This window comes from Stenotrophomonas maltophilia complex sp. Om-AH-Sm3 (assembly GCF_059337855.1).
Genome location: NZ_JBYBLQ010000022.1, coordinates 1 through 55014, shown reverse-complemented (window position 1 = coordinate 55014; position 55014 = coordinate 1). Strand labels below are relative to the sequence as shown.

Below are 55014 nucleotides of genomic sequence, written 5' to 3'. Positions count from 1 at the left end.
TTTTTCAAAGGCGCCCTGAGCGCCTTTGTTATTTTTGTTGCATTGCCGCATCAAGGGCGTATGCTGCATTGCATCAAGCCACTCCCTGATGCCCCCATGGCCGCCGCCTTCAGCGATCGCTTCAGTGATGCCACCCGCCAGCTCGCCGCCGCGGCAACGCGTGCGAACCGGTTGGCGTTGGAGAACGCGGAAAGCATGTTCGGCGTGCAGTTGAAGGCGATGGAGCGCAACCTGACCGCGACCGGCGGCTGGCTGGGTGAACTGGCCCGCAGCGACGACGCGGCCGGGATGCTCAACAAGGGCGCACAGCTGTGGCAGGACAACCTGCAGCGGCTGGGCCGGGCCCAGCAGGATGTGGTCGGTCTTGGCCTGCAGGCCAGCAAAGCGTGGTCCGAACTGGTGCAGGGCTACAACGAATCAACGGCGGACGCGAGCAACCACTGACGCGACGCAACGCTCATTGCGTGGGTCCCTCCCCCCACGCAATCCGGACCCGGCAGATCCCTCCCTCTGCCGGGTCTTTTTTTGCCTGGTGTTCGGATTCCGAAGTGCGTCTTCGTCCGATGTCTCTGCGAGCTGAGGGGCCCCGCCGAGACAGGCAGGGGCCTGGGCAAATGTCCCCCGGCGCCGGCCGTTGGCCGTCACCTCCTCCTTTACTTTGCCCAGACCCCTGCCCGCCCCGACGAGGCTCGGCGTGCGGTGGGTAGAGCACAGTGCTCGCGGCAACCTTTCAATGACGCGCCGACGAACTCCGAACGCAGGGCGGAGGCCCTTGCGTACGAAGTAAAGGAGGAGGTGACGGCCAACGGCCGGCGCCGGAGGACATTCGTACGCAAGGGCCTCCGCCCTGCGCCGCGCAGAACGAATCCGCCACGCGCCACGCAGAACACACCGCGAAGGAACCTCAGCGCCCGCGACCGCCGTGCCAGTGCTGGTGCCACGCCTGGAACATCAACACGTTCCACAGGTGCGTGTGCCACTTGCGCTCGCCGCGCAGGAACGCTTCCCAGATGCCGCGCACGCGTGCCGGATCGAAACAGCCCTGATTGCGAAGCAGCTGCGGGTCCAGCAGCGCCTCCGCCCAATCGCGCAACGGACTGGCCAGCCAGCGCGCCATCGGCGGGCCAAAGCCGCGCTTGGGACGGTACACCAGCGGCTCGGGCAGGTAGCGTGCCAACAGGTGCTTCAGAATCAGTTTGTGTTCGCCATCGTGGTACTTCAGGTGCTGCGGCAGGCGCCAGGCCAGTCGCACCACCTCCATGTCCAGCAGTGGCGCGCGGGTTTCAACGCCCGCCGCCATGCCCGCGCGGTCAACCTTGGCGAGGATGCCCTCGGCCAGGTCCATGCGGAAATCCAGCAGCTGGATGCGCGCCTCGGCCGGCAGCGCCGAGTCCTGCTGCTGGAAGATCGTCACCGGTTCACGCGCGCCCAGCACCACCTGCGCCGGCTGCCGCCAGCGGGTCACCCGCTGCAGGTAGTGGCCTTCCACATCGTTGGCAGCAACCTCGGCCACCAATGCACGCCATCCACCCAGGCGACCACGCTCGGCGTTCAAGCGATTGCCGCTGCGCCGCGCCAGGTCGCGTACCCAGTCCGGCAAGCCACCGCACAGGCGCGCATTGCGCAGCGCGCGGCCATAGCTGGGGTGGCCGAAGAACAGTTCATCGCCACCGTCACCGGTCAGTGCCACCGGCTTGCGCGCCCCCAGCAGTTCACTGGCCAGCAGCGTCGGCAGCTGCGAGGCGTCGGCGAAAGGCTCGCACCAGACCTGCGGCAGGCGCTGCAGCAGGTCCAGGCCCTGGCGCGCATCCATGCGGTGCAGGTGGTGCTGCACCCCCAGGTGACGCGCGACCTGCGACGCCCAGTCGCTCTCGTCATGTCCCGGATCGTCGAAGCCGACCGTCCATGCTTCGATCGGCAGGGTGGATTGGGCCTGCATCATCGCCGTCACCAGCGAGGAGTCGGTGCCACCGGACAGGAACGCGCCACAGGCCAGCGGCGAGTGCATGCGTGAAGCGATGGCTTTCTGAAGTACCGCCTCAAGCTGGTCGGTGGCCTGTTCCAGACTCGGCGCCGGTTGCTGCGGCTCCTGCAGTGCACTCTGCATCGCTTCGCGTGCGCACCAGTAACGCGCGCCCCCCTGCGCGGCCTGGCTGGAGCAACCCGCGGCATGGTCGCTGAGATCGATGCGCAGCATCGCGCCCGCCATCAGCTTGTGGATGCCGCGGTAGATGGTGTGCGGCGCCGGCACATAGTCGTGGCGCAGCAGCAGGCTCAGCGCATCCTGGTCGATGCTCGGTGCGAACCCGGCGAAGGCCTGCAGCGCCTTCAACTCCGAGGCGAACAGGAACTGGCCCTGGTACCAGCCGTAATACAGCGGCCGCTCGCCCACCGGGTCGCGGGCCAGCCACAGCACGCGCGACTCGCGGTCCCAGACGCTGAAGCCAAAGGCGCCCTCGATACGCGCCAGCGCCCGCTGCACGCCCCATTCGACGATCGCCTGCAGCAGCAGCCGTGCATCGCTGCAGCTGCGTGGCAGATCGCGCAACTGCGCCTGCAGGTCAGCGCGGTTGTACAGGCGGCCGTCCAGGCACAGCACGTAGCGACCGCAGCCCGAGCTCAGCGGCTGCAACGGCGTATCGGTCGGCGCCCGGCAGTGGCCCAGCGCGAGGCCGGCCTCGGCGTCGGTCCAGTAGCCGATGCGGCCACGCCCACGCTGCTGCAGCGCCCGCAGCATCGGTGCCAGCTGCTGCAGCAGCTGCTCGTCCTCGGCGGGCGGCAACCAGGCCCCGACCACGCCGCTCATCGGGAGCCTCCGCACTGGCGGCGGCGGGACGGGTTCAGCAGGCAAGAGGCGGCGGGCGACATGGGGACGGCACGCGGAGCGGAGGAGACTCCATGCTCGGCGCCGGGCCGCGCGGCGTCAGTCGCTTTGCTGTCAGCGATCGTCACCCGCCGTATCACGAAGGTAACGCTTTGTAACAGCCTCGGGCTATGCTCAACGCCAAGCTGTTGCCAGGCCTGAAGCGCGGCCCCAGCGCCAGCAACCCCGGCTGAATGGCGCCCACCCGCTGTACCCGGTCGGCCCGCAGGCTGGGATAGCATCGCCGCGCTCGTGCCGTGGCGGTACGTTTGCGTCCACGGAGGCCTTGGAAATGCTGGATATCGTACTGGTCGAAGACGATGCCCGCCTGGGAACGATGGTCAGTGACTACCTGCAACGGCATGGCTACCAGGTGGCCCACGAGCGTAGCGGCGAGCGCGCAGTGGCCCGCATCCTGGCCGAGAAGCCAGCCCTGGTGCTGCTCGATGTCGGCCTGCCCGACCAGGATGGTTTCGAAGTGTGTCGGCAGATCCGGCCCCACTATGACGGCATCATCTGCGTGCTGACCGCCCGCACCGACAACATCGACCAGGTTCTGGGACTTGAGCTGGGGGCCGACGACTACATCGGCAAACCGATCGAACCGCGGGTGCTGCTGGCGCGGCTGCGCGCCCACCTGCGCCGCCACCGCCGGGTCGAACCGCGCGACGGCAGCCTGCGCTTCGGCGAGCTGAACATCGACCCGTCCACCCGCAACGTGCACCTGCAGGGCAGCCTGCTGGAGCTGACCACGGCCGAGTTCGACCTGCTGTTCCTGCTGGCCAGCAACGCCGGCCAGATCCTGGACCGCGACGCGCTGCTGCGCGGCCTGCGCGGGATCGCCTTCGACGGCCTGGACCGTTCGATCGATGCCCGCATCTCGCGCCTGCGCCGCAAACTGGGCGACAACCCCGAGCAGCCGGAACGGATCAAGACCGTGCGTGGCCGCGGCTACCTGTTCAGCCGCTCGGCATGGGGATGAAGCGCACGCCCTCGGCGATGCGCGGCCACGCCTTCCACTTCCTGCGCTACGGGATCGGCTTCCTGGTCGCCCACCTGTTGTTGATCGTGCTGGGCCTGTGGGCCTGGGACGCCCTGCTGGAAGACCGCACCGAAGCCGGACTGCAGGCCGAGATGCGCGGCACCCATGCGCTGCTGCAGCATCGCTTCGCCGAAACCCCGCGCGAGCAGTGGCCGGCACTGGCGCGCGAACTCGACGCCGATTTCGCCTACGCGCTGCGCATGGTGCCGCTGGCCGAGGCGGTGAAGGCGCTGCCGGCCAGCCAGCGCCCGCCGTTCAACAACGGCCGCGTACAGATCGACCTGGAGCACATGCGCAGCCTGCAGCGGATCGGCGACAGCGACTACGCGGTGATGCTGGGGCCGCTGGACGAAGCGCTGCCGGACGAGGGCTGGCAGGACAGCGAAGTGTCCGGCGTGGCGATCCTGCTGCTGATCCTGATGGTGGCGGTGGCACTGCCGATGTACGTGATGGTGTACCGGCTGTGGCGCGACGTCTCGCAGCTGGCCCAGGCGGCGCGGCGCATGCGCGACGGCCAGCTGGACACGCGTGCGCCGCGCGCCGGCACCGCACTGGTGCGGCCGCTGGCCAATGCCTTCAACCACATGGCCGAGCAGCTGCAGCAGCTGCTGGAAAGCCAGCGTGTGCTGGCGCAGGCGGTGGCGCACGAAGTGCGCACGCCATTGGCGCGGATGCGTTTCGGCCTGGCCGACCTGGAGGACACCGCGCTCGATGATGGGCAGCGCGATGCACTGGGCGGGCTGCGCACCGACGTCGATCGGCTGCAGCACCTGACCGATGCAGGCGTCGAGTACGCCGCACTGGGCCGCTGCCATCAGCTGACCCGGCAGCGCCTGCAGCTGGCGGCACTGGTGCGCGGCGTGGTCGCCCAGTTTGCACCGCTGCCGATGCCGGTGCAGCAGGCGCTGTCGCCGGTGGGCCTGGTCAACGTCAACCGGCACATGCTGGAGCTGGCACTGCGCAACCTGCTCGGCAATGCACTGCGTTACGCGCGCCGGCAGATCCGCATCGCCAGCACGGTCAATGACGGCTGGCTATGCCTGCAGGTGGAGGACGACGGCCCCGGCATCGCACCCGAACTGCGCGGCCAGGTACTGCAGCCCTACGTCCGGCTGGACCCGGGCAGTCCCGGCTTCGGCCTCGGCCTGGCGCTGGTGCAGGTGGTGGCCGACAAGCATGGCGGCCACGTCGAAGTGACCGATTCGGCGCTGGGCGGTGCCTGCATCCGCCTGCACCTGCCGCTGGAAAACGGCGGCATCGTCGAATGCGAAGCGGCCTGCTAGGCCGCCGGTTCCGCACGCGGCAAGGCAAACACGAACAGCGCGCCACGCTCGCTGTCGCGCAGTTCGATGCGACGGCCATGCAGCTGCACGATGCGCTGCACGATCAACAGGCCCAATCCGCCGTTCTCGCCGCGCCGCGCGCCCAGCGCGGCCGGTGCCTGGAACAGCTGGGTGCGCAACGCCGGCGCCACCCCGGGGCCGTCATCGGCCACGCTGACCTCCACGCTGTCGGAGGTCGCGCGCAGGCGCACCTCGATCTGTCCACCGTCGGGTGCATGCCGCAGCGCGTTGTCGAGCAGGTTGGTCAACACCCGTTCGACCAGGCCCAGGTCGGCGCGGACCAGCGGCAGGCCGGGCGGAAACGCCGCGTGCAGCTGCTGGCCACGCGCCTGCGCCGCCAGTTCGAACTTCTGCAGCACGTCCTGCAGCAGCTCCGGTAGTGCGAACACCTCCCACTCCAACCGCACTTCGCCATGCTCCAGCCGCGCCAGTTCGAACAGCGCGCGAGCCAGCCGGCCGACCTTGGCGCTCTGTGCCAGCGCAATGCCGAGATAGCGGCGGCGCTCGTCCGGCGACAGCGTAGCGTCCTTCAACGCCAGCGTTTCCAGGTAGCCATGCAGCGACGACAGCGGCGTGCGCAGGTCGTGCGAGATATTGGCGACCAGTTCGCGGCGCTGCAGGTCCTGCTGACGCAGCTGCTGCCACTGCTCGCCCAGCCGCTGCGCCATCTGCGCGTGCGCGTGTTCGAGGATCACCAGCTCGTCGCGCTCACCGGGGCGCAGCGGCGCCGGCGGCGGCAAGGGCGTGGGTGCGTCGATGTCGAAGGCCTGGATGCGCCGGGTCAGCCGCCGCAGCGGACGGGTCACCCAGTAGAACGCCACCAGCCCGGCCAGCAGGCCGAGGCCACCGACCAGCACCACCGACCACAGCGTGGTGTTCCACTGGCTGCCGGCGGCAAGATCGTCGGCCAGCATTTGCCGGTGCTCGCCGACCAGCACCACGTACACATAGCCCGCCGGCCGGCCCTGCACGATCAATGGTGCCGCGCTGAACACCTTGCGGCCATTCGCGCTGCGCGGGTCATCGCCGAGGATCGGCAACGGCGCACCGGCCAGCAGGCGGCGCAGCGGCGCCACGTCCACCCGGTTTCGCACCAGGTGCCCACTGGGTGCATCGTGGCCGAGGATGCGGCCCTGGTCGTCCAGCAGGTACACCTCGACGCTGGGGTTGACCGCCATCAGCTGGCCGAACAGCGCGCGCACCGCGGCATCGCGCATGCCGCTGGTGTCCATCAGTTCGCTGCGCTGGGCAATGTGTTCGGCCAGGCCCAGCGACAGCCGCTGCACGACTTCCTGCTCGTGGCGGGTGTTGGCACGCATCTGCAGTGCCAGCAGCGCCATGCAGCACATCAGCATCAGCGCGGCGGTCACCACCGCCAGCTTCTGCCACAGGTTCGGCTTGATCATGCCGCCGCCCCGGCCGGGTCGACCAGCTTGTAGCCGCGGCCCCACACCGTCAGCAACCGCCGTGGGTTGGCCGGGTCGGGTTCGATCTTGCTGCGCAGGCGGTTGATATGGGTGTTGACCGTGTGCTCGTAGCCATCGTGCTGGTAGCCCCAGACCTGGTTGAGCAGTTCCATGCGCGCGAACACCTGGTCCGGGTGACGTGCGAAGAACAGCAGCAGGTCGAACTCGCGCGGGGTCAGCTCCAATGGCTTGCCATCCACCGAGGCGGTGCGCGCGACCGGGTCCAGCTGTAACCCGCCCAGCTCGATCGCACCCGCATCGATGCGCGCGCTCTGTGCCATCGCCTCGGCGCGGCGCAGCAGCGCGCGCACGCGTGCCACCAGTTCCGGCATCGAAAAGGGTTTTGCCAGGTAATCGTCCGCGCCCAGCTCCAGGCCGACGATGCGCTGCGTTTCGCTGCCGCGCGCACTGATGATGATGATCGGCACGTAACGCGCCATCGCGCGTGCACGCTGGCAGACCTGCAGGCCATCCACGCCGGGCAGCATCACGTCCAGCACCAGCGCATCCCAGGGACCTTCCTGCTCGAGCAGGCGCAGGCCGGCATCGCCGCTGGCAGCATGGGCGACGTCGTAGCCCTCATCGCCCAGGTGCATGCGCAGCAGGTCGGCGATGTGGGCATCGTCTTCAACGATCAGCACGCGTTTGGTCGACATCGGCAACTCGGGGCCAGCGGGGGGGCTGGCTGCATTGTGGCGCGGGACGGCCGCCGATACCTCACGAAAAATTGAATCCTGCGTGAGGATTCGTTGACCCGGGCGGGCGCAGCATGGCCCCGTCGCCCCTTCCCGGAGTCCGCCATGTCCCTCTCCCGCCGCCATCTGCTGGGCCTGGGCGGTGTTGCCACCGCCGCCGGCCTGCTCGGCCTGGGGGCCTGCAGCCGCGCCGCCCCGGCCGCCGCCGAAGCGCGTCCGTCGCGACAGTTCGAGGTCATGCACAGCGATGCCGAGTGGCGCCAACGCCTGACCCCGGCGCAGTACGCGGTGCTGCGCCAGCAGGCGACCGAGCGCCCCTACAGCAGCCCGCTCAACAAGGAACACCGGCAGGGCACCTTCGCCTGCGCCGGCTGCGCGCTGCCGCTGTTCTCCTCCTCCACCAAATTCGAGAGCGGCACCGGCTGGCCCAGCTTCTGGGCACCGCTGCACAACGCCATCGGCGAAGACCGCGACGTGACCTTCGGGATGCTGCGGGTGGAGGTGCACTGCCGCCGCTGCGGTGGCCACCTCGGCCACGTGTTCAACGACGGCCCGCGCCCGACCGGGCTGCGCTACTGCATGAACGGTGCGGCGATGGTGTTCGTTCCCGGCGCCACGGATGGCACTGCCGACGGCTGGCGGGTGCCGGTCGGTTCTTCTTCTGTTTCCGGAGCCTGACCATGCTGCTGTTGCTGCTTGCCTACCTGGGGGGCGCGCTGACCCTGCTCAGCCCGTGCATCCTGCCGGTGCTGCCGTTCGTGTTCGCGCGTGCCGACCGTCCGTTCCTGCGCAGCACGCTGCCGCTGCTGCTGGGCATGGCGCTCACCTTCACCGTGGTTGCCAGCCTGGCCGCGGTGGGCAGCCAGTGGGTGGCGCAGGCCAACCAGGTCGGACGCTGGATCGCCCTGCTGCTGATGGCGCTGTTCGCGGTCGCCCTGCTGTGGCCGCGACTGGCCGACCATCTGCTGGCGCCGTTCCAGCGCGTGGGTGCCCGTCTGAGCGCGCGCGCCGATGCCGCTGATGCCGCTGGGCGCGGCGGCGCGTGGACCTCGCTGCTGATCGGCATCGCCACCGGCCTGCTGTGGGCACCGTGTGCAGGTCCGATCCTCGGCCTGGTGTTGACCGGTGCCGCCCTGCATGGTGCCAGCGTGGGGACCAGCACCCTGCTGCTGGCGTATGCGCTGGGCGCGGTCACTGCGCTGGCGCTGGCGGTGTGGGTGGGTGGCCGCGTGTTCCGTGCGCTGCAGGCGCGGCTTGGCCTCGGCGATGTGCTGCGCAAGGGGCTGGGCGTGGCCGCCCTGCTGGCGGTGGTGGCGATCGGCCTGGGCTGGGATACCGGCCTGCTGACCCGTCTTTCCACGGTCAGCACCGCGCGTATCGAGCAGGGCCTGCTGGATGCGGTACCCGGCGCGCAGCCGTCGGCACCGCCGATGATGATGATGGCCGGTGCCAACGCCGCTGCCGATGCACCGCTGCCGGTGGAAGGCACCCTGCCCGCGCTGGACGGGGCCACCGGCTGGCTCAACAGTCCCCCGCTGGCAGCCCAGCAGCTGCGCGGCAAGGTCGTGCTGATCGATTTCTGGACCTACTCCTGCATCAACTGCCTGCGCGCGATGCCGTTCGTGCACGAATGGGAGCGCCGCTACCGCGACCACGGCTTGGTGGTGGTCGGCGTGCACACACCGGAGTTCGCCTTCGAGCGTGACCCGCGCAACGTGATGAAGGCGGTGCAACAGCTGAAGGTCGAGTACCCGGTGGCGCTCGACAACCAGTACACGATCTGGCGCGCGTTCAACAACCGCTACTGGCCGGCGCAGTACTTCGTTGATGCGCAGGGCAACATCCGCGGCCACCAGTTCGGCGAGGGCAATTATGCGCGCTCGGAACAGATGATCCGTCGCCTGCTGACCGAAGCCGGCCAGACGAATCTGCCGCCGCCGGCCGATCCCGCTGCCGCCGACCTGAAAGGCGTGGCCGTGCAGGCCGACATGGGCAACCTGCGTTCGCCGGAAACCTATCTGGGCCACGCCCGCGCCGAGCAGTTCGCCTCGCCCGGCGGACAGCGCAGTGATGCCGCGTTCGACTACTCCTTGCCGGCGACTCTGGCGCTGAACCAATGGGGACTGTCGGGGCGCTGGACCGTCACCGATGAAGCCGCACAGCTGCAGCAGGCCGGTGGCCGCATTGCGTTCCAGTTCCATGCGCGCGACCTGCACCTGGTGCTGGCGCCCACCCGCGACGGCTCGCCGGTGCGCTTCCGCGTCTGGTTGGACGGCAAGCCACTTCCCGCCACCGATGCCGGCAGTGATGTCGGCGCCGATGGCAGTGGCGTGGTCGACGAGCATCGCCTGTACCAGCTGGTACGCCAGCGCGGCACGGTCAGCCCGCATCGCTTCGAGATCGAATTCCTCGATGCAGGCGTGCAGGCCTATGCCTTCACCTTCGGTTGAACCGGGAGCACATGATGAAACTCTCCTTTGAACAGGGCATCGCCGCCGGTGTTGCCGGCCTGGTGGCCATGGCATTGATTGCCGGGGTGCTGCTGGTCGATCACGGCGCGGCTGCGGCGCCGGTCGAAGCCAGCGCGCAGATCCAGGCACTGCCGGCCCCCACCGGCGACGCGGCGTTCCGCGATGACGCCACCCACGCCAGCGTGGTGTTTGCCGGCGGTTGCTTCTGGGGCGTGCAGGGCGTGTTCCAGCACGTCAAGGGCGTGAGCAATGCGGTGTCCGGCTATATCGGTGGCAGTGCGGCCAATGCGCGTTATGAGCGCGTCAGCGGTGGCCAGACCGGCCATGCCGAAGCTGTAAAGATCGACTACGACCCGCGCCAGGTCAGCTATGGGCAGCTGATGCAGGTGTTCTTCTCGGTCGCGCACGACCCGACCCAGCTCAACCGCCAGGGTCCGGACCACGGCAGCCAGTATCGCTCGGCGATCTTCAGTGATGACGCCCGCCAGCAGGCCGCCAGCCGTGCCTACATCGCCCAGCTCGGCCAGGCCGGCAGCTACCGCGCACCGATCGTCACCCAGCTGGTCAGCGGCCAGCGCTTCTACCCGGCCGAGAGCTACCACCAGAACTACATGACCAACTACCCGCAGGCCGCCTACATCCGCTACTACGACGCACCGAAGCTGGCGGCCCTGGCCAAGCAGTTCCCAGCGCTGTACCGGCGCGAGGCGGTGCTGGTGCCGATGCGCTGACGACCTGGGTAGTGCCGGCCGCTGGCCGGCAACCGCACCGTTCCGGATCCAGGGATTGCCGGCCAGCGGCCGGCACTACCCAAAAAAGACGCACGGCCATCCAGCCGTGCGTTTGGGAAGTATCGGCCACGCCCCGATCAGGCCCGGCCGACGACGACATGGTAGGCTCGCCATCATCATGGGTACAGCACCAGATGGCGGGATGTTCGATGGATACAGATGACCAGGCCACGATGATCCCTCCGCGCTACCAGCGGCTCTCCGACGAACTGGCCGAGGCCATCCACGGCGGTCGCCTTCCGGTCGGCAGCCGCCTGCCTTCGCTGCGGCAGATGGCGTCGCAGCGCAGGCTCAGCCTCAACACGGTGATCGCGGCCTATCGCCAGCTGGAAGATGCCGGGCTGGTGATTCCGCGGCCGAAGGCGGGCTTCGAAGTCGCGCCGCGGCTGTCGGTGCCGGAGCGTTCGCTGCGCGACACCCCGTCCGCGCCCACCGCGCCGCTGCAGCAGGTGCTGATGGCCCGGGTACTGGAAGCACAGCGCCGCCCGGGTGTGGTCGATCTGGCCTTCGCCGGCCCACGTGGTCGCCAGTTCTATCCCGGCGCGCAGCTGGCCCGGCATACCGCGCAGGTGCTGCGCCACGGCCAGCAGACGGTGGAGACCTATGCGAGACCCAACGGCTCCCCCCGGCTGCTGGCGCAGATCGTGCGCCGCAGTCCGCGCATGGGACTGCACACCCACGCCGAGCGACTCCTGCTGACCCATGGTGCGATGGAAGCCCTGCAGCTGGCGTTGCGCGCGGTCACCCAGCCCGGTGACGCGGTGGGCATCGAGGCGCCGTCCTACTTCAACCTGTATCCGTTGCTGGCCAACCTCGGCCTGCAGGCCATCGAGTTGCCCACCCACCCGCAGCACGGACTGGATGTGGATGCACTGGATGCGCTGCTGGAGCACACGCCGCTGGCCGCACTGGTGGTGATGCCGACCGTGCACAACCCGCTCGGCTGCACCATGCCGACCGTCGCCAAACAACGCCTGGCCGAGCTGGTCAACGCACGGCAGCTGCCCCTGATCGAGGATGCGGTGTACGCCGAGCTGCAGTTCTGCGAACCGCCGGCACCCTTGCTGAAAGCCTTCGATCGCGATGGCTGGGTGATGGTGGTCGGTGGCTTCTCAAAGACACTGGCGCCGGATTACCGCATCGGCTGGCTGGATGGCGGCCGCTTCGCAGAGCGCATCGCACTGCTGAAGTTCCAGTCCACCGGCGGCGAGCCGCAGCTGCTCGGTGACGCGGTCGCGGCGTATCTGGAAGCCGGCAGCTACGAGCACCATCTGCATCGCATGCGCCGCCTGTACCGCGAACAGGTGGGACGGCTGCGCCAGCTGGTAGCCGAGCATTTCCCGGCAGGCACCCGCGCCACCGAACCACAGGGCGGATTCCTGCTGTGGCTGGAACTGCCGGGCGTGGACACGCGCGAGCTGTTCGAGCGAGCGCTGCAGGAGGGCATCGTGTTCATGCCCGGCCAGGTCTATTCGCGTGGCGCGCGCTATCGCCACTGCCTGCGGCTGTCGTGCTGCCAGACCCTGGATGCGCGCTTCATCGGCGCGGTGGAACGGCTGGGTGCGATCGCGCGGGAGCTGGCGGCTGCAGCACGGTAGTGCCGGCCGCTGGCCGGCAATTGCACGGACGTGATTCATCGAGGTTGCCGGCCAGCGGCCGGCACTACCCCAGGTCGTCGAGCAGGTGCGCGCTCAGCGCTTCGCCATCCGCTCCCGGCAGATGCGGCAGCCGCCCCCAGCACGGCATCGGCAGGCGCTGCTGCAGCGTGGCGGTGTTCTCGTCCTGGCGTTGCATCGCCGGGTCGATGTGGTTGCCGATCCAGCCCAGGCAGTCCACGCCGCTGGCCTGCAGCGACTGCGCAGTCAGCCGCGCATGGTTGACGCAGCCCAGCCGCATGCCCACCACCAGCAGCACCGGCAACTGCAGTGCTCGCACCAGGTCGAGCTGGTCCAGCGTGGCCGAGACCGGCGCCAGCCAACCGCCAACACCCTCCACCACGACGATATCGGCGTTCGCGCGCAGGCGTTCGAACGCGGCCACGATCGGCGCCAGCTCCACCTGCACGCCGTCCTCGGCAGCGGCCAGCTCCGGTGCCAGCGGCTGCCGCAGCGCATAGGGATTCAGGTCGGCATAGTCCGGCACCGGCCAGCTGGCCGACTGCAGCGCCAGCGCGTCCTCGTTGCGCAGGCCCTGCCCCAGATCCTCGCTGCCGCTGGCCACCGGCTTCATGCCCACCGCGCGCAGGCCGCGCCGGCGCAGCGCATGCAGCAGCGCGGTGCTGGCCGCGGTCTTGCCGATCTCCGTATCGGTGCCGGTAACGAACAGGGCGGGCGGCAGCGTAGCGGGCAACGGCATCGATGGGCTCCAACAGGGCAACAGTGCGTGCATTATCGCCGGCCCGGTGCACTTGCTAGACTGCAGGCATGTTCGCCAATGCCTCGCTTACCGGCAGCAAGCCGGAACAATACGCCCAGCTGCTGGAACAGGCCCGTGGCCTGGTCTACGCCGAGTCCGACCGCATCGCCAACGCGGCCAACCTCTCCGCACTGGTCTACCACGCCCTGCCCGACCTGAACTGGGTGGGTTTCTACCTGTACGATGGCAAGGAACTGGTGGTTGGCCCGTTCCAGGGCCTGCCGGCCTGCGTGCGCATCCCGCTGGACAAGGGTGTGTGCGGTGCCGCCGCCAGCCAGCGGGTGACCCAGCGCGTGGACGACGTCGATGCCTTCCCGGGCCACATCGCCTGCGATTCGGCCTCGCGTTCGGAGCTGGTGGTGCCGCTGCTGCGCGGCGATGAACTGATCGGCGTGTTCGACATCGACAGCCCGAAGGTCGGCCGCTTCGATGCCGACGACCAGGCCGGCCTGGAAGCCATCGCCCGCGTGTTCGTCGAGGCGCTGGGATGAGCGCACCGAAGCTGCGCAACATCGGCCCGAAGAGTGCAGCGTGGCTGCGCCAGGTCGGGCTGCGCAGCCGCGAGGACCTGGTCGCGACCGGCGCGGTCGGCGCCTTCGTCAAGGTCAAGCGCGCCGGCTTCAAGCCCAGCCTGAACCTGCTGTACTCGCTGGAAGGCGCATTGCTGGACTGCCACTGGCAGGAACTGAGCGAGCCGCAGCGTGAGGCGCTGGTGCAGGATTACGAAGCACGCATCGCCGCGCACCCGCTGAAGGCGGCCGGCCCGGCGTCGGGTCCGGTGCATGAGCGACGCTTCGATGCCGACGATGACGCGGAAGACAGCGTGACCGAGGATGCGGACGCGGATTGACTGCACCGGTAGTGCCGGCCGCTGGCCGGCAACTGCGTGATCCTTGCAACGTTCCTGAGGCTGCCGGCCAGCGGCCGGCACTACCGGTGGGTTACGGCTGCTGCAGTTCCAGCAGCTCGCCCACCAGCCCGGCTTCGCCCCGCTCCAGCCACACCCGCAGGCGCGTGCCGTGGTCGATGCGCAGGGCCCAGCACAGCGACATCGGCAGGCCGCAGACCTGCGACAACACCATGCGCAGCGGGCCACCATGGCTGACCACCAGCGTCGGCACCGGATCATCATCATCGAGCAGGCGATCCAGCGCGCGCGCGATGCGCCGCTCGAAATGACCCCAGCTCTCGCCGTTCGGCGGCGGGAACGCATGCGGATCGGCGTGGAAGGCCGCCAGTGCATCCTCCGGCAGCTCGAACAGCGACTGCCCGTCCCAATCGCCGAAATCCAGTTCTTCCCATTCCTCGTCCGCTTCCACGTCCAGCCCGCGTGGGGTGGCCAGCGCCATCGCCGTGTGCAGCGCGCGCAACCGCGGTGAGCTGATCACCCGCTCCCAGCGTTGCTCGGCATAGGCCTCGACCAGCTCCTGCGGCAGGCCGGCCAGCTGCGGTGGGTCGCTGCGGCCATCGAGGAACTCATCGCGACCGTTGCCGGCATGGCGGACCAGGTCGAGGATCATGCGTGCGTCCCGGACGGGCGACGCAGGTACAGCGGAGAACGGGCGGACATCGGCAACGGCACCACGGGATCGAGCAACCATTCTAAAGGCACAGCAAAGGCAGCCGCGCAGGCGCGACGCAACGGACCAGCCTGCGATGCCGTAGACTGCGCGCACTTCCAGGTGACCTGCGGCCACGGCCGGCAGGTTGAAACGGGAAGCCGGTGACGCGTGATTCCACGCCAGGCCGGCGCTGCCCCCGCAACGGTAAGCACGTCAGTTCCAGGCAACACCGCCACTGTGCCGCAGGCATGGGAAGGCGCCTGGACGGTGGCCTCGCGCCACCCGGCGGCAAGCCCGGAGACCGGCCCGGAAGCCTCAGGTCGCGATGCGGTGGGCATGGCGCTGGATGACCGCAGCGTGCGCTGCGGCATCGGCGCGTGCCTGCCTTCGCGGCTCCTCCCCTTCGCCACGCGGGCGTGCGTGGCACCTGGAGTCCCCCATGAAGCTGCAGTCCCGAATCTTGTCCCTGGCCGTGCTGGCGGCCCTGCCCGCGCTTGCCCAGGCCGCCGAAGACACCACCGCGCTCGACCAGATCCTGGTCACCGCCACCCGCACCCCTATCGCCCTGCAGGACAGCATCGCACCAGCCCAGGTGATCGACCGCGCGCAGATCGAATCCAGCCAGGCCACCTCGCTGCAGGAACTGCTGCGCGGCCGCGCCGGCATCAACCTGACCAATGCCGGCGGGCTCGGCAAGCAGAGCTCGCTGTTCCTGCGCGGCACCAACTCAGGCCACACCGTGGTGCTGGTCGATGGCGTGCGCATCAACAGTGCCGACCTCGGCCTGGCCATGTACCAGGACCTGCCGCTGGCGCAGATCGAACGCGTGGAGATCGTGCGCGGCCCGCAGTCCAGCCTGTACGGCGCCGACGCCATCGGTGGCGTGATCCAGATATTCACCCGCCGCAACCAGGGCGATTTTGCTCCGCACTTCCAGCTCGGTGGTGGCAGCAACGGCCTGCGCGAAGCCAGCGGCGGGATCGGCGGCGGGACCGAACGCGGCTGGTTCGGCGCCGACATCGCCTACCAGCATTCCGATGGCATCGATGCCTGCCGCGGCTCGGCAACGCTGTTCACCGGCTGCTTCGCCGACGAACCCGACCGCGACGGCTACCGCAACCTGTCCAAGAGCCTGCGTGGCGGCTACACCTTCAACGACCAGTGGAACGTGGAAGGCAGTGCGCTGCGCGCCGACGGCAAGAACCACTACGACGGCTATTACAACTATTCGGAAACCCGCCAGCAGGTGCTGGCCGGCAAGGTGCGCTACACCCCGTCCGAACGCCTGGCGTTCACCGCCAATGTCGGGCGCAGTGACAACGAGTCGGACAACTTCGGTGACTTCGGTGCCCGTGGCAGCGCTCAGACCCACCGCGACAGTGCCTCGCTGCAGGGTGACTTCGCCTTGGCCGAAGGCCAGCTGCTTAGCACCGGCGTGGACTGGAGCGAAGACAACCTGGATGGCAGCAGCGCGGGCTACCTCGTCGACAGCCGTCGAAACACCGGCGTGTTCGTGCAGTACCAGGCACGCTTCGGCCGCCACCAGCTGCAGGCCAGCGCGCGCAACGACGACAACCAGCAGTTCGGCAACCACGCCACCGGCAGCCTCGGCTGGGCGATGGAGCTCGGCCACGGCCTGCGTGTCAATGCCAGCTACGGCACCGCGTTCAAGGCGCCGACCTTCAGCGACCTGTACGACCCGTGGAGCGGCGTGCCGACGTTGAACCCGGAGAAGTCCAAGAGCGCCAACCTGGGCGTTTCGCAGCAGGCACAGGGCTGGCACTGGGGCCTGGACGTCTATGAAACCCGCATCGATGATCTGATCACCTACGATGCGGCGACCTTCCAGATGCAGCAGGTGGAGAAGGCGCGCATCCGCGGTGCCGAACTGACCGGTGGCGTGCTGCTGGCCGGATTCGACATCAACGCCCAGCTGAGCTACACCGACCCACGCAACCGCACCGGCGGCAGCACCCAGTTCGACAACTGGCTGCCGCGTCGTGCACAGCAGACCGCGCGGCTGGACATCGATCGGCGTTTCGGGGACTTCCGCGCAGGCCTGACCGTGCAGGGCGCGGGCAAGCGCTATGACGATGCCGCCAACGCGGTGAAGGTGGGGGGGTACGGCACGCTGGATCTGCGCGCCGAATACGCGCTGACGCCGTCGTGGTCGCTGCTGGCGCGTGCCGCCAACGTGTTCGACCGCAGGTATGAGACGGTGGCGTGGTTCAACCAGCCCGGCCGCGAGTACCAGCTGAGCGTGCGTTACCAGCCGAAATGACCGCGACGGTCATGGTAGTGCCGGCCGCTGGCCGGCAACATCATGACCTTCGGCAACGTCCTCGGGGTTGCCGGCCAGCGGCCGGCACTACCTGTTGCGTCGGCCGGGTTACCGGCCCGCGGCCAACCCCGGCAACTCACGCAGGTCGTCAATCACCGCCACCGCCTGTGCGGTGGCCAGGTCCAGGCCACGCGGATAACCGTAGCGCACCAGTGCGATCGGCATGCCCGCCTCTTCGGCGGCGCGGTAGTCGGTCAACGAATCTCCCACCATCAGGCACGCCTGCACCGGCAGCCCGAAGTGCGTGGCGATGTGCCGCAGCGGTTCGCCGCTGGGCTTGCGCTGCGGCAGTGAATCGCCGCCCAGTACCAGCGCGAACGCATCACCAATGCCCAGGTGCTGCAGCAGCGGCGGCACCAGTGCTTCGGGCTTGTTGGTGCAGATCGCCAGTGGCACGTCGCGTGCGCGCAGCTGCGCCAGTGCGTCGGCCACGCCATCGAACAGGCGCGGGCTGCGCAGCAGGCACTCACGGTAGTGCACCATGAACACCGGCATCACCTCGGCCAGGTCGACTTCACGACCGGCGGCGTGCACCGCCTGTTCGACCAGGCGGCGCACACCGTCGCCGATCCAGCCGAGCACGGTGGCTTCCGGCACGCGCGCCATGCCGGTGTCTTCCAGCGTACGGTTCAGCGCCTCGGCGATGTCAGCTGCGCTGTCGACCAGCGTGCCATCGAGATCGAATACGACCAGCGGATAGGGATACGACAAGGGACGACGCCTGTACAACGTGGAGCCGTCCATTGTACGCCGCGCTTTTGCCCCGGGATCCGCCTCAGCCGATCCTGCGTGCGCGGGTGGCCAGGAACGTGGGCAGGTAACGGTCGATCAGGAAGCGTGGCTTCGGCTGCCAGTCTTCCATGAACCGATCAATCACGAAGCCTGCATCCAGCTGCCCGCCGATCAGTTCGGTCAGGCTGTGGCCAAAGGTCAGCGCATCGCCGCGGGTGAGTTTCGCCTCACGCTCTGCGGCGGGCAGGTCTTCCAGGTCCGAATAGGGAATGGCGTACTGCGGTCGGATCAGGCCCTGCGCATCGAGCTGCGGATCGCGCGCACCGACGAACAGCACCGGATTGTAGAAACTGGCCATCAACATGCCATCGCGCGCCAGCACGCGGCGGCATTCGGTCCACACCGGGCGCACGTCGGGTACGTACAGGTTGGAGATCGGATGGAACACCACATCGAAGCTGTCATTGGCGAATACGTGCAGGTCGCGCATGTCGCCCTGCACCGTGCGCAGCTGCAGGCCGTCGCGCGCAGCGACCCTGCGGTCCTGTTCCAGCTGCCCGTCGGACAGGTCGAACACGGTGACGTCGGCGCCCGCAGCGGCCAGCACGGGTGCCTGCTGACCACCGCCCGAAGCCAGGCACAGGATGCGACGGCCACGCACGTCGCCCAGCCAATCCAGCGGCAGCGGGCGTGGGGTCAGGTGCACCTGCCAGCGGCCTTCGCGCGCGGCGGCAATGGTTGAACTTTCCACCGGGCGCGACCATTCGCGCACTTCGCTGGCCTGGCGGTCCCAGGCAGCACGGTTGTGGTCGATCAAGGCCTGTCCATGGTTCATGTGTTCTCCTTGCCCGGTGGGCGCCAATCCAGATCCTGGAAGGCCGGGCTGGCGAAACACTCGGCCAGGTAATCCAGGAATCGCCGCATGATAGCGGGCTGCTGGCGCCGTGACGCGTACACGGCATGAATGCCGAGCTCGTCCAAACTGAATCCGGGCAGCACTTCGATCAGCTCGCCGCTGCGCAGCAGTGGCGCCACCTGGTAGGTCGGCAGCATGGCGATCCCGGCACCGGCGCGTACCGCCTCCAGCAGCAGCGAGGCCTCGTTGGCGCTGATGTTGCCGCCCACCGCCACCGACAGCGAACGGCCATCGCGGTGCAGCTGCCACAGGCTCTTGCCGACGTAGTGGTGGGTCAGGCAGTTGTGCGCGGCCAGGTGCTCCGGTGCGGTCGGCGTGCCACGCGCCTGCAGGTACGACGGCGTCGCGCACAGCACCGAGCGGCAGGTGGCCAGCCGCCGCGCGATCAGGCTGGGGTCGATCTGGCGCGCGATGCGCACGGCCAGGTCCACGCGCTCCTCGATCAGGTTCACCGTGCGGTCGACCAGCAGCAGCTCGATGCGCGCCGCCGGATGGCGCGCGACGAAACCGGCCACCGCCCGTGCCAGGTGGCTCTGCCCGAACGACACGCTGGCGGTCACCCGCAGCGTACCGTGCGGCTCGGGATCATCACTGGCCAGCTCGCCCTGCAGTTCTTCGCCGATCGCCAGCATCTGCCGGAAGCGCGCCAGCGCCGCCTCGCCCGGGCCGGTCAGGCTGACCCGGCGTGTGGTCCGGTGCAGCAGGCGTGCACCCAGCCAGCCCTCGACCTCGGCCAGGTAGCGGCTGACCATCGCCCGCGACATGTCCAGCACTTCCGCCGCGGCGGTGAGGCTGCCGCGCTCGGCCACCTCGACGAACACGGTCATGGCGGTCAATCGGTCCATATGCTCGATCCACGCAACAAACAAGCGCGTTATACGCTGTTTTTCGAGCGACTGCAGCGGCCTAGAGTGGCGCCATTCCCAGCCCACACCGCCCCACGGAGTCCTGCCATGAAGATCGCCCTCGTTGGTTCCACCGGCAACATCGGCCGCCAGATCGCCCGCCACGCGCTGGCCCACGGCCACGAACTCACCCTCATCGTGCGCAGCGCGCAGGACCTCCCGGCCGAGCTGGCCGGTGCCCATCCGGTGATCGCCTCGCTGGATGACCAGGACGCGCTGGTTGCCGCCATCGCCGGCCACGACGTGCTCGCCAGTGCCTACGGCCCGCGCCCGGGCGATGACATCGGCCGCGTCGGCGAGGTCGCCGCGCAGCTGGCGGCCGCCGCACGCAAGGCCGGCGTGCCGCGCCTGGTAGTGGTCGGCGGTGCCGGCAGCCTGGAAGTCGCACCCGGCGTGCAGCTGGTCGATACCCCTACCTTCCCGGAGGCGTACAAGCCGTACGCGCTGGCCCATCGTGAAGCCTTCAATCGCCTGCAGGCAGTAGACGACCTGGACTGGACCTTCTTCTCGCCAGCCGCCGAAATCGGCCCGGGCGAAGAGCGCGGCCGGTACCGCGTGCAACCCAGGGCCTTCCTGGCCGACGCCAGCGGCCACAGCCGCATCAGCTATGCCGACTACGGCGCCGCGTTCGTCGCCGAGCTGGAAGCGCACGCGTACCCGAAGCAGATCATCACCGCAGCGTACTGATCCACGCACGTCCCATGTAGAGCCAAGCCCGCGCTCGGCTCTACGCGAACATGCAGCCGGGCATTGGCCCGGCTCTAGACAAGGAATTCCCATGCGTACCGCTGCCCTGCTGCTTCCCCTCGCCCTGGCCGCCACTTTCACCAGTGCGCCGCTGCTGGCCGCACCGGCCACCGCGGCGCCGACCACCGCGACGAAATCACAACTGCACCTGCAGACCTTCCATCCCGGCCCGCAGGCGATGTTCCCGGTGTCCTCGGTGCTGATCGAAGGCCGCCATGACGCGATCCTGGTCAACGCGCAGTTCGGCGCCAGCGACGCACGCAAGCTGGTCGAACTGATCCGCGCCAGTGGCAAGCAGCTGACCACGATCTACATCAGCCACGGCGATCCGGACTACTACTTCGGCCTGGCCACCCTGCAGGATGCCTTCCCGCAGGCACGCATCGTCGCCACTGCGCAGACCGTCGCCCACATCCGGCAGACCCAGGCCGGCAAGCTGGCCTACTGGGGACCGAAGATGGGTGCCGACGTGCCCGCGCGCGTCGTGGTGCCGCAGGTGCTGGATGGCGATGCCCTGCAGCTGGAAGGCCAGCGCCTGCCGTTGATCGGCCTGGATGGCCCGACCCCGGACCGCACGGTGCTGTGGGTACCGTCGCTGAGCGCGATCGTCGGCGGCATTCCGGTGGTGGCCGGTGAGCACGTGTGGATGGCCGACACGCAGACGCCGAAGTCGCACACTGACTGGCTGCAGGCCCTGCAGCGGTTGCAGGCACTGAAGCCGAAGGTGGTGGTGCCCGGGCACTACGCGCCGGGTGCCGCACTGGATGCCAGTGCGCTGCGCTTTACTGCGGACTACATCCGCGCGTTCGATGTCGAGACGGCAAAGGCGAAGGACAGTGCGGCGCTGGTGCAGGCAATGCAGTCGCGCTACCCGAAGCTGGATGGCGTCGCATCGCTGGAGCTGAGTGCGAAGGTGGCCAAGGGCGAGATGCAGTGGCCATGAGGTAGGGAGTTTTCTTTTGCAGGGCTGCGCCCTGCACCTGCAGAGGCAACAGCAACAGCCGAAGCAACAGCAAAAGCAACAGCTGGCTATCCGTGGGAGGGCGAGGTGGGTCCGGTTGCGGGGGACGCCGTGAATCCGTCCATGGAGGCTCGGTCGCGCCATCCATGGCGCTCACGCCCCCGCAACCGGACCCACCCCGCCTTCGACAGTTTCCCGCTATCTGTCGGAACCTGCTGCTGATGGTGGGTGCCGACCGTTGGTCGGCACGGGGTCAGAGCCCGTTGCTGCGCAACGGGCTCTGACCCCACTATTTGATGATTAGGTATCTGTGGGATTGTTCATGTCGTGCTCGAACAATTCGCCCTGCACCACCGGTTCCTTTTCGCGGAAGCCGCCCAGCCCAACACCCACCAGCCGATAGCGCGTCTCCGCCGGCAGGTCGACGCGGGCGCGCAGGGCCAGTGCGATGTCGCGCAGTTCTTCCATCGACTCCGGCGGACGTTCCGGGGTGAAGCTGCGGGTGAGGATGCGGAACTGCGCGGTCTTCAGCTTCAGCACCACGGTGTGGCCGACGCGTTCGGTCTTGCGCGTGGCATTCCAGGTCTTCTCCGCCAACTGCACGATCGCCTCGCCCAGGTCTTCCAGCAGCAGGTCCTCGGCGAAGGTGTCCTCCGAGGAAATGGACTGCACCTGCTGGTCCGGTTCCACCGGCCGCTCGTCGATGCCGCGCGCCCGGTTGTACAGGCTGCGCCCGAAACTGCCGAACGCCTCTTCCAGATCGGTCAATGCCCATTGCCGCAGATCGCCGCAGGTGACGATGCCGCGCGCGGCCAGCTTGCTCTCCATCACCTTGCCGACGCCAGGCACCCGTTTCACCGGCAGCGGCAGCAGGAACGCGTCCACCCGCTGCGGCGGAATCACGAACTGGCCATCCGGCTTGCGCCAGTCCGAGGCGATCTTGGCCAGGAACTTGTTCGGCGCGATCCCGGCTGAAGCAGTCAGGTTCGTTTCCTCGCGGATCTGCATGCGGATGGTACGGGCGATGTCGGTAGCCAGTTCGATGCCGCTCTTCGGCTCGGTCACGTCCAGGTAGGCTTCGTCCAGCGACAACGGTTCAACCAGGTCGGTGTGGCGCAGGAAGATCTCGCGCACCTGGCGTGACACCGCCTTGTAACGTGCGAAGTCGGGCGGTACGAAAATCGCGTCCGGGCACAGGCGCTCGGCGCGCACCGCGGGCATCGCCGAACGCACGCCGAACACGCGTGCCTCGTACGAGGCCGCGCACACCACCGAGCGTGCGCCGCGCCATGCCACAACCACCGGCTTGCCGCGCAGTGACGGATCGTCGCGTTGCTCCACCGACGCGTAGAACGCGTCCATGTCAACGTGGATGATCTTGCGCAGTCGGGTCATGTCAGGCGGGAAAGGCGGGGGCGGGGCGGGCAGGCCACACGCCGAAGTATGGTCGTTGCACATCAACAGGATGCGCGTATTCCCTTGAAAACACTACGGTTGCGTACGGTTGAAATGTTTGATCGGGACAGTTTCCACGGGCATCCTCGAGAACTTGTTTTCCCGTTTCCCCGCTTCCAGGATTGTGCTTCATGACCCGTCTCCACGCGTTCAACCGCGATCAGCTGCTGGCCAGCGCACGCGGTGAACTGTTCGGCACCGCCGCCGGCCGTTTGCCCAACGATCCGATGCTGATGTTCGACCGCATCACCGATATCCACGAGGATGGCGGGCCGCACGGCAAGGGCATGGTACGCGCCGAACTGGATATCCGCCCGGACCTGTGGTTCTTCGGCTGCCACTTCATCGGCGACCCGGTGATGCCCGGCTGCCTCGGCCTGGATGCCATGTGGCAGCTGACCGGCTTCTTCCTGACCTGGCTGGGCGCCCCCGGCAAGGGCCGTGCACTGGGCTGCGGCGAGGTGAAGTTCACCGGCCAGGTACTGCCGGACGCCAAGCTCGTACGCTACGAGATCGACATCAGCCGGGTCATCAACCGCAAGCTGGTGATGGCGCAGTCGGACGCCCGCATGTACGTGGATGACCGCGAAATCTACAGCGCGCGCGACCTGCGCGTCGGCCTGTTCACTGAAACCGGGAGCTTCTGATGCGTCGTGTTGTCATCACCGGCATGGGCATCACGTCCTGCCTCGGCAATGATCTGGATACCGTTTCGGCCGCGCTGCGCGAAGGGCGCTCGGGCATCACCGCCCTGGCCGACCACGCCGAAGCGGGCCTGCGCAGCCAGGTCGGCGGCCGCGTCGACCTCGACCTGGACGCCCTGATCGACCGCAAGCAGAAGCGCTTCATGAGCGACGCGGCGGCCTTCGCCTACCTGGCCATGCGCGATGCCATCGCCGATGCCGGGCTCAGCCCCGAGCAGGTCAGCAGCCTGCGTACCGGCCTGATCGCCGGTTCCGGTGGCGGCTCCAGCGAATGGCAGATCGGTGCCGTCGACCTGCTGCGCGAACGTGGCGTGCGCAAGGTCGGCCCGTACATGGTGCCGCGCACGATGTGCTCGACGGTCTCGGCCTGCCTGGCCACGGCCTACCAGATCAAGGGCGTCAGCTACTCGCTGTCGGCTGCCTGCGCGACCTCGGCGCATTGCATCGGCGCCGCTGCGGACATGATCCGGCACGGTGCGCAGGACATCATGTTCGCCGGCGGTGGCGAAGACCTGCACTGGTCGATGAGTGTGATGTTCGACGCGATGGGTGCCCTGTCGACCAGCTTCAACGAAACCCCGGCCAGCGCCTCGCGCCCGTACGACAAGGACCGCGACGGCTTCGTCATCGCCGGTGGTGGCGGCATGCTGGTGCTGGAGGATTACGACCACGCCGTCGCACGCGGTGCTCACATCCATGCCGAACTGATCGGCTATGGCGTCACCTCCGACGGCGCCGACATGGTCGCGCCATCCGGTGAAGGTGCGGTGCGCTGCATGAAGATGGCGCTGCAGGGTGTCGATCGCCCGCTGGACTACCTGAACACCCACGGCACCTCGACCCCGCTGGGCGACGTCACCGAGCTCAACGCGATCCGCGAAGTGTTCGGCGATGCGGTGCCGCCGCTGTCTTCGACCAAGGCGTTGTCCGGGCACTCGCTCGGTGCAGCCAGCGTGCACGAGGCGATCTACTGCCTGCTGATGATGCGCGATGGCTTCGTTGCCGGTTCGGCCAACATCGGCGAGCTGGACCCGAAGGTGGAGAGCTTCCCGATCCTGCGCGAGAGCCGCGAGCAGAAACTGGATACGGTGATGTCCAACAGCTTCGGCTTCGGTGGCACCAACGCTGCGCTGGTGTTCGGGCGGGTGTGAGGGGACAGGTATGCCGACCAACAGTCGGCACCCACCCACGGATGTAGAGCCGAGCCATGCTCGGCTCAGTGCCAACCAAGGTTGACACCCACCTTACCTCGGCAGCAACGGCAGCAGCAGCGCGTGCGCGTCCACCAGGGATCCAACGATGCGGTGCCCCAGGGCACGCAGCTCTTCATCCGGATGCACCAGGTCAGGCACCTGGATCACGGTCATGCCGGCCGCCAGTGCCGCGCGCGTACCGGCCGGTGAATCCTCCAGCGCCAGGCAACGCCCGGGCACCTGCCCCAGCCGCTGCGCGGCCAGCAGGTAGATATCCGGCGCCGGCTTCGGCCGCGCCACGTCGCCACTGGTGATCACCACATCGAAATACGGCAGCAGGCCGGCAGCGGCCAGCTTGCGGTTGGCCCGCGGCTGCCGCGTGGTGGTGGCCACCGCCCGCGGTACCGCGTGCGCCTTCAGCAGCTCCAGCAGCTCCAGGATGCCCGGACGCAACGGCAGACCGGTCTGGGTGCGCGCTTCGTACAGTTCGTGGCAGCGTGCAGCGACCGCCTCGATCACGCTGTCCTCGATACCCTGCGCACGCAGCAGCGCGTGCGAATCGCGGTCACCGAGGCCGACCATGCGCAGGAACACCGCCTCGTCCAGGCCCAGCCCGAATGCGTCGGCGGCCTCGCTCCAGCAGGCCAGCGAGACCCGCTCGCTGTCGATCATCAGGCCGTCCATGTCGAAGATGACGGCGTCGGGGAGGAACGGCAGCGCAGCAATGTTGGTCATGAAGCGAACAACGTATCCAGGTCGGTGGAGGTGAGCTGCCGCCATTGCCCTTCGTCCAGCCCCTGCAGGTCCAGCCCGCCGACGCGGCTGCGGTGCAGGGCCTGCACGTGGTTGCCGGTGGCGGCGAACATGCGGCGTACCTGATGGTAGCGGCCTTCGTGCAGCACCAGCCGCGCACGGCGCGCATCCAGCACCTCCAGTTCAGCCGGCAGCAGGGGCGTCTTCTCGGACTCAAGCATCAGCGTGCCGCTGGCGAACAGCGCTGCCTCGTCGCCGCGCAGGTCCTCGCTCAACTCGACCTCATAGACTTTCGGCAGCTTCGACTTCGGCGAGATGATCCGGTGCAGCAGGCCACCATCGTCGGTCAGCAACAGCAGGCCACTGGTCTCGCGGTCGAGGCGGCCGACCGTGGACAGCACCGGATCACGGTCGCGGAAGCGCGGCGGCAGCAGGTCGTAGATCAGGCGGCCGATGTCCTTGGTCGAGCAGGTGTAGCCGGCCGGCTTGTGCAGCGCGATCGACAGGCCCACCGGCGGGTCCAGCGGCTCGCCATCAACCCGGATCGCCTCATGCGGCACCTGGTCGTCGGCATACAGCACCTCGCCGTCGGCGTCGGTGATGCGGCCTTCGCGGAACATCCACTGCACCTGCTTGCGGCTGCCATAGCCCAGGTTGGCGATGTGCTTGACCAGCTTCACTTGCCCTTCCCCTTCACTGCTTCAACCAGCTTGAAGCCGTCGCGCTCGGCGACCACGCGCACCGCGCCGAAGCTCTCGTTGAGCGTGTACTCATACGGCAGGTGGCGATTGGCCACCACGTACAGGCGTCCGCCCGGGCGCAGCGCCTGCGCGGCCACGGCGATGAAGCGCTGGCCGATGTCCGGGCGATCGGCGCGCGACGGCGTGTGGAACGGCGGGTTGCTGATGATGACGTCGTAGCCCGGCTCGATGCCGGCGGTGACGTCGCGCCACAGGAAGCGCAGCGGCAGCGGGCGCGGCGGCGGCGCCAGGTTCAGCTCGGCCAGCGCCAGTGCGCGTTGCTCGGCTTCGTACAGGTCCAGCGCGGTGATCTTCGGGCAGCGTTCCAGAAGTTCGCGCGACAGATAGCCGTAGCCGGCGCCGAGGTCGGCGGCGCGTCCGGCCAGGTCGGCCGGCAGGTGCTCGGCCAGCAGCGCCGACGCCGGATCGATGCGATCCCAGGCGAACACGCCCGGGCGGCTGAGGTAGCGACCGCCCACGATCGGGCGCACCGCATCCAGCGCCGACCAGCGCTTGGCCAGGTCAGCGTCGTGCTGGCCCTGCAGCGGGGCGGTCCAGTACACGCGGCAGTGGTTCTTGGTCAGGCAGCCACCGAGGCCGGCCAACTGCTTGAGGTCGCCCTCGCCCGAACGCGCACCTTCGTTGTTGGACTGGCAGGCAACGATGCGGCCGCCATCGGCGACCAGCGCCAGCGCACGGGCGAACAGCGCACGGGCTTCTTCGCGCTGGCGCGGCGGCAGCACCAGTACCAGCGGATAGCGGCCCTTGCCGGCCGCGTCATCCAGCTGGCCGCTGACGGTCCAGCCGGCAGCCTGCTGCAGCGGTTGCGCGAACGGGGCGAAGCTCTGTTCGCAGTGCACCTCGCGGTTGCCGGCCGCTTCGCGCAATGGCCAGCCATCGCGGGCACGCAGGAAGGCCACCGGGCCCTCCGGCCAGCGCAGGGCGCCTTGGGAGAACGGCAGGAGCAGGGTCTGCAGGGGGGCGTCGTCGCTGGAGGCCATCGGCGCGGGTACTTCAAGCGTGAGGGCCGTCCATTGTACCGGCTTGGCCGGGCCGACCCCGGCGGCCCGCTTTGCGAAACCCGAACGGGGCCTTGATCCGCCAGAAACATTGAAACGTTCAGGGTAGAGGCTCCCCCCGGAAACCCAGGAGAACCTGCATGCGAGCCTTGTTCGTCGGTGGCGTGGTCGACAACAGTGAAATGGACCTGGAAGGCAGCCATCCGCCCGTGCACTACCCCGAGGACACCGGCGGCGGCCACTCGCGCTACCGGCTGCACCAGGTCGGCCATGGCGCCGACGGCAGCGTTGCCTACGCCGTCTATGGGGCACCGGACCTGGCCGATGACGAGGTGGCGAGGGTTGCAGAGGAGCGGGCGTACGCACGCCGATTCGAGGCGACGCCGACGTTGTTCGAGCATTGACACACCGGTAGCGCCCGAGCCCACGCTCGGGCGACGGCGCAGCCGAGCGTGGGCTCGGCTCTACATCCGATCAAGGCGCCTTGGGTGGCAGGCGGTTGATGCTGACGATTTCATCCAGCCACACGTGGTGCTGCTGCACCGGCGTGTCGTAGTCATCCAGGCGCAACTGGCCGTTGCTGCCTTCGTCGCCGGCCTCGTTGCGGTATTGCTGCACAGTTGGCCTCACCGCCACCGTGCCGAGCAGGCGGCGGCCATCGTGCAGAATCAGTTCCACCTGCGTTTCGCCATCCAGCTGCGGCAGCAGGGCTTCCAGGCGCGCGATCTGCGCCGGATCGGTGTGGATACGTGGAGCTATACGGGACATCGGCGACCTCCTGACTGCAGGGTCGCCGATCGGCCGTGAATGTTCAGTGCCGCGCGCTGTCCGCGCGCGGCACCTGCACCTTGCGCACGGCAGCCACCAGCTGCGCCACCGAGTACGGCTTGGCGACGTGCTCCTGGAAGCCCGAGGCCAGCGCGCGGCGACGGTCGTCGGCACGCGCCAGTGCAGTCACCGCCACCGCAGGCAAGGTCGCCGCGTCCACGCCCATGTCCTCGCGCAAGGTGCGCACCAGGCCATAGCCATCCATGCCCGGCATGCCGATGTCGGTCAGCAGCACGTGGTACTGCAGGTGGCCGGTGTCGGCCAGCAATGCCAGCGCTTCGCCGGCCGAACTGGCCGCCGACACGCTGGCGCCCTGCTCTTCCAGCATGCGCCGCAGGTACTCCAGCACTTCCGGCTGGTCTTCCACCGCCAGCACATGCATGCCGCGCAGCGGATACGGCTCGACGATCACCGGCTCCAGGATCGGCCCGCTGATCACTTCACGCAGCGGCCGCCGTTCGGCATCGGGAACATGCTGGGGCAGGCGCACGGTGAAGGTCGCGCCGTGGCCGTGGCCCTCGCTGGCGGCAGTGACCGTGCCACCATGCAGTTCGACCAGCTGCTGCACGATCGCAAGGCCCAGGCCCAGGCCGCCATGGCGACGGGTGGTGGTGCCGTCGGCCTGGCGGAAGCGGCTGAACAGATGATTGAGGAATTCAGGTGCGATGCCATCACCGCTGTCACGCACGGTGATCTCCCAGTAGTTGCCGTCGGCCCGCAGCTGCAGGTCGATGCGGCCTTCAGCCGGGGTGAACTTGATGGCGTTGGACAGCAGGTTCCAGAACACCTGCTGCAGGCGCGTGGCGTCGCCCAGCACCAGGCTGGGTTGCGCGGGCAGCTGCAGGTGCACGTCCAGCGCCTTGCCTTCGGCCACTAGTTCCTGCGCGCCGATCGCCTCACCCAGCACCGCGCACAGGTCCAGCACTTCCACCTCCAGCTGCACCTTGCCCAGCAGCATGCTGCTGAGGTCGAGCATGTCCGAGATCAGCCGCTTCTGCGCACCGGCGCTGTTGGCGATCACGTTCAGGCCCTTGTACAGCGGGCTGGTGTTGTCCACGCGCTGCAGCAGCAGTTCGCTCCAGCCGAGGATGGTGGTCAACGGCGTACGCAGCTCATGCGACAGCGTGGCCAGGAATTCATCCTTCAGCCGCGCCATGTTTTCCGCAGCACTGCGCGCGGCGCGCTCGGACTGCAGCAGTTCCTCGCGGGCGAGCTCGATCTCGCGGCGTTCGGTCACGTCCGGGCTGCTGCCGGCCAGGCCGATGAAACGGCCCATGCGCGAGAAGCGCGGGCGCGCGTTCATCTCCAGCCAGCGCCACTGGCCATCGGCGCGGCGTGCGCGCACCAGCGCATGCATCGAGCGCTGCGCTTTCAGTGCTTCCTGCAGTTCGTACTCGAAGACCGACGCGTCGTCCGGATGCACCAGGCCGCGCCAGACGTCCTCCGGCACGCGCGTCTCGTCGCCACCGAAGAACTCGCTGAAGGCACTGTTGACGAAACGGGCATGGCCGCGCTCGTCCAGCACCCACACCGGCATCGGCAGGCCGTCGGCCAGCGCGCTGAAGCGGGCTTCGCTTTCGCCCAGCTCCACTTCCATCTGCTTGCGTGCGGTGATGTCGAAGAACAGGATGCCGACCTTGTCCTCGCCCGGCCGGCCCACGCGCACCGCATCCACCGCGAACGAGCGGCCCAGCGCACGCGCTTCCATCTCGAACTGGGCCGGGCGGCCGCTGCGTGCGACCTCGCCATAGATGCGGAACCAGTCCTGCTCATGGCCGGGCTCCAGCGCCGTCATGCGCTTTCCACGCGCATCCTTCAGCCCGGTGTGGCGCTCGAAGGCATCGTTGACCTCGATGAAGCGGTAGTCGACCGCACGATCACCCTCGAACAGCACCTGGATCACGCAGAAACCGGCGTTGATGCGTTCAAGCACGCCATGATGCAGGTCGGGTTCGGGCGCCGGCACCGTCATCGGTGGGCGCTCCACGAGGGGCGGCAGTGTGGACAAGGGTGTCTGTGCAGGCCAGGTTGGAGGCACAGCATCTTCCAAAGGGCGTATTCACAGCGTCAAGCGCCGTCAGTCATGGTTGACGTCGATGAATTGGCGGCAACCGCTCTTGCAGACGACGCATGCGGCCATTGCCGATACCGGGAAGCAGGATCACACTCGATCTGTGATCAACATCGCCCCCATCGAAGGGACGCAGGAGACCGTGATGAAACGCTCACTCGCGATTGCCCTGTTGGCAGGCGCCCTGGCGGCGGGCGGCGCCAGCGCTGCCCCGCGCACCGTGACCGACCCGGAAGCTCCCCGCGCATTGCAGGCCGATGGCCCGGTCAGCGTGAAGTGGGACGATCCGGCCAAGTTCACCGAGATCCGCCAGAGTACCAACCGCTTCGAAGCCGAGCGTGGCGACTGGGTGCAGCAGCTGGCACGCTACCTGCAGACCGCTGCCGCCAAACCGCTGCAACCGGGACAGACGCTTGATGTGACCCTGGTCGACATCAAGCGCGCCGGTGACTACGAGCCGTGGCACGGCCCGCGCGGCCGCGACATCCGGATCATGCGCGACATCTACCCACCGCGGATCAGCCTGCAGTACACGCTGAAGGACGCCAGCGGCCGCATCGTCAGCGAGGGCGACGCGCGCCTGAGCGATACCGGCTACCTGCACAACATCGGCCTGAAGAGCGACAGCGATCCACTGCGCTACGAAAAGCGCCTGATCGACGACTGGGTGAAGCGGCAGCTGACAGCGCAGGCCACCGCAGCACGGTAGGCCGTAGGCCCATCGGCAGGTGTCGACCTTGGTCGACACGCATTCAAGGCGCCGAGCGTGCGATCGGCTCTACACGTACACCTTCGCCACGCGCTTGACCGCGCACGGCAGCTGGTAGGCACTGACGCCACAGCGCGGCGCCAGCTCTGACAGCGTCGGCGCGGAACCCCACAGCTCCACCACGCTGCCGATGCCGGCCTGCGGATGCGCGGTCAGGTCCACCGTCAACATGTCCATCGACACGCGCCCGATCAGCCCGCCGGGCTGGCCGTCGATCAGCACCGGGGTGCCGTTCGGGGCGAACTGCGGGTAACCGTCGGCATAGCCAAGCGCGACCACGCCCACGCGGGTGCGCGCCTTGGCCACGAAGCGCGCGCCATATCCCACTGGTTCACCGGCTTCAATCCAGCGATCGGCGATCACCTTGGACTGCATCGTCATCACCGGGCGCAGGCGCGCGGTCAACGCGGTGTCATCCGGCAGCGGGTTGGCGCCGTACAGCATCAGGCCCGGGCGCACCCAATCGCTGCGCACCTCCGGCCAGCCCAGCAGCGCGGGCGAGTTGCACACGCTGGTCTCGCCCTCCAATCCATCAATGGCGCGCGCGAAGGTCGCGGCCTGCTCGCGGGTGCGCTCGCTGTCCAGTTCGTCGGCACGTGCCAGGTGGGTCATCAGCACGATGCGCTCGACCTGCGGCAGCGCCGACAGGCGTGCATGCGCCGCGCGGAAGCTGTCCACGTCCAGGCCGAGGCGATGCATGCCGCTGTCCAGCTTCAGCCACACCGTCAACGGGCGCGGGCTGTCGAACGCCGCCAGTGCCTCCACTTGCCACGGCGAACCGACGGCGAACCAGAAGTCATGCTCGGCCACCAGGGCCATGTCGCTGGGCTCGAAGATGCCTTCCAGCAGCAGGATCGGCGCACGGATGCCGGCCTGGCGCAGCTCCAGTGCCTCTTCGATGGTGGCCACGCCGAATCCATCGGCCTCGCCTTCCAGCGCCTGCGCACAGCGCACCGCGCCGTGCCCATAGGCATCGGCCTTGATGATCGCCAGGGCCTTGCCACCGCCCAGTTCACGGGCGAGCCGGTAGTTGCTGCGCAGGGCGCCCAGATCGATCAGCGCGCGGGCAGGACGCATGTGCGGTTCTCGTGTTGCGGCGCGTGACCGTACTGGCCGTAGCGGAAAATATCCAGGCCTTCGGTGCTGATCTGCGGCTGTCGCGCGCTCATCAGGTCGGCCAGGTAGCGGCCCGAGCCGCAGGCCATGGTCCAGCCCAGCGTGCCGTGGCCGGTGTTGAGGTACAGGTTGCGGAACGGCGTGGCGCCGATCACCGGCGTACCGTCCGGCGTAGCCGGGCGCAGGCCGGTCCAGAACTGCGCGCGCGACAGGTCGCCGCCCTTCGGGTAGAGGTCACGGACCACCAGTTCCAGGGTCTCGCGGCGGCGCTGCGACAGCGACAGGTCGAAGCCGGCCACTTCGGCCATGCCGCCGACACGGATGCGGTCGTCGAAGCGGGTCACCGCCACCTTGTAGCTCTCATCGAGGATGGTCGAGGTCGGCGCCATTGCCGGGTCGGTGATCGGCAGGGTCAGCGAATAGCCCTTCAGCGGGTACACCGGCAGGCGCATGCCCAGCGGTGCGACCAGCGCCGGTGAGTAGCTGCCGAGCGCGACCACGAAGCGGTCGGCGGTTTCCAGCTTGCCGTCGATGCGCACGCCGGTGATGCGGTCGCCATCGAACTCCAGGCCGGTGATGTCCTGGTCGAAGCGGAATTCAACGCCGGCATCCACGCACATCTGCGCCAGGCGGCGGGTGAACAGCTGGCAGTCGCCGGTCTGGTCACGCGGCAGGCGCAGCGCGCCGACCAGGCCATCGACGTGGGCCAGGGCCGGTTCGGCCTGGATGATGCCGGCCCGGTCCAGCACCTCGTACGGCACGCCGTACTGGGCCAGGATCTCGATGTCCTGCGCCGAGGCATCCAGCTGCTGCTGGGTGCGGAACAACTGGGTGGTGCCCAGGTCGCGGCCTTCGAATTCAATGCCGATCTGCGCGCGCAGCTCGTTCAGGCAGTCGCGGCTGTACTCGGACATGCGCACCATGCGCGCCTTGTTGATCGCATAACGCTCGTGGGTACAGTTGCGCAGCATCTGCCACAGCCAGCGGTACTGGGCCAGGTCCATGCCCGGCTTGATCGCCAGCGGCGCGTGCTTCTCGAACAGCCAGCCGATCGCCTTCTTCGGCACGCCCGGCGCCGCCCACGGCGAGGTGTAGCCGAATGACAGCTGGCCGGCATTGGCGAAGCTGGTCTCCAGCGCCGGGCCGGGCTGGCGGTCGATGACCGTGACTTCAAACCCGGCCTGTCGCAGGTACCAGGCACTGGTAGTGCCGATCACGCCGCTGCCGAGAACTAGGACTCGCATGGGACTTCTCCAACCCGATCATTCCCTGCACTGGAGCGTGCCGGGGCCATAATTGGGGAAGTATAGACAGCCAATACCAGTTGATTTGCCTGAATTGAAATCAACCGGCAGGATGTTCTCCCGCAATTCACTCCCCAAGGTTGACGGCCATGGCCACCCGTACTCGCGAACTGGACAAGATCGACCGCAAGATCCTGCGCATCCTGCAGGCCGAAGGCCGCATCTCCTTCACCGAGCTGGGCGAGCGGGTCGGCCTGTCGACCACGCCGTGCACCGAGCGCGTGCGCCGCCTGGAACGCGAAGGGGTGATCACCGGCTATCACGCCCACCTCGACCCGGCCGCGGTAAAGGCCAGCCTGCTGGTGTTCGTGGAGATCAGCCTGGCCTACAAGTCCGGCGACATCTTCGAGGAATTCCGCCGCGCCGCGCTGAAGCTGCCCAACGTGCTGGAGTGCCACCTGGTGTCGGGCGACTTCGATTACCTGCTGAAAGCACGGATCAGTGAAATGGCCTCCTACCGCAAGCTGCTCGGCAGCACGTTGCTCACACTGCCGCATGTACGTGAGTCGAAGAGCTACATCGTGATGGAAGAGGTGAAGGAGACGCTGAGCCTGCCGATTCCGGATTGAAGCTGGGAACCGGTTGGGGTCAGAGCCCGGTCATGGCGACAGTCAGCGCTGCTGCGGATGCTTCTGCGTGCGCTGTTCCTGCTGCTTGCCGCCCTTGTGCGGCGGCTGCGGCTCCATCTGCTGTTGTTGCTGTTGCTGGTGCGAGTTACGGCCCTGCGGTTCCTTGCCGGGATGACGGTTCTGCTGGTTTTTCATGGTCGCGATCCAGTGGACGAAGGACATGCGGCGGCGGGATGCCGGCGCAGGGCCACGGTGGTCCCGGAACGGTTAATCGCAGGCGAAAAAGCAGTGATCGGCTGGATGCTGTTTTCGTGCGTTCAGCCCGCTCAGCGTCAGCCAGCAGCCAACCTTGGTGGCACCAGGGCTCAGCGCTTGATCTGCTGCCCGTCGCCGGCCGGCACGCTGTCGTAGTAGCGGCCGGTGCGCGAATCGAACACGCGGTTCGGGCCGGCCGGGCGCACGCCGGGAACAATGCGGCCATTGCGGTCATAGACCTTGTCGGCCGGCCTCGGTGCTGGCGGCGGCGCGACCTGGGCCGGACCGGTGGACTTGATTGGTTGCGCCGGTTGCGGCGTAGGCAGCAACTGCGGCTGCGGCCGGGCCGCCTGTGGCGGTGGCGCCACCGGCTGCGGCGCCACGGTGGTCGCGCTGCGGGTCGCAGTCGGGTCGGCGGTCGGCACCTGCGCCAGCGCGACGATGGGCAACAGGGCCAGCAGCAGGGGAAGGGTCGGTTTCATGGCACGCTCCGGCGTGGATCGCGTTCACCTTGCGCCCGCCCCTGTGTGCCGCCCATGAACGGCCATCACACTTGCAAGGTCGCGTCTTCACCCCCACGTTTTCCGCCATCCCCAGGCCATCGACCCCACGGAGCGCCGCCATGACCGCCTTCGACCTGACGCCCCCCACTGCCACCCAGACCGAGGCGCTGATCGCTGGCCTCAGCAGCGAGGAGCGCCGCGTGCTGCTGCAGCACGGCACCGAGGCGCCGTTCTGCGGCGTGTTCCTCGACAACAAGCGCGAGGGGGTCTACTGCTGCAGGCTGTGCGCACTGCCGCTGTTCCGCTCCAGCACCAAGTTCGACTCCGGCACCGGCTGGCCCAGCTTCTTCGCACCATTCGACCCGTCGCACGTGCGCGAGATCCGCGATACCAGCCACGGCATGGTCCGCACCGAGATCACCTGCGCGCGCTGCGGCAGCCACTTGGGCCACGTGTTCCCGGATGGTCCGCCGCCCACCTACGAGCGCCACTGCCTGAACTCCGTCTCACTTTCGTTCACCGGCAATGGCGAGCCCTGGCTCGATCCGTTGCAGCGTGGCGGCGCAGAAAGCGGCGTGGCGGGCTGAAACACCCCGCTGACCGATTTCACAGAATTCCCTCTTCAGAAAACCGGGCGACGGGCCGACAAGGAGATATCCCCTCTCCTTGCGTCGCCCCATGCTCATCATCGTTGGATTCCTGGTCGTCATCATCAGCGTGATCGGGGGCTACCTCGGTGCCCACGGCCGCCTGGGTGCCCTCTGGCAGCCCTATGAGCTGGTCATCATCGGCGGCGCCGCGCTCGGCGCCTTCCTGGTCGGTACCCCGGCCAAGACGGTCAAGCAGACCCTGCAGGCCATGGTGGGTGTGTTCAAGGGCCCGCGCTACAAGCAGCAGGACTACATCGATGTGCTCAGCCTGCTCTATGAACTGCTCAACAAGGCCCGCCGCGAAGGCTTCATGGCGTTGGAAGATCATGTCGAGCGCCCGGCCGAAAGCGCGCTGTTCGGCAACTACCCCAAGGTGCAGGCCGACCACCACCTGATCGATTTCATCACCGACTGCCTGCGCCTGATGATCGGCAGCAACATCGAGCCGCATGAGCTGGAACCGCTGCTGGAACTGGAGCTGGAAAAGCACCACGCCGAGGCCATGGCCCCCTCACAGGTGCTGACCAAGGTCGCCGACGGGCTGCCCGGTTTCGGCATCGTCGCCGCGGTGCTGGGCATCGTCATCACCATGGGCTCGATCGGTGGCGACATCGTCGAGGTCGGTGGCCACGTGGCCGGCGCGCTGGTCGGTACGTTCCTGGGCATCCTGCTGGGCTACGGCTTCGTCGGCCCGATGGCCGCCGCGATGGAGGCCCGCGCCGAGCAGGACAGCCGCATCTACGAATCGGTCAAGACCGCCCTGCTGGCCTGCCTGCGCGGTTACAACCCGAAGATCGCGCTGGAGTTCGCCCGCAAGACCCTGCCGTCGAACGTGCGCCCGGCCTTCTCCGATTTCGAGCAGCACCTGAAGACGGTCAAGTAAGCCATGGCCGAGAACAAGCCCACCGTCATCGTCCGCCGGGTCAAGAAGGCCGGCCACGCCGCCCATCATGGTGGTTCGTGGAAGGTGGCCTATGCCGACTTCGTGACCGCGATGATGGCGTTCTTCCTGGTGCTGTGGCTGATGGCCACCACCAACAAGAACGACCGTGCGGCCATTTCCGAGTACTTCCGCAACCCCAGCCCGTTGAGCGGTCAGAGCGCCACGCCGGCGCCCGGCATGGCCGGCCCGGGCGGCGCCAGCACCTCGATGATCAAGCTGGGCGGTGCCACCGACATTTCGCGTGGCAACAGCAACGACCCCTTCCAGAACCAGAAGGAAGCGGTACCGCAGCCGGTGGACCAGCAGCAGCGCGACAAGCAGCAGCTGGAAGCACTGATGAAGGAGCTGCAGGAAGCGATCAGCAGGAGCCAGGCCCTGGAGCCGTTCAAGGACCAGCTGCTGCTGGACCTGACCCCGGAGGGCCTGCGCATCCAGATCGTGGACAAGCAGAACCGGCCGATGTTCGACCTCGGCAGCGCCACGCTGAAACCGTACACGCAGCAGATCCTGCACGAGCTGGCCAACTACCTGAACCACGTGCCGAACCGGATCAGCCTGACCGGCCACACCGACATCACCGCCTATTCGGCTGCACGTGGCTACGGCAACTGGGAACTGAGCGCCGATCGTGCCAATGCCGCCCGCCGCGCGCTGGTGGACGGCGGCCTGGAGGACAACAAGATCACCCGCGTGGTCGGTCTGTCTTCATCGGTGCTGTTCGACAAGGCCGACCCGCAGAACCCGATCAACCGCCGCATCAGCATCGTGGTGATGACCCAGGCCGCCGAAGCGGCCGCTCTGGCCGGTGCCGGCCCGCAGGTGGGGCTGTCGGCGCCGACCGCCGACCCGGACGTGCAGGCCGCGCAGGGTGAGGCGCACTGAACCGGGGTCAGATCCCTTTCCCCTGGAAAGGGATCTGACCCCACCTGCGTGCGGCCGCTACAATGGCGGTCTTTCCGTTTCCAGGTGACCCCACCCCATGTCCCAGAACTCCAAGGCCAAGCGCGACAAGCGCAAGAAGCAGCAGGCCAAGCGCCCGTTCCTGCGCCTGAATGCCCAGCAGCAGGTGCAGAACCATGCCGTGCTGACCAACGAAGACGGCCAGGTGGTGGCGGCCATCGGCCTGCAGGGCCGTGAATGGCTGCTGGCCATCGGCGGCCAGACCATGGGCAACGCCGAGAACCCGGTGCCGATGCTGGCCATGCTCAAGCACCTGGCCAACGTGCAGGAGAAGGAAGGCCGCAAGGTCAACCTGGAGTACTCCGAACTGCTGCAGAAGCTGCTGGACACCCTGGCCGCCGAATCCGGCCAGACCGCTGACGAGTACCTGGACAAGCTGGTGTCCGAGTTCGAGACCGTGGAAGCCGAAGAAGGCGAAGAAGCCACTGAGGCCGCCGAAGGCGATGTGGTTGAAGCTGCTGCCGACGCCGAGGCCAGCCCGGCCGCTGACAGCGACAGCAAGCCGCAGGCCTGAACCGGCCGCGGCGGTGACGGTCTACGTCGATGACGCGGTGCATCCCTGGCGCGGACAGCGCTGGGCGCACCTGATGGCCGACACCCTGGCCGAGCTGCACGCGATGGCGGCGCAGCTCGGCATCCCACCGCGGGCCTTCCAGAACAAGGCCAGCGGTGCCCATTACGATGTCACGGTCGAGCTGCGCGCGCAGGCGATCGCGCTTGGCGCGCGAGCGATTTCCCGGCACACCGAGCGCGAACTGGTCAAGGCGGTGATCGCCAACGCCCGGGCGCAATACCGGCCATAGGCCGCGTCGCGGGTTCGCCGGACACCAACCGGCACCGACCGGGTAGAGTCGACTGTTAGTCGACTGCTCTCCCATCCGGCCGCGAGAAACCCGCGCTGCGCGCGATAGTCGACTAACAGTCGACTCTACCCCGTCGGGTCGTCCTCAGCGGATCAACCCGTCAGGCCGCGACCAGCAGATCGTCCCCGCCGGGTCGTGCCCGGCGGATCGGCCCATCGCTCAGAACGGGTCGCTGCCCAGCCGGATTTCCACGTTCAGCAGCGAGCACAGCGCCAGCATCGCGTCGTCGTCACGGGTCAGCGCCATCACGCCGGTGAAGCCGTCGCTGCCGGTATCCACGCTCCACAGCGTGTAGTTGTGCTCGCGCAGGCGGTCAAAGGCGGTGGACATCAGCTGCACACCGTCCAGGTCCTCGGCGAAGTCCTCGTCATCCAGGTCGCCGCCCCAGTCCAGCTGCAGGTTGAAGCGCGCCGACAGCTCGTTGACCGCCGACTGCAGCGATTCCAGGTCGTCGCGCTCCACCTCGAAACCGGACTGCCAGGCGATGGCGGTGAACAGCGCCGGCAACCAGTCGCTGTCCGCTTCCAGCGGCTGCCCGTCCTCGGACAGGTGCTCGCCCCAGCGGTTGAACTGCTGCAGGGCCAACTCTTCGTCGCCCGGGTTGATCAGCACCAGCAGGTTCCAGACCCGCGCCTCGAATCCATCCTCGTCGAAGTCGTGGATGTCTTCCTCGAAGTCGAAATAGTCGCTGTTGTCGGGCATGGCGGAACGTCCTCTGGGGCAGGCCGGCATTCTACGGTTTATCCTGTGCCGCTGAAGCCGGCCTTGGTGGCCGTCACTGTGAATGAAGCGATGAGCGATACCCCTCCCGACCACCTGGCGATCAACCCGGCCAGCCCCTTCCATGATGCGCAGGCGCTGGAGCGCGGCGTCGGCGTGCGTTTCAACGACGTCGAGCGCGACAACGTCGAGGAATACTCGGTCAGCGAAGGCTGGATCCGCGTGCAGGCCGGCAAGGCCCGCGACCGCCGCGGCAACCCGATGACGATCAAGGTCAAGGGCAAGGTCGAAGTGTATTTCCTGGACCAGAAGCCGGAATAACCGCCTGTTCCGAGCTGGCGTCAGATCCCTTTCCTGCGGAAAGGGATCTGACCCCGCTCGACGGCGCATGGCCGCCGAGTCACTCGCGCTTGCGCGATTCCAGCAGGTCCAGGTTGCGGATCAGGCGCCGCGAGATCTCGTCGGAGATCACCCCGCGCCGGGTCAACCGGAACAGCTCCTCACGCTCGGCATTGAGGCCGGCGCTGCGCAGCTGGCGGTAACCCAGCTCCATGCGCCGGACTTTCTCCGGGTCCACGTCGGGCCCATCGTTGTCCTTCTCCAGGTGCCGCTGGTACAGCAGGCTCACCCGCGAGGCAGCGTCGTTGTACAGCTGCACGTTCTCGGTATTCTGGTTCATCACCAGCTGCTGGCGCATGCGCTCGACCCCGGCCAGCGCAGCCTTGGACGACAGCCGGCGTGCCAGGTCCTCTTCCTTGCGCTCGCCCGAATCGGCCGGCAGCTGCAGGCCCTTCAGCAGCTGCGGCAGCGCCACGCTGGCGCCGACCAGCGAGAACAGGATCACCGCCGCGGCCAGGAAGATCACCAGGTCGCGCGCCGGGAACGCGCTGCCATCAGGCAGGAACAACGGCAGGGTCAGCACGCCGGCCAGGGTGATCGCGCCGCGCACGCCGGCCACCGAGGTCGCCACCACGATGCGCCAGTTCGGTGCCTCGCCGCGTTCCAGGCCTCGGCGGCGTGCACGCAGCAGGTTCCAGCGTAGCGACAACCATACCCACAGCAGGCGCAACAGGATCAGCGCCAGGTTGATCACCACCACGTACACCAGCAGCCACCATGCACTCTGGTGGCCGGACTCGTTCATGGTGGTGGTGGCACGCTCGACGATGCCGGGCAGCTGCTCGCCCAGCAGCACGAACATGATGCCGTTGAAGCTGAACTGCAGCATGTTCCAGACGCCCGCACGCTGTACGCGCATGCTGCCGGAGACACGGCCGGTCAGCTCGACGTAGCTCATCGCGATACCGGCCGCTACGGCAGCGAGGATACCCGAGGCATGGATTTCTTCGGCCAGCAGGTAGGCCGCGAACGGAATCAGCAGGTTGACCAGCATCGCCGCACCCGGTTCCTCGCCGAAGCGGCGCCACAACCAGCGCTGGAAGGTGGAGACACCGAGGGTGACCGCCACGCCCACCGCAAGGCCGGCCACCGCCACCCACAGGAAGGTCAGCGAGGCCGTGGCCAGCGAGAAGGAGCCGGTCATCACCGCAGCCACCGCGAAGCGGAAGCAGACCAGGCCCGATGCATCGTTGAGCAGCGACTCGCCTTCCAGGATGTGCATCAGGCGCTTGGGAATCGGTGCCTTGGAAGCGATCGCGCCGACCGCCACCGGATCGGTCGGCGAGACGATGGCCGCCAGCGCAAAGCACACCGCCAGCGGCATCACCGGAATCATCCAGTGGATCAGCAGGCCGGCACCGATGACGGTGAACACCACCAGGCCGAACGCCAGTTCGAGGATCGCGCCCTTGTCGCGGAACAGGCCCTGCTTGGGAATGCGCCAGCCATCCAGGAACAGCAGCGGCGGCAGGAACAGCAGGAAGAACACTTCCGGCTCCAGCGCGTGGCCGCGGTTGAACACCCCGGCGATGACCGCGCCCAGGCCGATCTGCACCAGCGGCAGCGGCAACGAGAACGGCAGGACGCGAACCAGGTAGCCGCTGGCGACAACGGCCACCAGCATCGCCAGGACGACTTCAATGGTATGCATGCTTCTTCCAGGAAGCGGCGCGCGGGGAGGCTCGAAGGCCAGCGCCGGAAACCCGGAAAAAACTACCACATGCGGCCATGAGCGCGACGGCCGGGGCGGTCGCGCGTCAGCCCCGGCTCATGCCCCGTCGAAGCGGTACAGGTCCATGGCGAGGAAGCCGGCATCGATGCCGGCATCGATGCGGCGTGCACCGAAGCCGTCCTCGCCGGCTGCGCCCATCGCGAAGAACAGCGGCAGCAGGTGCTCGTCGGTCGGGTGCGCGCGTTCGGCGAACGGTGCCTGCCGGCGGTAGTCGAACAGGGCCTGGCGATCATCGGCGGCCAGGCGCTGCTCGACCCACTCGATGAAGGGCCGCACGTACGGCGCTTCCTTGCCGTCCTGGTAGTCGCCCCAGTCGTGCAGGTTGTGGGTGATGCTGCCCGAGCCGACCAGCAGCACGCCCTGCTCACGCAGTGGCGCCAGCGCGCGGCCCAGCGCGAACTGGTGCCCGGGGCCGAGCAGCGGCTGGATCGACAGCGGCACCACCGGGATGTCGGCTTGCGGGCGCAGCAGCCGCAGCGGCACCCACGCGCCATGGTCGAGGCCACGCTGAGGGTCGAGCGCCACCGGCAGGCCGGCAGCGGCGATGCGGCGGGCCACTTCTTCGGCCAGCGCCGGATCGCCGGGCGCCGGGTACTGCAGTTCGAACAGCGCGCGCGGGAAGCCGCCGAAGTCATGGATCGTCGGCGGCTGCGGATGCGCGCCGACCAGCGGCTGCCGACCCAGCCAGTGCGCCGAGGCCATCACGATGGCGCGCGGCGTCGGCAGGTCGCGCGCCAGCTCGGCCAGGCGCACGCCGACCTGGCCCGGATGCAGGGCGGTCATCGGCGAGCCGTGGGAGATGTACAACGAAGGCAGGCGGGACATGGAATGCTCCAGTTGCAGGATCAGGCGGCGATCAGCGCGAACGCAGGGTCCACTTGCCGTCGCCGACCAGGAACAGCACCACCAGCGCCAGTGCCCAGAACGCGGGGTATTCCCAGCCGCCGCCGGCATTGGCGAAACCGAAGCCGTTGGCGCCGTGCACGGTGACGATGGTGCCCAGCAGCAGCGGCACGCCGGCCAGGCCGACCCAGCGCGCGTAGATGCCCAGCAGCAGCGCAGTGGTGATCACCAGCTCGGCGCCGATGGTGAGGTAACCCAGTACGCCGGGCAGCCCCAGCGACTCGAAGAATGCCGCCGTGCCCGCCGGGGTGAACACCAGCAGCTTGATCAGCGCATGGACCAGGAACAGCACGCCCAGGGCCAGGCGCAGCAGGGTCGCACCGTACGGGGCCAGCGGCGAAACGGGAGGGGGGGCGGTGTGCATGGGAAGCACCTTGAAGGGAGTGGATACAGGTTATTGCTACTTCACGAGCCGATAAATACGATCGTCTGACGGTATTTATTTCATAAGGCGCAACAATGGACACCCTCGAGGCGATGCGCGTGTTCGTAGCGGTGGTCGAGCGCAACGGCTTCAGTGCCGCGGCACAGGCCCTGGACATGTCGACCGCCGGCGTCACCCGCCAGGTCGCGGCACTGGAAAAGCGCCTGTCCACCCGCCTGCTCCACCGCACCACGCGGCGGGTCAGCCCCACCAGCACCGGCGCCGCCTATTACGCCCAGTGCGTGCGCCTGCTGGCCGAGTTCGACGCGCTGGAGGCCAGCATCGGCGCGCAGGCGCTGGAACCCTCGGGCACGCTGCGCATCAACGCACCGGTCAGCTGGGGCATCGCCCGCCTTGGCCCGTTGCTGGCCAGCTACCGCGAGCGCTTCCCGCAGGTGGAACTGGACCTGGCCCTGTCCGACCGCCTGGTGGACATGGTCGAGGAAGGCTACGACGTGGCCATCCGCATCACCCGCGAGCCGAGCCCGGCGCTGATCGCGCGCCGGCTGGGCGAATCGCGGGTGAGCCTGTGCGCGGCGCCGGCCTACCTGGCTGCACGCGGTACCCCACAGACACCGCAGGATCTGCAGGATCACGCATGCCTGAGCTACAGCTACTGGGCCGCTGGCGACCACTGGCCGCTGCAGGGACCCGGCGGTGAAGTGAAGGTGGCGGTGAACAGCCTGCTGCACGCCAACAACGGCGACGTGCTGCGCGAAGCGGCGATCGCCGGCATGGGTGTGATCCTGCAACCCGACTTCCTGCTGGAAGACGCGCTGGCTGATGGCCGCCTGGTGCGCGTGCTACCGGAATGGGAGGCCTCGCCGATCGGCATTTTCGCGGTCTATGCCAGCCGCAGCCACCTGGCGCCGAAGGTGCGCAGTTTCATCGACCACCTGGTGGAGGCCGGGGTGTAGCCGAGTCTGGCGTTTGCCGGTAGTGCCGGCCGCTGGCCGGCAATCAGGCACGTCCCGGTCCTGGGCGAATGCCGGCCAGCGGCCGGCACTACCACTTAGGCGGGGACTTCATCCAGCGCGTCGATGATCCGCTCCAGCGGCGCCGGCCGCCCCAGCAGGTAGCCCTGCACCTGGTCGCAGCCATGCGCAGCCAACCAATCCAGCTGCCCCGGCGTTTCAACGCCCTCGGCGATGATGGTCAGGCCCATGCTGTGGCCGAGCGACAGCAATGCGCGGCAGATCGAAGCGTTGCGCGGATTGGTTTCCACGTCCGCCACGAAACTGCGATCGATTTTCAGGATGTCCAGCGGCAGGTGCTGCAGGTAGGACATGCTGGAATAGCCGGTGCCGAAATCGTCCAGCGACACGCGGATGCCCTGCTCGTGCAGGCGTTGCATGGTCTGCATCGCCTGCGCCGGCTTGCGCATCAGGCTGCTCTCGGTCAGCTCCACGTGCAGTGCGCCGCGGGCCAGTCCGAACTCCTGCTGGACGCGGGTGAATTCGGCCACCAGGTCGCTGTTGAAGAACTGCACTGCCGACACGTTGACCGCGATCGGCAGCTCGCCCCAACCGGCCTCGACCAACCGGCGCTGTGCCTTCGCCGCGGCGCGGATCACCCAGCGGCCCAGTGCCAGGATCAACCCGGTGTCCTCGCACAGCTGGATGAACTCGTTGGGCGGGATGAAGCTGCCATCGGCCTGCGGCCAGCGCAGCAGTGCCTCCAGCGCGGCCGGGCTGCCATCGCTGGCATGCCGGATGGGCTGGAAATACAGCTGGAATTCGTTGTCGATGGCGGCATGGATGCGACCGGCCAGGCGCAGGCGGTCGGCCAGCCGCGTGGTCACTGCCGCATCGAACCAGACCACCACGTTGCCCTCGGCACGCGCCGCGTGCGCGGCCTGCGCGGCCATGCCGATCACCTGCTCGGCGCTGTGGCCGTCACCGGCAGTGTGCACGGCCACACCGATGCGCGGTTCGAACTGGTGCAGCGAATCCTTGCCACGCATCGGCGCTGACACGATCTGCAGCAGGTCATCCAGCACGCGCTGGGTATCGTGCTCGGCCCCAATCGCGAACACGAAGTCTTCCGCCGGCTGGAATGCCAGCGTGCCGCAACGCGCCCCCAGTCCACCGAGCCGGGTCGCCATCGACTGCAGTACCGCATCGCCGATCTCGCGGCCCAGCGTATCGGCCACAAGCTGCAGGCCACGCAACTGCACGAAGGCGATGGTGTAGCCCTGCTGCTGCTCGTCCAGCTGTTCGGTCAGGGCGCGCACGTTGAGCAGGCCAGTGGCCGGGTTGTGCCGTGCCCGATAGGCCAGGTCGCGCTCGTAGGCCAGCCTTTCGCTGACATCCTCGGCCAGCACGAGGCACGCCGGCTGTCCATCGAAATCGAGTTTGGACAGGTGTGCGCGCACCTCGAACACGCTGCCGTCCTTGCGCCGGTGCAGGCGCACGGTCGCGTCCGGAGGATCGCCCACCTGTGCGCGCTGGATGGCACCCCGCACTTCGTCCCAGCCTTCGCGCGGGCGGATGTCGAGGATGCTCATCGCCAGGAACTCGTCGCGGCTGTAGCCGTACTGGCGCACCGCAGCGTCGTTGACCTCGATGAAGCGCAGCGTATCCGGGTCGAACACCCAGAACGGTGCAGGATTGCGGTCGAACAGCAGCCGGAAGCGCCGTTCCACTTCGCTCATCTGCTCGCGCGCCTGATAGCGTTCGCTCAGGTCGGTCAGCGCGCCGATCATGCGCCGCTCGCTGTCGGCCACTTCCACCCGCTGCCCACGTGCGCCCACCCAGCGCACCTCGCCCCCGGGCAATACCAGGCGGAACACCTGGTCGAGCACGGCGCTGCCGGCGAATGCCTGGTCAAAGGCATGCTGCAGGCGCGCGGCATCGTCGCGGTGCACGCGTGCGAAGAAATCGGCCACCGGCAGCGCATCGGTCTGCACGCCAAAGATCTCGCGCGCCAGCGGCGACCAGCGCAGCAATGCGGCGTCCTCATCCACGTACCAGGTACAGACACGACCGACCTGATGCGCAAGACGCAGCTCGGCGTGGCCTGTTTTCAGCTCCTCGGCCATCGCCTGCTGGCTGCGGGTGCTGCGCCGCACGGCGTACAGCAGCACCAGCAACACCGCGATGTAAGCCAGTACGATCGCCACCGACGCCTGCAGGTACGGCCACCACGGCGCCAGTACGTCTTCGTCGGCCAGGCCGACCTGCACCGCCAGCGGGCTGTGTTCCAGCGTGCTGATGGTGATGATGCGCGGTACGCCGTCGACCACACCCGGCACGCTGCCCAGCTCGACCACCGCCTGCGTGCCGAGCAGGTCACGGCGCGGCAGGCCGTAGCGGCGGCCCACCGTGCCGTGCGGATCAGGCACGCGGGCCAGCATGTAACCCTCGGCATCGCTGATCGAGACCAGTCCGTTGGGGCCGACATCGAGGCCGCCGACGATGCGTTGCAGTTCGCCACAGCGCAGCCGTGCCAGCAGCCAGCGTTCGCCGGCCATCGGCAGCGCCAACGGCACCACCCAACCGCCATCGCTGGCCCGCTGCGGCGGGCCGATGTACAGGGCGCTGCCCTGGCCACGACGCTGCGGGTCGGTCCACAGGGGCAGCTGCAGGTCGCCCTCGCCGGCCGTCAACGGTCGGCCATGGCGGTCGAGCACGGCGATGCTGTGCAGTTCGGCATGCCGGCCCAGCACCCCGCCGATGGAGGCATCCATCAAGGCCGGCGCCTGCGCCGGCACGCTGCGGAACAGCTCGGCGGCGTCGGCGGCGATGCCGGACATGGCGCGCTCCAGGTTGCGCAGTTCCAGCGCCAGCAGGCGCTCGCTGCCCACCGCCAGCGCCCGGCTCTGCCGCTGTGCCGCTTCCAGGCGGCGGTGGTAGTCATTGACCAGCATGAGGGTCAGGCCGGTTACCAGCAGCACGCCCAGCAGCACTCCGCCCCAGGTAATGGCGCGCAGCGGGCGGGCCAACGCGCGTTTCAGCGCGGGCATCGGCGGGTGTTCCTTGTGCAGTCGGCTGGCTTCATGCGCGAACGAATCCTCCACGTCCCCGACCTCAACGGCCGGTGGACGCCATTCTTGACGCCTGACCCGCCCCCGCATGGCCACCTCCCCGTGTCCGCGCAGGGCTCCAGGGTCCAGCATGCACCACCCCGGTGACGGCGTGAAGATCGCGTCTGCGCGTTCAGCCAGATCCTGCACAGGACGGGCGGCGCAAGGACGCGGCCAGTGGCGCCGGAGCGGATTAGACTTGGGGTTTTCCGCTGCAAGAGAAGTCCATGTCCAAGCTGCGCCGTCCCACCCTGGCGCTGGCCATCGTTGCCAGCCTGTCCCTGGCCGCCTGTGACCGCCCGGCCGAACCGGCCGCCGGTGCCACCGCGCCGGCCGATGCCGCCCCCGCTGCGGCCAAGCCGATGCTGGGCAGTTTCGGCTTCGATGCCAGCGGCATGGATCGCAGCATCGCCGCCGGCGACGACTTCTTCGGCTTCGCCAATGGCACCTGGGTGAAGAACACCGAGATTCCGGCCGATCGCTCGCGCTTCGGCAGCTTCAACGTCATTGCCGAGAAGACCCTGGCCGATACCCGCGCCATCCTTGAAGGGGCGGCGGGCAACACCAAGGCCAGCGGTGACGACAAGCTGATCGGCGACTACTACGCTGCCTACATGGACGAAGCCGGCATCGAGCAGCGCGGCGTTGCACCCGTGGAGCCGCAGCTGAAGGCGATCGATGCGATCACCGACAAGGCCGGCCTGGCCCGCGCCCTCGGCGGCGACCTGCGCGCCGACGTCGACCTGCTCAACGCCACCAACTTCTACACCGACCGCCTGTTCGGCCTGTGGGTGTCGGTGGACCTGCTGCAGCCGGACCGCACCGCGCCGTACCTGGTGCAGGGCGGGCTGGGCATGCCCGACCGCGATTTCTACCTGGGCGGCGGCCGCATGGCCGAGCTGCGCAAGCAGTATCAGGCGTACATCGCGCAGATGCTGCAGCTGGCCGGTGTGGCCGATCCGGCCGGCAAGGCACAACGCATCCTGGCGCTGGAGACGAAGATCGCGCAGGCGCATGCCACCCAGGAAGAAACCAATGATGTGACCAAGGGTGCCAATCCGTGGACCCAGGCCGACTTCAACGCCAAGGCGCCGGGCATGGACTGGAACGCCTTCCTCGACGCGGCCGCGCTGGGCAAGCAGCAGGACTTCATCGTGTGGCAGCCCAAGGCCGTGGCCGGCCTGTCCAGGCTGGTCGCCACCGAGCCGCTGGACGCCTGGAAGGACTACCTGGCCTTCCACGCGCTGGACCGTGCCGCCGCCTACCTGCCGAAGAAGTTCGCCGATGCCCGCTTCGCCTTCCATGGCACCGCGCTGAGCGGCACGCCGCAGCAGAGCGACCGCTGGAAGCGCGCCGTCGATGATGCCAACCATGCCGTCGGCGAAGCGATCGGCAAGCGCTATGTCGAGAAGCACTTCGACGCGAAGACCAAGGAACGCGCGGACGAGATGGCCAAGAACATCATCGCCGCCTTCGCCAAGCGCATCGACGCGTTGGCGTGGATGTCGCCGCAGACCAAGGCGAGCGCCAAGGCGAAGGTGGCCGGCCTGACCGTGGGCATGGGCTATCCGGAAAAGTGGCGCGACTACACCGGCCTTGAGATCCGCCGTGATGACCCGCTGGGCAATGCGCAGCGCGCCGAGCTGTTCGAGTACCAGCGCAACATCGCCAAGCTGGGCAAGCCGGTCGACCACAGCGAGTGGGCGATGCTGCCGCAGACCATCAACGCGATGAACGTACCGCTGGAAAACCGCCTGGTGTTCCCGGCGGCGATCCTGCAGCCGCCGTTCTTCGACGGCGCCGCCGACGACGCGGTGAACTACGGTGCGATCGGCGCGGTGATCGGCCACGAGATCAGCCATGGCTTCGACAACGCCGGTGCGCTGTTCGATGAAACCGGCAAGCTGCACAACTGGTGGACCGCCGAGGACCTGAAGCAGTTCAACGCCGCCGGTGATGCGCTGGCCGCGCAGTTCAGCAGCTACGAGCCGTTCCCCGGCGTGCATGTGAACGGCAAGCTGACCCTGGGCGAGAACATTGCCGACGTGGCCGGCCTGGGCACCGCCTACGATGCCTACCAGCTGTCGCTGCAGGGCAAGCCGGGCCAGACCCTGGAAGGCTTTACCCCGGACCAGCGCTTCTTCCTCGGCTTCGCCCAGGCGTGGCGCAGCAAGAGCCGCGAGCAGGCGCTGCGCAACTCGCTGCTGACCGATGTGCATGCACCGGGCCAGTTCCGCGCACTGACCGTGCGCAACATCGACGCCTGGTACCCGGCGTTCGAGGTGAAGGAAGACCAGAAGCTGTACCTGGCCCCGGACAAGCGGGTCAAGGTGTGGTGATGTAACCGGAACGGGCGCCGCAAGGCGCCCGTTTCACTTGCGGGTAGCTGCCAACCTTGGTTGGCGCTTCCGCGGCACCGCGAAAAGCGTGCCAACCAAGGTTGGCACCTACCAGGCAACCGCGGGCCACTCGCGCAGGATCTCCACCGGCGCGCCCATGCGTGCACAGGCGCGGCTGGCGAGGCCGTCGGGCAGCGCACGGCGGAACAGCGGCGCCATGCCCTGCATCAGCTTCGCAGACGCCGCAGCCTGGGCGCGCTGACGGCCACTGCGTGCAAGCATGCCTTCGGCCCAGTCCGGCAGCAGCGCCGCGCCCGCACCGAGGAACACCTCGCGCGACAGCCCCGGCACCGGTACCGGCAGGCGCACGCCGGACAGCACCTCCAGCACCTCGCGCGAACGCTCATCCACACGCAGCTCCGGCTGACGTGCACAGAAGTACGCCGCCACTTCCGCTTCGCTGCGCGGCACATCCGCCGCGCCCAGTGCCTCGGCCACGCAACGGTACTCGTCGTAATAGCGATCGGCGATGTGCGCCGGCACCTCGCGCCCGTAGCGTCGGAACCCCTGCAGGAAACCGAAGGCTTCGGTCACGTGCACCCAGGTCAGCAACTGCGGATCGTCGGCGGCGTAAGGCTCGCCCTGCGCGGTCTGGCCGCGGATCTGCGCATGGATGCGGCGCACCCTGGCCACCAGCGCCTCCACCTCGCCGCTGGGCGCATAGCTGGTGCCGGCAACGAAGGCCGTGGTGCGGCGCAGCCGACCCACCAGGTCCTGGCGGAAATTGGAGTGGTCATAGACCCCGGCCAGCGCGCGTGGGTGCAGTGTCTGCAGCATCAGCGCGCACAGGCCACCGGCGAGCATCGAGGGGAATTCGGCGTGCAGCCGCCAGGTGACGCTGTCCGGGCCGAACCAGCCCGGGTCGCCCTGCGGATGGTCGTAATCGATGCCGCTCTGGCCGCGCGGGAAGGCGTCCAGTACCCAGCGTCGGATCGGCGCGGTGACGGGGCGGGAGAGTCGCTGCAGCAAAGCCGGCATCACAGGTCCAGGAGAGGCGGAAGAACAGTCGCGTCTTGCGCGGTTGGCTCCGATTCTCGGCGATCACGCCTCCTGCGGCGAGCCTCCCCGCTCAGCGACGGTTTCATGTGCGGCCGCAGCACGTTTCACCCTGCGACATCCTGTCGCAGGCCGTGACTGCGATGCTGCGTCGCATCAATTTTCACTCCCACCGGTCAAACCCTTGCGCCGCTTGGCATTGCCCCCATTGCACGGCTCGCTGGAAGTGCTAGAACTGGATCCGCCACACCGTCCAATGCTGATCGACGCACGTTCCACAAGGAGCCAGCCATGATTGCCTTGTTCAAGGGTTTGGGAATTCTGCTTCGCGACAACGAGCTCTACAGCAGCCCGTTCGACAAACAGGTGGCGCACTGGCGCAACCTCAGCGAGCAGCAGATCCGCGATGAAGTGGCTGTGCTGGCCCAGGCCAAGTGCCAGTGGCTGATCGCCTCGATCATCGGCTGGCAGGCGGCCTCGCTGCTGATCCTGGGCCTGATCGCCAACTACCTGTGGCGCGACGACTTCCATATCACCTTCACCCGCGTGGTGATCGTGTTCGGCTCGTGGGTCTCGATCCTGTTCGTGATCTGGTTCATGGCCAACATGTTCGATCAGCAGGCCGGCTTCGAGCGCTGGATGAAGGCGTTCAACAGCCGCGCCCGCATCAGTTCCAAGGCCGACAGCGTGGAGCACGTGGCCGAGGCGCTGGACCTGGCCGAGCACTACCCGGAAGTGCTGGACTATAAGCAGGCGGTCACCGCCAGGCGCGAACTGCGCCACGAGGACATCCGCATCATGACCGAGATTGGCCGGATGAAGCAGCACTCCGAACTGGTCGGCCGCCTCAACCATGTGGGCGAGACCGAGCACCATCACGACCTGACACTGCAACCTGCCTACTGAGCCTTCAGGGAAGCGGGGGGACCCACACTGCCACCGTGATCACTCACGGTGGCAGTGTTCTATCGGGTCCTGGCTGACGCACTGGCGGAAGCCGTCGGGTAGCCCACGCATGGCCTCGGTCTTGCCTGCTGCAACGGCGAACCGGCGCAGCGGCGGTGTGGTGCACGCGGCATCGGAGCTGCACGCTGGGTCCAGCACCAGGTAATGGCAGTGGCCACTGCTGCTGGCAATGCACTGAAAGCGCGCCTCGCCATCGACCACCGTACTCTTGCTGTACAGCGTGTCCACGCCGTCGGCATGGGTGCGGGTGATCGAGGTGTTGCGGGATTTTTCGCAGCCGGCCAGTGCCAGCACGGCAACGCACGCAATCAGCAGACGGGACATGTTCATTCCTCGGTGCAGGGGGATGCGGCTGCGGCTACATGCCGCGGAACAGGCTCATGAACGGCTGGCTGACCACCAGCGTCTCCGTGCGCCCGCGCAGGCGCAGCACGCCGCGCCCGGTATCGTCGCGGCTGACCGCCGCCACTGCCTTCATGTTGACGATGGTCGAACGATGGATCTGGCGGAAGTGCTGCGCATCGAGCACTTCCAGCAGCTCGCGTAATGGCGTGCGCAGCAGGCTTTCGCCGCTGGCGGTGACCACGGTCGTGTACTTGTTGTCCGCGCGGAAGTACGCCACGTCTTCCAGCATGATCAGCTGCGTCTCGCGCCCGTTGCTGGCGGTGATCCAGGCCAGTGGCGGGCGCTCGGCCGCGCCCTGCGACGGGCCCAGCCGCTGCAGCAGGCGCTCGAGCACGGCATCGTCCTGGCGCGTCGATGGCAGCCGCGACAGGATGCGTTCGCGGGTGGCCAGCAGGCGCTCGTCGCTGACCGGCTTCAACAGGTAATCCATCGCGCCCTGCTCGAACGCATCGATGGCGTACTGGTCGTAGGCGGTGACGAACACTACCTGGGTGCGCGGGCTCAGCTCGGACAGCGCGCGTGCCACCTCGATGCCGCTGATGCCAGGCATGCGGATATCGAGAAAGGCGATGTCCGGCTGCTTCTCGGCCAGCTGCTCCAGCGCGCTGGCACCATCCTCGCACTCGGCCACCAGCGCGAGGTCCGGCCACAGCCGGCCCAGCTGCTCCACCAGTGACTGCCGCAGCAGGTCCTCGTCTTCGGCGATCAGGGCTTCAAGCGGCATGGCTGCGCTCCTTGTGCGACTGCGGCAGGGTCATCGTCGCTGCCACGCCGCTGGGGAAGTTGGCGACGATCGCCACGCCGGCCTGCTCGCCACAGGTCAGGCGCAGGCGCTCGCGCAGGTTCTTCAGGCCGATGCCGGTACCACTGGTGCCCTGGCCGAAGCCGAGCCCATCGTCGGCCACGGTCACCGTCACGTGGTCGTCGAAGCCGCGCGCCAGGATCCAGATCGTGCCGCCGCCGGGCTTGGGTTCAAGGCCATGCTTGATCGCGTTTTCCACCAGCGTCTGCAGCGCCATCGCCGGCAGGTGCACGCCATGCAGTTCGTTGGGCACCTGCACTTCCACCGCCAGCCGTGCGCCCATACGGATGCGCAGGATCTCCAGGTAGGCGCGGGTGCGTTCCAGCTCCACGCCCAGCGTGGACACCGATTCGTCCACCTGTGGCAACGAGCTGCGCAGGTACTGGATCAGGTGGCCGAGCATCTGTTCGGCCCGTGCCGGGTCGGTGCGGGTCAATACCTGCGCGTTGGCCAGCGTGTTGTAGAGGAAGTGCGGTTCCACCTGCGCATGCAGCAGGTTCAGCCGCGCCACCGACAGTTCCTTTTCCACCTGGGTCTGTTCGGCCGCAGCCTGTTCGTCGCGGCGCTGGTCGGCGACGCGGCGACTGATCGCGCGGGTGACTGCTTCGGCGTTCTCGAAGTTGCTGCCCTCGTCCAGCGCCAGCAGGTCGGCCCACCAGCCGGCATCGGGTTCGAACAGCAGGGTCACGGTGCTGGTGCCCTGCCCCGGCGTGACCGTGGCCAGCACGCTGTTGCGCTTGATCGCCAGCCGCGCCGGCAGGTTCCAGCGCGAGGGCTGACGCCCATTCCAGAGATCCACGCGGCGAACATAGGCGCGCACCTGCAGGCTGCCGGCCGAGCTTTCCACATCCTCCACGCGGGGAAGTTCGGCGATCGCCGCTTCCACTACCGAGAACGCGTGGCCGGCGTCCATCGGCAGTTCTATCTGGCGGCGCTGGCGCCCGGACAAGGTGGTGGCATCCAGGCGACCGGCCACCAGCCAGACCCGGCGGATATGGGTGATGGCACTGCCCAGCGCGGAAATGATCAGGAACATCGCCAGTAGGCCGAAAATCCAGCCCGGGCCATCGTTCATGCCACTGAAGATGCCGCTCCAGACCATGCCTGCGACGAACAGCGCCGCAGCCCAGGCCAGCAGATGACGTAACAGGAGAGAAAGGCTGGCGAACACGGCGGCGCCTTGGAGGAAGGGGGTGAGCCGAGCATAGGGCGGCCCGCCGGGCAAGCAAGCGGCCTGCGACGAAGGGCCGGAAAGTGCGGATGGAAGCCGTTCTGGTAGTGCCGGCCGCTGGCCGGCATCCCGTTATGTCCGCAAACCTGGCAGCAGTGCCGGCCAGCGGCCGGCACTACCGGTGCTTCTTACTTGCGCTGGTCGGCGCTGGCGTCACGCACGGCGCGGAACGACTCGTCCTTGCTCCAGTTCGGCCAGGCACGGGAGTTGGCCAGCTGGTTGCCCAGCGTGTACAGCACTTCCAGGTCGCGGGCGGCACCGGCGAACACCCAGTCCGGCTGCCATTCATCGCCCTGCTGGTGGTAACGCTTGGCGGTGTAGTCCTCGGAGGCTTTCTTGCCTGCGGCGACGCCACCGTCCACCCAGTCCTGGCCGGCCGACCAGGACAGCGCCGGCACGCCACGCTTGGCGAACGGGAAGTGGTCGGAGCGGAAGAACAGGCCCGCTTCCGGCTTCGGGTCCGGCGTGTAGCGGATGTCCCAGCCCTTGGCCACGTCCTTCAGCTGGTCCAGCAGCTCGAAACGCGCGGCGCCGTAGATGCCGAAGTCACGCGACGGGCCGAACGGCGCCATGCCGTCCATGTTGATCACCGCCACGGTCTTTTCCAGCGGGTACAGCGGATGGGTGGCGTAGTACTCCGACCCCAGCAGGCCCTTTTCCTCGGCGGTGACCGCCAGGAACAGCAGCGAGCGCTGCGGGCGCTTTTCCTTGGCGAAGCCACGGGCAAGCTCGAGCAGCGAGGCGGTACCGCTGGCGTTGTCCAGTGCGCCGTTGAAGATGCGGTCGCCACGCGCGTCCGGCTCACCCACGCCAATGTGGTCCCAGTGCGCGCTGTAGATGATCGTCTCGTCCGGGTGGCGGCTGCCTTCCAGGCGTGCGGCCACGTTGTGCGAGGTGATCACTTCAGTCTTCACCGCGTACTTGGCGTCGAGGCTGGCGCCGGTCAGCGGCACCGGGGTGAAGTCGCGCTGCTGCGCCTTCTTCTTCAACGCCTCGAAGTCCTGCCCGGCGGAGCGGAACAGCTCCACGGCCAGGTCGCGCTGGATCCAGCCTTCCAGCAGCGGGTGGCTTTCGGCCGGGTTGTCGCGCACCACGTCGAACATGGTGTTGGTGTTGGAACCGGCCACGGTGGCCCAGCCATAGGAGGCCGGTGCGGTCTCGTGCACGATCAGCACGCCCAGTGCACCCTGGCGCGCGCCCTCCTCGTACTTGTAGGTCCAGCGGCCGTAATAGGTCATGCCCTTGCCGTCGAAATCACCCTGGCCGGTCTCGAAGTCCGGATCGTTGATCAGTACGACGGCGATCTTGCCCTTCAGGTCCACGCCCTTGAAGTCGTCCCAGTTGCGCTCCGGCGCTTTCACGCCATAGCCGAGGAACACCAGCGGGGCCTTGCTGATGTCGACGTTGCTGGCGCCGTTCATGGCGGCGCGCACGGCAATCTGCTTGCCCTGCTCCAGCGGCACGGTCTTGCCGCCCTGGTGCAGCGCCAGCTGCGGTGTGCCGACGATATCGCCCTTGCGCAGCGGCACGGCCTGGGTCCACAGGCGCTTGCCGTCCTTCAGGTCGCCGCCCGGCTGCAGCCCGGCATCGGCGAACTGCTTGCTGAGATAGGCGATGGTCTTCTCTTCGCCGGCGGTGGCCGGCGAGCGGCCTTCGTAGGCGTCGGAGGCCAGTTCCTTGACGTCGGCGGAGATCCGCGCGCCATCGAATTTCGGGGTGGCCGCCATCAGTGCGCTCGACACCGACAGGGCCAGCACGCCCAATACCACTCGTTTCATTGCTCTCTCCAGCAGGGAAATCCTTCTGGAGTGTAATGGGATTCGGCAGGGCTGCGCCCTGCACCTGCCGACACAACGGCAACAGCCGAAGCAACAGCAAAGGCTGGTTTCCTGAGGGTAGGCGGGGTGGGTCCGGTTGCGGGGGACGCCGTAAATACGTCCATGTAGCAACTGTGTTGACGGAGGGGCCTGGCCCCTCCATGAGACGGGCACGGTAGTGCCGGCCGCTGGCCGGCAGCCTTTTGGGGCACGCGCAGGCTGGCTTCAGGCGGGGATCGATCCGCCTTGAG

At 68.0% G+C, this 55014-nt stretch carries 54 protein-coding genes and 1 riboswitch; of the genes, 26 read left to right on the top strand and 28 right to left on the bottom strand.

Going from position 1 to position 55014, the window contains the following annotated elements:
• Window positions 1–96 precede the first annotated feature (96 nt).
• Window positions 97–444 (top strand): phasin family protein, encoded by a 348-nt coding sequence (locus AC10QF_RS18775; protein WP_049440089.1) that lies wholly within the window; start codon window positions 97–99, stop codon window positions 442–444.
• Between the two features lie 460 nt (window positions 445–904).
• On the opposite strand, the gene asnB is transcribed toward AC10QF_RS18775, so the two are convergent.
• Window positions 905–2806 carry an asparagine synthase (glutamine-hydrolyzing) gene (gene asnB, locus AC10QF_RS18770; RefSeq protein WP_494542674.1) on the bottom strand — a complete coding sequence of 634 codons (1902 nt, stop codon included), beginning with the start codon at window positions 2804–2806 and terminating at the stop codon, window positions 905–907.
• 349 nt (window positions 2807–3155) lie between these two features.
• Here asnB and AC10QF_RS18765 point away from each other — a divergent pair, with 349 nt between their 5' ends.
• A complete protein-coding gene (locus tag AC10QF_RS18765; RefSeq protein ID WP_004141029.1) occupies window positions 3156–3845 on the top strand; it encodes a winged helix-turn-helix domain-containing protein in 690 nt (229 codons plus the stop codon).
• Window positions 3842–5188: an ATP-binding protein gene (locus tag AC10QF_RS18760; RefSeq protein ID WP_049440093.1), complete on the top strand. Its 1347-nt coding sequence runs from the start codon at window positions 3842–3844 to the stop codon at window positions 5186–5188. Before AC10QF_RS18765 ends, AC10QF_RS18760 begins: the two co-directional genes overlap by 4 nt.
• Here the strand turns inward: AC10QF_RS18760 and AC10QF_RS18755 are convergent.
• Window positions 5185–6654 carry a sensor histidine kinase gene (locus AC10QF_RS18755; RefSeq protein ID WP_049414822.1) on the bottom strand — a complete coding sequence of 490 codons (1470 nt, stop codon included), beginning with the start codon at window positions 6652–6654 and terminating at the stop codon, window positions 5185–5187. The two genes, AC10QF_RS18760 and AC10QF_RS18755, sit on opposite strands and share 4 nt — an antisense overlap.
• Entirely contained in the window at window positions 6651–7370 is a 720-nt protein-coding gene (locus AC10QF_RS18750; RefSeq protein ID WP_111097235.1) for a response regulator transcription factor, read from the bottom strand. The genes AC10QF_RS18755 and AC10QF_RS18750 overlap by 4 nt, the downstream gene beginning before the upstream one ends.
• 144 nt (window positions 7371–7514) lie before the next feature.
• Between AC10QF_RS18750 and msrB (AC10QF_RS18745) the strand changes: the two genes are divergently transcribed.
• The 4 genes from msrB (AC10QF_RS18745) (at window position 7515) to AC10QF_RS18730 (ending at window position 12269) form a co-directional block, all read left to right on the top strand.
• The gene (gene msrB, locus AC10QF_RS18745; protein WP_049414827.1) at window positions 7515–8087 is read left to right on the top strand and encodes a peptide-methionine (R)-S-oxide reductase MsrB; all 573 of its coding nucleotides are present in this window, start codon (window positions 7515–7517) and stop codon (window positions 8085–8087) included.
• Window positions 8088–8089: 2 nt separating this feature from the next.
• The gene (locus tag AC10QF_RS18740; RefSeq protein ID WP_494542673.1) at window positions 8090–9859 is read left to right on the top strand and encodes a cytochrome c biogenesis protein DipZ; all 1770 of its coding nucleotides are present in this window, start codon (window positions 8090–8092) and stop codon (window positions 9857–9859) included.
• A 14-nt stretch (window positions 9860–9873) separates the two neighbouring features.
• Entirely contained in the window at window positions 9874–10611 is a 738-nt protein-coding gene (msrA, locus tag AC10QF_RS18735; RefSeq protein WP_049414846.1) for a peptide-methionine (S)-S-oxide reductase MsrA, read from the top strand.
• A gap of 209 nt (window positions 10612–10820) precedes the next feature.
• Window positions 10821–12269 (top strand): aminotransferase-like domain-containing protein, encoded by a 1449-nt coding sequence (locus tag AC10QF_RS18730; RefSeq protein WP_111191279.1) that lies wholly within the window; start codon window positions 10821–10823, stop codon window positions 12267–12269.
• A gap of 64 nt (window positions 12270–12333) precedes the next feature.
• Here AC10QF_RS18730 and bioD read toward each other — a convergent pair whose 3' ends face one another.
• Entirely contained in the window at window positions 12334–13026 is a 693-nt protein-coding gene (gene bioD, locus AC10QF_RS18725) for a dethiobiotin synthase (RefSeq protein ID WP_494542672.1), read from the bottom strand.
• A 68-nt stretch (window positions 13027–13094) separates the two neighbouring features.
• Here bioD and AC10QF_RS18720 point away from each other — a divergent pair, with 68 nt between their 5' ends.
• Both AC10QF_RS18720 and AC10QF_RS18715 read left to right on the top strand, forming a co-directional pair.
• Window positions 13095–13577: a GAF domain-containing protein gene (locus tag AC10QF_RS18720; RefSeq protein ID WP_004140850.1), complete on the top strand. Its 483-nt coding sequence runs from the start codon at window positions 13095–13097 to the stop codon at window positions 13575–13577.
• Complete coding sequence (locus AC10QF_RS18715; protein WP_099495399.1) at window positions 13574–13936, top strand: TfoX/Sxy family protein; 363 nt, start codon at window positions 13574–13576, stop codon at window positions 13934–13936. Before AC10QF_RS18720 ends, AC10QF_RS18715 begins: the two co-directional genes overlap by 4 nt.
• 91 nt (window positions 13937–14027) lie before the next feature.
• Here the strand turns inward: AC10QF_RS18715 and AC10QF_RS18710 are convergent, their stop codons facing one another.
• Entirely contained in the window at window positions 14028–14606 is a 579-nt protein-coding gene (locus tag AC10QF_RS18710) for a histidine phosphatase family protein (RefSeq protein ID WP_099495398.1), read from the bottom strand.
• 143 nt (window positions 14607–14749) lie between these two features.
• Window positions 14750–14972, top strand: a riboswitch (cobalamin riboswitch).
• A gap of 115 nt (window positions 14973–15087) precedes the next feature.
• Between AC10QF_RS18710 and btuB the strand changes: the two genes are divergently transcribed.
• Window positions 15088–16929, top strand: a complete 1842-nt coding sequence (btuB, locus tag AC10QF_RS18705; RefSeq protein ID WP_494542671.1) for a TonB-dependent vitamin B12 receptor — start codon at window positions 15088–15090, stop codon at window positions 16927–16929.
• Window positions 16930–17037: 108 nt separating this feature from the next.
• On the opposite strand, the gene gph is transcribed toward btuB, so the two are convergent.
• The 3 genes from gph to AC10QF_RS18690 all read right to left on the bottom strand — a co-directional run bounded on the left by gph (window position 17038) and on the right by AC10QF_RS18690 (window position 19482).
• Window positions 17038–17700, bottom strand: a complete 663-nt coding sequence (gene gph, locus AC10QF_RS18700) for a phosphoglycolate phosphatase (RefSeq protein ID WP_099486330.1) — start codon at window positions 17698–17700, stop codon at window positions 17038–17040.
• 64 nt (window positions 17701–17764) lie between these two features.
• Complete coding sequence (locus AC10QF_RS18695) at window positions 17765–18556, bottom strand: class I SAM-dependent methyltransferase (protein WP_447906680.1); 792 nt, start codon at window positions 18554–18556, stop codon at window positions 17765–17767.
• Window positions 18553–19482 carry a LysR family transcriptional regulator gene (locus AC10QF_RS18690; RefSeq protein WP_049414839.1) on the bottom strand — a complete coding sequence of 310 codons (930 nt, stop codon included), beginning with the start codon at window positions 19480–19482 and terminating at the stop codon, window positions 18553–18555. Before AC10QF_RS18690 ends, AC10QF_RS18695 begins: the two co-directional genes overlap by 4 nt.
• A 108-nt stretch (window positions 19483–19590) precedes the next feature.
• Between AC10QF_RS18690 and AC10QF_RS18685 the strand changes: the two genes are divergently transcribed.
• Window positions 19591–20229: an NAD(P)-dependent oxidoreductase gene (locus AC10QF_RS18685; RefSeq protein ID WP_099495396.1), complete on the top strand. Its 639-nt coding sequence runs from the start codon at window positions 19591–19593 to the stop codon at window positions 20227–20229.
• A 91-nt stretch (window positions 20230–20320) separates the two neighbouring features.
• Window positions 20321–21232, top strand: coding sequence for an MBL fold metallo-hydrolase (locus AC10QF_RS18680; protein WP_447906681.1), 912 nt, complete (start codon window positions 20321–20323; stop codon window positions 21230–21232).
• A gap of 318 nt (window positions 21233–21550) precedes the next feature.
• On the opposite strand, the gene dinB is transcribed toward AC10QF_RS18680, so the two are convergent.
• Entirely contained in the window at window positions 21551–22645 is a 1095-nt protein-coding gene (gene dinB / locus AC10QF_RS18675) for a DNA polymerase IV (RefSeq protein ID WP_494542670.1), read from the bottom strand.
• A 191-nt stretch (window positions 22646–22836) separates the two neighbouring features.
• On the opposite strand from dinB, the gene fabA reads away from it, so the two are divergent.
• Window positions 22837–23352 carry a 3-hydroxyacyl-[acyl-carrier-protein] dehydratase FabA gene (gene fabA / locus AC10QF_RS18670; protein ID WP_049412752.1) on the top strand — a complete coding sequence of 172 codons (516 nt, stop codon included), beginning with the start codon at window positions 22837–22839 and terminating at the stop codon, window positions 23350–23352.
• On the top strand, window positions 23352–24560 hold the full coding sequence (gene fabB, locus AC10QF_RS18665; protein WP_005415129.1) for a beta-ketoacyl-ACP synthase I: 1209 nt from the start codon (window positions 23352–23354) through the stop codon (window positions 24558–24560). Before fabA ends, fabB begins: the two co-directional genes overlap by 1 nt.
• Window positions 24561–24653: 93 nt before the next feature.
• On the opposite strand, the gene AC10QF_RS18660 is transcribed toward fabB, so the two are convergent.
• The 3 genes from AC10QF_RS18660 to AC10QF_RS18650 are packed head-to-tail and all read right to left on the bottom strand — an operon-like array spanning window position 24654 to window position 27096.
• The gene (locus tag AC10QF_RS18660) at window positions 24654–25337 is read right to left on the bottom strand and encodes an HAD family hydrolase (protein WP_494542669.1); all 684 of its coding nucleotides are present in this window, start codon (window positions 25335–25337) and stop codon (window positions 24654–24656) included.
• Window positions 25334–26035: a pseudouridine synthase gene (locus AC10QF_RS18655; RefSeq protein ID WP_494542668.1), complete on the bottom strand. Its 702-nt coding sequence runs from the start codon at window positions 26033–26035 to the stop codon at window positions 25334–25336. The genes AC10QF_RS18660 and AC10QF_RS18655 overlap by 4 nt, the downstream gene beginning before the upstream one ends.
• On the bottom strand, window positions 26032–27096 hold the full coding sequence (locus AC10QF_RS18650) for a class I SAM-dependent methyltransferase (protein WP_099486345.1): 1065 nt from the start codon (window positions 27094–27096) through the stop codon (window positions 26032–26034). Before AC10QF_RS18650 ends, AC10QF_RS18655 begins: the two co-directional genes overlap by 4 nt.
• Before the next feature lie 158 nt (window positions 27097–27254).
• Between AC10QF_RS18650 and AC10QF_RS18645 the strand changes: the two genes are divergently transcribed.
• Window positions 27255–27518 carry a hypothetical protein gene (locus AC10QF_RS18645; RefSeq protein ID WP_005407925.1) on the top strand — a complete coding sequence of 88 codons (264 nt, stop codon included), beginning with the start codon at window positions 27255–27257 and terminating at the stop codon, window positions 27516–27518.
• Window positions 27519–27588: 70 nt separating this feature from the next.
• On the opposite strand, the gene AC10QF_RS18640 is transcribed toward AC10QF_RS18645, so the two are convergent.
• Window positions 27589–27882 (bottom strand): DUF3247 family protein, encoded by a 294-nt coding sequence (locus AC10QF_RS18640; RefSeq protein ID WP_099486348.1) that lies wholly within the window; start codon window positions 27880–27882, stop codon window positions 27589–27591.
• A gap of 43 nt (window positions 27883–27925) precedes the next feature.
• Complete coding sequence (locus AC10QF_RS18635; protein ID WP_494542667.1) at window positions 27926–29914, bottom strand: hybrid sensor histidine kinase/response regulator; 1989 nt, start codon at window positions 29912–29914, stop codon at window positions 27926–27928.
• A 244-nt stretch (window positions 29915–30158) separates the two neighbouring features.
• Between AC10QF_RS18635 and AC10QF_RS18630 the strand changes: the two genes are divergently transcribed.
• Entirely contained in the window at window positions 30159–30722 is a 564-nt protein-coding gene (locus AC10QF_RS18630; RefSeq protein ID WP_049412742.1) for a DUF3016 domain-containing protein, read from the top strand.
• Window positions 30723–30791: 69 nt separating this feature from the next.
• Here the strand turns inward: AC10QF_RS18630 and alr are convergent, their stop codons facing one another.
• Complete coding sequence (gene alr, locus AC10QF_RS18625; protein ID WP_088496435.1) at window positions 30792–31859, bottom strand: alanine racemase; 1068 nt, start codon at window positions 31857–31859, stop codon at window positions 30792–30794.
• Window positions 31838–33142 carry a D-amino acid dehydrogenase gene (locus AC10QF_RS18620; protein WP_005415120.1) on the bottom strand — a complete coding sequence of 435 codons (1305 nt, stop codon included), beginning with the start codon at window positions 33140–33142 and terminating at the stop codon, window positions 31838–31840. The genes alr and AC10QF_RS18620 overlap by 22 nt, the downstream gene beginning before the upstream one ends.
• A 149-nt stretch (window positions 33143–33291) precedes the next feature.
• On the opposite strand from AC10QF_RS18620, the gene AC10QF_RS18615 reads away from it, so the two are divergent.
• Window positions 33292–33771, top strand: a complete 480-nt coding sequence (locus AC10QF_RS18615) for an Lrp/AsnC ligand binding domain-containing protein (protein WP_005407919.1) — start codon at window positions 33292–33294, stop codon at window positions 33769–33771.
• 42 nt (window positions 33772–33813) lie between these two features.
• On the opposite strand, the gene AC10QF_RS18610 is transcribed toward AC10QF_RS18615, so the two are convergent.
• Both AC10QF_RS18610 and AC10QF_RS18605 read right to left on the bottom strand, forming a co-directional pair.
• Window positions 33814–33993 (bottom strand): lana protein, encoded by a 180-nt coding sequence (locus tag AC10QF_RS18610; protein ID WP_069139404.1) that lies wholly within the window; start codon window positions 33991–33993, stop codon window positions 33814–33816.
• 143 nt (window positions 33994–34136) lie between these two features.
• Window positions 34137–34508, bottom strand: coding sequence for a classical arabinogalactan protein 4 (locus tag AC10QF_RS18605; RefSeq protein WP_494542666.1), 372 nt, complete (start codon window positions 34506–34508; stop codon window positions 34137–34139).
• Between the two features lie 140 nt (window positions 34509–34648).
• Here AC10QF_RS18605 and msrB (AC10QF_RS18600) point away from each other — a divergent pair, with 140 nt between their 5' ends.
• From msrB (AC10QF_RS18600) to AC10QF_RS18580, 5 genes are all read left to right on the top strand, one after another.
• Window positions 34649–35116, top strand: coding sequence for a peptide-methionine (R)-S-oxide reductase MsrB (gene msrB, locus AC10QF_RS18600; RefSeq protein WP_494542665.1), 468 nt, complete (start codon window positions 34649–34651; stop codon window positions 35114–35116).
• Window positions 35117–35207: 91 nt separating this feature from the next.
• Window positions 35208–36062, top strand: coding sequence for a flagellar motor stator protein MotA (gene motA / locus AC10QF_RS18595; protein ID WP_005407915.1), 855 nt, complete (start codon window positions 35208–35210; stop codon window positions 36060–36062).
• Between the two features lie 3 nt (window positions 36063–36065).
• Window positions 36066–37004 carry a flagellar motor protein MotB gene (gene motB / locus AC10QF_RS18590; RefSeq protein ID WP_065179271.1) on the top strand — a complete coding sequence of 313 codons (939 nt, stop codon included), beginning with the start codon at window positions 36066–36068 and terminating at the stop codon, window positions 37002–37004.
• Window positions 37005–37101: 97 nt separating this feature from the next.
• A complete protein-coding gene (locus AC10QF_RS18585; protein WP_494542664.1) occupies window positions 37102–37596 on the top strand; it encodes a hypothetical protein in 495 nt (164 codons plus the stop codon).
• A gap of 13 nt (window positions 37597–37609) precedes the next feature.
• Window positions 37610–37885, top strand: a complete 276-nt coding sequence (locus AC10QF_RS18580) for a DUF4031 domain-containing protein (protein WP_061478631.1) — start codon at window positions 37610–37612, stop codon at window positions 37883–37885.
• 219 nt (window positions 37886–38104) lie between these two features.
• Here the strand turns inward: AC10QF_RS18580 and AC10QF_RS18575 are convergent, their stop codons facing one another.
• A complete protein-coding gene (locus AC10QF_RS18575; protein WP_494542663.1) occupies window positions 38105–38647 on the bottom strand; it encodes a DUF6630 family protein in 543 nt (180 codons plus the stop codon).
• Between the two features lie 90 nt (window positions 38648–38737).
• On the opposite strand from AC10QF_RS18575, the gene AC10QF_RS18570 reads away from it, so the two are divergent.
• Window positions 38738–38986 carry a DUF3297 family protein gene (locus tag AC10QF_RS18570; protein WP_005415112.1) on the top strand — a complete coding sequence of 83 codons (249 nt, stop codon included), beginning with the start codon at window positions 38738–38740 and terminating at the stop codon, window positions 38984–38986.
• Between the two features lie 79 nt (window positions 38987–39065).
• On the opposite strand, the gene AC10QF_RS18565 is transcribed toward AC10QF_RS18570, so the two are convergent.
• The 3 genes from AC10QF_RS18565 to AC10QF_RS18555 all read right to left on the bottom strand — a co-directional run bounded on the left by AC10QF_RS18565 (window position 39066) and on the right by AC10QF_RS18555 (window position 42063).
• Window positions 39066–40715 carry a Na+/H+ antiporter gene (locus AC10QF_RS18565; protein WP_005415111.1) on the bottom strand — a complete coding sequence of 550 codons (1650 nt, stop codon included), beginning with the start codon at window positions 40713–40715 and terminating at the stop codon, window positions 39066–39068.
• Between the two features lie 117 nt (window positions 40716–40832).
• Window positions 40833–41621, bottom strand: coding sequence for a dioxygenase family protein (locus AC10QF_RS18560; RefSeq protein ID WP_111129474.1), 789 nt, complete (start codon window positions 41619–41621; stop codon window positions 40833–40835).
• Between the two features lie 31 nt (window positions 41622–41652).
• Entirely contained in the window at window positions 41653–42063 is a 411-nt protein-coding gene (locus tag AC10QF_RS18555) for a DoxX family protein (protein ID WP_065196179.1), read from the bottom strand.
• A 95-nt stretch (window positions 42064–42158) separates the two neighbouring features.
• Between AC10QF_RS18555 and AC10QF_RS18550 the strand changes: the two genes are divergently transcribed.
• A complete protein-coding gene (locus tag AC10QF_RS18550) occupies window positions 42159–43040 on the top strand; it encodes a LysR family transcriptional regulator (protein WP_111178397.1) in 882 nt (293 codons plus the stop codon).
• Window positions 43041–43135: 95 nt separating this feature from the next.
• Here AC10QF_RS18550 and AC10QF_RS18545 read toward each other — a convergent pair whose 3' ends face one another.
• Entirely contained in the window at window positions 43136–46198 is a 3063-nt protein-coding gene (locus tag AC10QF_RS18545; protein WP_494542662.1) for a bifunctional diguanylate cyclase/phosphodiesterase, read from the bottom strand.
• 176 nt (window positions 46199–46374) lie between these two features.
• On the opposite strand from AC10QF_RS18545, the gene AC10QF_RS18540 reads away from it, so the two are divergent.
• Window positions 46375–48486: a M13 family metallopeptidase gene (locus AC10QF_RS18540; RefSeq protein WP_494542661.1), complete on the top strand. Its 2112-nt coding sequence runs from the start codon at window positions 46375–46377 to the stop codon at window positions 48484–48486.
• Window positions 48487–48594: 108 nt separating this feature from the next.
• Here the strand turns inward: AC10QF_RS18540 and AC10QF_RS18535 are convergent, their stop codons facing one another.
• Window positions 48595–49524 (bottom strand): oxygenase MpaB family protein, encoded by a 930-nt coding sequence (locus AC10QF_RS18535; protein WP_494542660.1) that lies wholly within the window; start codon window positions 49522–49524, stop codon window positions 48595–48597.
• A gap of 309 nt (window positions 49525–49833) precedes the next feature.
• On the opposite strand from AC10QF_RS18535, the gene AC10QF_RS18530 reads away from it, so the two are divergent.
• Window positions 49834–50448 carry a hypothetical protein gene (locus AC10QF_RS18530; RefSeq protein WP_494542659.1) on the top strand — a complete coding sequence of 205 codons (615 nt, stop codon included), beginning with the start codon at window positions 49834–49836 and terminating at the stop codon, window positions 50446–50448.
• Between the two features lie 39 nt (window positions 50449–50487).
• Here AC10QF_RS18530 and AC10QF_RS18525 read toward each other — a convergent pair whose 3' ends face one another.
• The 4 genes from AC10QF_RS18525 to AC10QF_RS18510 form a co-directional block, all read right to left on the bottom strand.
• Complete coding sequence (locus AC10QF_RS18525; RefSeq protein ID WP_494542658.1) at window positions 50488–50832, bottom strand: hypothetical protein; 345 nt, start codon at window positions 50830–50832, stop codon at window positions 50488–50490.
• Window positions 50833–50866: 34 nt separating this feature from the next.
• Window positions 50867–51637: a LytR/AlgR family response regulator transcription factor gene (locus tag AC10QF_RS18520; protein WP_494542657.1), complete on the bottom strand. Its 771-nt coding sequence runs from the start codon at window positions 51635–51637 to the stop codon at window positions 50867–50869.
• Window positions 51627–52886, bottom strand: coding sequence for a sensor histidine kinase (locus AC10QF_RS18515; protein WP_021204365.1), 1260 nt, complete (start codon window positions 52884–52886; stop codon window positions 51627–51629). Before AC10QF_RS18515 ends, AC10QF_RS18520 begins: the two co-directional genes overlap by 11 nt.
• Window positions 52887–53074: 188 nt before the next feature.
• The gene (locus AC10QF_RS18510; protein WP_494542656.1) at window positions 53075–54724 is read right to left on the bottom strand and encodes a M28 family metallopeptidase; all 1650 of its coding nucleotides are present in this window, start codon (window positions 54722–54724) and stop codon (window positions 53075–53077) included.
• Between the last annotated feature and the right edge of the window lie 290 nt (window positions 54725–55014).

Coding starts and splice junctions, on each gene's coding strand:
- AC10QF_RS18525 (WP_494542658.1), bottom strand. CDS start 50,832: ATGTCCCGTCTGCTGATTGCGTGCGTTGCCGTGCTGGCACTGGCCGGC.
- btuB (WP_494542671.1), top strand. CDS start 15,088: ATGAAGCTGCAGTCCCGAATCTTGTCCCTGGCCGTGCTGGCGGCCCTG.
- AC10QF_RS18560 (WP_111129474.1), bottom strand. CDS start 41,621: ATGTCCCGCCTGCCTTCGTTGTACATCTCCCACGGCTCGCCGATGACC.
- AC10QF_RS18635 (WP_494542667.1), bottom strand. CDS start 29,914: ATGACGGTGCCGGCGCCCGAACCCGACCTGCATCATGGCGTGCTTGAA.
- AC10QF_RS18530 (WP_494542659.1), top strand. CDS start 49,834: ATGATTGCCTTGTTCAAGGGTTTGGGAATTCTGCTTCGCGACAACGAG.
- AC10QF_RS18730 (WP_111191279.1), top strand. CDS start 10,821: ATGGATACAGATGACCAGGCCACGATGATCCCTCCGCGCTACCAGCGG.
- AC10QF_RS18620 (WP_005415120.1), bottom strand. CDS start 33,142: ATGCGAGTCCTAGTTCTCGGCAGCGGCGTGATCGGCACTACCAGTGCC.
- AC10QF_RS18755 (WP_049414822.1), bottom strand. CDS start 6,654: ATGATCAAGCCGAACCTGTGGCAGAAGCTGGCGGTGGTGACCGCCGCG.
- AC10QF_RS18740 (WP_494542673.1), top strand. CDS start 8,090: ATGCTGCTGTTGCTGCTTGCCTACCTGGGGGGCGCGCTGACCCTGCTC.
- motB (WP_065179271.1), top strand. CDS start 36,066: ATGGCCGAGAACAAGCCCACCGTCATCGTCCGCCGGGTCAAGAAGGCC.
- AC10QF_RS18555 (WP_065196179.1), bottom strand. CDS start 42,063: ATGCACACCGCCCCCCCTCCCGTTTCGCCGCTGGCCCCGTACGGTGCG.
- fabB (WP_005415129.1), top strand. CDS start 23,352: ATGCGTCGTGTTGTCATCACCGGCATGGGCATCACGTCCTGCCTCGGC.
- AC10QF_RS18535 (WP_494542660.1), bottom strand. CDS start 49,524: ATGCCGGCTTTGCTGCAGCGACTCTCCCGCCCCGTCACCGCGCCGATC.
- AC10QF_RS18640 (WP_099486348.1), bottom strand. CDS start 27,882: ATGTCCCGTATAGCTCCACGTATCCACACCGATCCGGCGCAGATCGCG.
- AC10QF_RS18550 (WP_111178397.1), top strand. CDS start 42,159: ATGGACACCCTCGAGGCGATGCGCGTGTTCGTAGCGGTGGTCGAGCGC.
- msrA (WP_049414846.1), top strand. CDS start 9,874: ATGAAACTCTCCTTTGAACAGGGCATCGCCGCCGGTGTTGCCGGCCTG.
- dinB (WP_494542670.1), bottom strand. CDS start 22,645: ATGACCCGACTGCGCAAGATCATCCACGTTGACATGGACGCGTTCTAC.
- AC10QF_RS18630 (WP_049412742.1), top strand. CDS start 30,159: ATGAAACGCTCACTCGCGATTGCCCTGTTGGCAGGCGCCCTGGCGGCG.
- AC10QF_RS18690 (WP_049414839.1), bottom strand. CDS start 19,482: ATGGACCGATTGACCGCCATGACCGTGTTCGTCGAGGTGGCCGAGCGC.
- AC10QF_RS18510 (WP_494542656.1), bottom strand. CDS start 54,724: ATGAAACGAGTGGTATTGGGCGTGCTGGCCCTGTCGGTGTCGAGCGCA.
- AC10QF_RS18710 (WP_099495398.1), bottom strand. CDS start 14,606: ATGATCCTCGACCTGGTCCGCCATGCCGGCAACGGTCGCGATGAGTTC.
- asnB (WP_494542674.1), bottom strand. CDS start 2,806: ATGAGCGGCGTGGTCGGGGCCTGGTTGCCGCCCGCCGAGGACGAGCAG.
- AC10QF_RS18660 (WP_494542669.1), bottom strand. CDS start 25,337: ATGACCAACATTGCTGCGCTGCCGTTCCTCCCCGACGCCGTCATCTTC.
- AC10QF_RS18765 (WP_004141029.1), top strand. CDS start 3,156: ATGCTGGATATCGTACTGGTCGAAGACGATGCCCGCCTGGGAACGATG.
- AC10QF_RS18540 (WP_494542661.1), top strand. CDS start 46,375: ATGTCCAAGCTGCGCCGTCCCACCCTGGCGCTGGCCATCGTTGCCAGC.
- AC10QF_RS18750 (WP_111097235.1), bottom strand. CDS start 7,370: ATGTCGACCAAACGCGTGCTGATCGTTGAAGACGATGCCCACATCGCC.
- AC10QF_RS18715 (WP_099495399.1), top strand. CDS start 13,574: ATGAGCGCACCGAAGCTGCGCAACATCGGCCCGAAGAGTGCAGCGTGG.
- AC10QF_RS18575 (WP_494542663.1), bottom strand. CDS start 38,647: ATGCCCGACAACAGCGACTATTTCGACTTCGAGGAAGACATCCACGAC.
- AC10QF_RS18775 (WP_049440089.1), top strand. CDS start 97: ATGGCCGCCGCCTTCAGCGATCGCTTCAGTGATGCCACCCGCCAGCTC.
- alr (WP_088496435.1), bottom strand. CDS start 31,859: ATGCGTCCTGCCCGCGCGCTGATCGATCTGGGCGCCCTGCGCAGCAAC.
- AC10QF_RS18605 (WP_494542666.1), bottom strand. CDS start 34,508: ATGAAACCGACCCTTCCCCTGCTGCTGGCCCTGTTGCCCATCGTCGCG.
- AC10QF_RS18615 (WP_005407919.1), top strand. CDS start 33,292: ATGGCCACCCGTACTCGCGAACTGGACAAGATCGACCGCAAGATCCTG.
- AC10QF_RS18520 (WP_494542657.1), bottom strand. CDS start 51,637: ATGCCGCTTGAAGCCCTGATCGCCGAAGACGAGGACCTGCTGCGGCAG.
- AC10QF_RS18565 (WP_005415111.1), bottom strand. CDS start 40,715: ATGCATACCATTGAAGTCGTCCTGGCGATGCTGGTGGCCGTTGTCGCC.
- AC10QF_RS18695 (WP_447906680.1), bottom strand. CDS start 18,556: ATGAACCATGGACAGGCCTTGATCGACCACAACCGTGCTGCCTGGGAC.
- AC10QF_RS18645 (WP_005407925.1), top strand. CDS start 27,255: ATGCGAGCCTTGTTCGTCGGTGGCGTGGTCGACAACAGTGAAATGGAC.
- AC10QF_RS18685 (WP_099495396.1), top strand. CDS start 19,591: ATGAAGATCGCCCTCGTTGGTTCCACCGGCAACATCGGCCGCCAGATC.
- AC10QF_RS18650 (WP_099486345.1), bottom strand. CDS start 27,096: ATGGCCTCCAGCGACGACGCCCCCCTGCAGACCCTGCTCCTGCCGTTC.
- fabA (WP_049412752.1), top strand. CDS start 22,837: ATGACCCGTCTCCACGCGTTCAACCGCGATCAGCTGCTGGCCAGCGCA.
- AC10QF_RS18720 (WP_004140850.1), top strand. CDS start 13,095: ATGTTCGCCAATGCCTCGCTTACCGGCAGCAAGCCGGAACAATACGCC.
- msrB (WP_494542665.1), top strand. CDS start 34,649: ATGACCGCCTTCGACCTGACGCCCCCCACTGCCACCCAGACCGAGGCG.
- AC10QF_RS18610 (WP_069139404.1), bottom strand. CDS start 33,993: ATGTCCTTCGTCCACTGGATCGCGACCATGAAAAACCAGCAGAACCGT.
- bioD (WP_494542672.1), bottom strand. CDS start 13,026: ATGCCGTTGCCCGCTACGCTGCCGCCCGCCCTGTTCGTTACCGGCACC.
- motA (WP_005407915.1), top strand. CDS start 35,208: ATGCTCATCATCGTTGGATTCCTGGTCGTCATCATCAGCGTGATCGGG.
- AC10QF_RS18680 (WP_447906681.1), top strand. CDS start 20,321: ATGCGTACCGCTGCCCTGCTGCTTCCCCTCGCCCTGGCCGCCACTTTC.
- AC10QF_RS18585 (WP_494542664.1), top strand. CDS start 37,102: ATGTCCCAGAACTCCAAGGCCAAGCGCGACAAGCGCAAGAAGCAGCAG.
- AC10QF_RS18570 (WP_005415112.1), top strand. CDS start 38,738: ATGAGCGATACCCCTCCCGACCACCTGGCGATCAACCCGGCCAGCCCC.
- AC10QF_RS18545 (WP_494542662.1), bottom strand. CDS start 46,198: ATGCGGGGGCGGGTCAGGCGTCAAGAATGGCGTCCACCGGCCGTTGAG.
- msrB (WP_049414827.1), top strand. CDS start 7,515: ATGTCCCTCTCCCGCCGCCATCTGCTGGGCCTGGGCGGTGTTGCCACC.
- AC10QF_RS18760 (WP_049440093.1), top strand. CDS start 3,842: ATGAAGCGCACGCCCTCGGCGATGCGCGGCCACGCCTTCCACTTCCTG.